Annotated in this window: 58 protein-coding genes and 1 pseudogene; 10 read left to right on the forward strand and 49 right to left on the reverse strand. The window is 38.5% G+C overall.

The annotated features are described in order from the left end of the window. Positions 1–257: 257 nt before the first annotated feature. The gene (gene eno / locus ACVRZH_RS02365) at positions 258–1,565 is read right to left on the reverse strand and encodes a surface-displayed alpha-enolase (protein ID WP_447453725.1); all 1,308 of its coding nucleotides are present in this window, start codon (positions 1,563–1,565) and stop codon (positions 258–260) included. Between the two features lie 186 nt (positions 1,566–1,751). Here eno and ACVRZH_RS02370 point away from each other — a divergent pair, with 186 nt between their 5' ends. Both ACVRZH_RS02370 and ACVRZH_RS02375 read left to right on the forward strand, forming a co-directional pair. Continuing rightward, complete coding sequence (locus ACVRZH_RS02370; protein ID WP_447453726.1) at positions 1,752–2,234, forward strand: DUF1694 domain-containing protein; 483 nt, start codon at positions 1,752–1,754, stop codon at positions 2,232–2,234. A 10-nt stretch (positions 2,235–2,244) separates the two neighbouring features. After that, positions 2,245–2,739 carry an NUDIX hydrolase gene (locus ACVRZH_RS02375; RefSeq protein WP_447453727.1) on the forward strand — a complete coding sequence of 165 codons (495 nt, stop codon included), beginning with the start codon at positions 2,245–2,247 and terminating at the stop codon, positions 2,737–2,739. Positions 2,740–2,889: 150 nt separating this feature from the next. Here the strand turns inward: ACVRZH_RS02375 and tnpA are convergent, their stop codons facing one another. The 9 genes from tnpA to upp form a co-directional block, all read right to left on the reverse strand. Further along, a complete protein-coding gene (gene tnpA, locus ACVRZH_RS02380; RefSeq protein WP_447453728.1) occupies positions 2,890–3,354 on the reverse strand; it encodes an IS200/IS605 family transposase in 465 nt (154 codons plus the stop codon). A 264-nt stretch (positions 3,355–3,618) separates the two neighbouring features. Continuing rightward, complete coding sequence (locus tag ACVRZH_RS02385; RefSeq protein ID WP_447453729.1) at positions 3,619–4,197, reverse strand: PepSY domain-containing protein; 579 nt, start codon at positions 4,195–4,197, stop codon at positions 3,619–3,621. A 138-nt stretch (positions 4,198–4,335) separates the two neighbouring features. Next, the gene (locus ACVRZH_RS02390; protein WP_447453730.1) at positions 4,336–10,686 is read right to left on the reverse strand and encodes a ZmpA/ZmpB/ZmpC family metallo-endopeptidase; all 6,351 of its coding nucleotides are present in this window, start codon (positions 10,684–10,686) and stop codon (positions 4,336–4,338) included. Positions 10,687–10,874: 188 nt separating this feature from the next. Then, on the reverse strand, positions 10,875–11,249 hold the full coding sequence (locus ACVRZH_RS02395; protein ID WP_447453731.1) for a RidA family protein: 375 nt from the start codon (positions 11,247–11,249) through the stop codon (positions 10,875–10,877). 12 nt (positions 11,250–11,261) lie between these two features. Beyond that, positions 11,262–12,602 carry an asparagine--tRNA ligase gene (gene asnS / locus ACVRZH_RS02400; RefSeq protein ID WP_447453732.1) on the reverse strand — a complete coding sequence of 447 codons (1,341 nt, stop codon included), beginning with the start codon at positions 12,600–12,602 and terminating at the stop codon, positions 11,262–11,264. 24 nt (positions 12,603–12,626) lie between these two features. Continuing rightward, the gene (locus tag ACVRZH_RS02405; RefSeq protein WP_447453733.1) at positions 12,627–13,808 is read right to left on the reverse strand and encodes a pyridoxal phosphate-dependent aminotransferase; all 1,182 of its coding nucleotides are present in this window, start codon (positions 13,806–13,808) and stop codon (positions 12,627–12,629) included. Positions 13,809–13,909: 101 nt separating this feature from the next. Then, a complete protein-coding gene (locus tag ACVRZH_RS02410; RefSeq protein ID WP_447453734.1) occupies positions 13,910–16,378 on the reverse strand; it encodes a bifunctional DnaQ family exonuclease/ATP-dependent helicase in 2,469 nt (822 codons plus the stop codon). A 165-nt stretch (positions 16,379–16,543) separates the two neighbouring features. Then, positions 16,544–17,134 carry an ATP-dependent Clp protease proteolytic subunit gene (locus ACVRZH_RS02415; RefSeq protein ID WP_447453735.1) on the reverse strand — a complete coding sequence of 197 codons (591 nt, stop codon included), beginning with the start codon at positions 17,132–17,134 and terminating at the stop codon, positions 16,544–16,546. Positions 17,135–17,324: 190 nt separating this feature from the next. Further along, on the reverse strand, positions 17,325–17,954 hold the full coding sequence (upp, locus tag ACVRZH_RS02420) for a uracil phosphoribosyltransferase (protein ID WP_447453736.1): 630 nt from the start codon (positions 17,952–17,954) through the stop codon (positions 17,325–17,327). Between the two features lie 252 nt (positions 17,955–18,206). On the opposite strand from upp, the gene ACVRZH_RS02425 reads away from it, so the two are divergent. Next, positions 18,207–19,652, forward strand: a complete 1,446-nt coding sequence (locus ACVRZH_RS02425; protein ID WP_447453737.1) for a UDP-N-acetylmuramoyl-L-alanyl-D-glutamate--L-lysine ligase — start codon at positions 18,207–18,209, stop codon at positions 19,650–19,652. Positions 19,653–19,740: 88 nt separating this feature from the next. Here the strand turns inward: ACVRZH_RS02425 and ACVRZH_RS02430 are convergent, their stop codons facing one another. Together ACVRZH_RS02430 and ACVRZH_RS02435 are read right to left on the reverse strand one after the other, a co-directional pair. Next, on the reverse strand, positions 19,741–20,097 hold the full coding sequence (locus ACVRZH_RS02430) for a Spx/MgsR family RNA polymerase-binding regulatory protein (protein ID WP_447453738.1): 357 nt from the start codon (positions 20,095–20,097) through the stop codon (positions 19,741–19,743). 60 nt (positions 20,098–20,157) lie between these two features. Then, positions 20,158–20,697 carry a GNAT family N-acetyltransferase gene (locus ACVRZH_RS02435; protein ID WP_447453739.1) on the reverse strand — a complete coding sequence of 180 codons (540 nt, stop codon included), beginning with the start codon at positions 20,695–20,697 and terminating at the stop codon, positions 20,158–20,160. 183 nt (positions 20,698–20,880) lie between these two features. Here ACVRZH_RS02435 and ACVRZH_RS02440 point away from each other — a divergent pair, with 183 nt between their 5' ends. Continuing rightward, positions 20,881–21,510 (forward strand): copper homeostasis protein CutC, encoded by a 630-nt coding sequence (locus ACVRZH_RS02440; protein WP_447453740.1) that lies wholly within the window; start codon positions 20,881–20,883, stop codon positions 21,508–21,510. Between the two features lie 120 nt (positions 21,511–21,630). Here ACVRZH_RS02440 and ACVRZH_RS02445 read toward each other — a convergent pair whose 3' ends face one another. The 10 genes from ACVRZH_RS02445 to pflA form a co-directional block, all read right to left on the reverse strand. Further along, positions 21,631–22,770, reverse strand: coding sequence for a hypothetical protein (locus tag ACVRZH_RS02445; protein ID WP_447453741.1), 1,140 nt, complete (start codon positions 22,768–22,770; stop codon positions 21,631–21,633). Between the two features lie 40 nt (positions 22,771–22,810). Continuing rightward, positions 22,811–23,677, reverse strand: a complete 867-nt coding sequence (rsmI, locus tag ACVRZH_RS02450; RefSeq protein WP_447453742.1) for a 16S rRNA (cytidine(1402)-2'-O)-methyltransferase — start codon at positions 23,675–23,677, stop codon at positions 22,811–22,813. A 1-nt stretch (position 23,678) separates the two neighbouring features. Further along, positions 23,679–24,002, reverse strand: a complete 324-nt coding sequence (locus ACVRZH_RS02455) for an initiation-control protein YabA (protein WP_447453743.1) — start codon at positions 24,000–24,002, stop codon at positions 23,679–23,681. A gap of 36 nt (positions 24,003–24,038) precedes the next feature. Beyond that, positions 24,039–24,917: a DNA polymerase III subunit delta' gene (locus tag ACVRZH_RS02460; RefSeq protein WP_447453744.1), complete on the reverse strand. Its 879-nt coding sequence runs from the start codon at positions 24,915–24,917 to the stop codon at positions 24,039–24,041. Next, complete coding sequence (gene tmk, locus ACVRZH_RS02465) at positions 24,907–25,557, reverse strand: dTMP kinase (protein WP_447453745.1); 651 nt, start codon at positions 25,555–25,557, stop codon at positions 24,907–24,909. Before tmk ends, ACVRZH_RS02460 begins: the two co-directional genes overlap by 11 nt. Positions 25,558–25,768: 211 nt before the next feature. Further along, entirely contained in the window at positions 25,769–26,428 is a 660-nt protein-coding gene (locus ACVRZH_RS02470; protein WP_447453746.1) for a CBS domain-containing protein, read from the reverse strand. A 533-nt stretch (positions 26,429–26,961) separates the two neighbouring features. Further along, a complete protein-coding gene (locus tag ACVRZH_RS02475) occupies positions 26,962–27,228 on the reverse strand; it encodes a chorismate mutase (RefSeq protein WP_447453747.1) in 267 nt (88 codons plus the stop codon). A 37-nt stretch (positions 27,229–27,265) separates the two neighbouring features. Beyond that, positions 27,266–27,709 (reverse strand): flavodoxin, encoded by a 444-nt coding sequence (locus tag ACVRZH_RS02480; RefSeq protein WP_447453748.1) that lies wholly within the window; start codon positions 27,707–27,709, stop codon positions 27,266–27,268. Between the two features lie 380 nt (positions 27,710–28,089). Further along, entirely contained in the window at positions 28,090–29,025 is a 936-nt protein-coding gene (locus ACVRZH_RS02485; protein WP_447453749.1) for a manganese-dependent inorganic pyrophosphatase, read from the reverse strand. Positions 29,026–29,226: 201 nt separating this feature from the next. Beyond that, positions 29,227–30,015, reverse strand: coding sequence for a pyruvate formate-lyase-activating protein (gene pflA, locus ACVRZH_RS02490; RefSeq protein ID WP_447453750.1), 789 nt, complete (start codon positions 30,013–30,015; stop codon positions 29,227–29,229). A gap of 386 nt (positions 30,016–30,401) precedes the next feature. On the opposite strand from pflA, the gene ACVRZH_RS02495 reads away from it, so the two are divergent. Then, positions 30,402–31,265, forward strand: coding sequence for an IS982 family transposase (locus tag ACVRZH_RS02495; RefSeq protein WP_447453751.1), 864 nt, complete (start codon positions 30,402–30,404; stop codon positions 31,263–31,265). A 320-nt stretch (positions 31,266–31,585) separates the two neighbouring features. Continuing rightward, positions 31,586–31,773, forward strand: a pseudogene (locus tag ACVRZH_RS02500) (transposase); the annotation flags it as partial. Positions 31,774–31,906: 133 nt separating this feature from the next. On the opposite strand, the gene yidD reads toward ACVRZH_RS02500, so the two are convergent. From yidD to ACVRZH_RS02560, 12 genes are all read right to left on the reverse strand, one after another. Next, entirely contained in the window at positions 31,907–32,149 is a 243-nt protein-coding gene (yidD, locus tag ACVRZH_RS02505) for a membrane protein insertion efficiency factor YidD (RefSeq protein WP_447453752.1), read from the reverse strand. Between the two features lie 16 nt (positions 32,150–32,165). Beyond that, on the reverse strand, positions 32,166–32,891 hold the full coding sequence (locus tag ACVRZH_RS02510) for a pseudouridine synthase (protein ID WP_447453753.1): 726 nt from the start codon (positions 32,889–32,891) through the stop codon (positions 32,166–32,168). Continuing rightward, a complete protein-coding gene (gene scpB / locus ACVRZH_RS02515) occupies positions 32,881–33,459 on the reverse strand; it encodes an SMC-Scp complex subunit ScpB (RefSeq protein ID WP_447453754.1) in 579 nt (192 codons plus the stop codon). The genes ACVRZH_RS02510 and scpB overlap by 11 nt, the downstream gene beginning before the upstream one ends. After that, positions 33,456–34,163 (reverse strand): segregation/condensation protein A, encoded by a 708-nt coding sequence (locus ACVRZH_RS02520; RefSeq protein ID WP_447453755.1) that lies wholly within the window; start codon positions 34,161–34,163, stop codon positions 33,456–33,458. The genes scpB and ACVRZH_RS02520 overlap by 4 nt, the downstream gene beginning before the upstream one ends. Further along, positions 34,153–34,944 carry a site-specific tyrosine recombinase XerD gene (gene xerD, locus ACVRZH_RS02525; RefSeq protein ID WP_447453756.1) on the reverse strand — a complete coding sequence of 264 codons (792 nt, stop codon included), beginning with the start codon at positions 34,942–34,944 and terminating at the stop codon, positions 34,153–34,155. Before xerD ends, ACVRZH_RS02520 begins: the two co-directional genes overlap by 11 nt. Continuing rightward, entirely contained in the window at positions 34,941–35,420 is a 480-nt protein-coding gene (gene cbpB, locus ACVRZH_RS02530) for a cyclic-di-AMP-binding protein CbpB (protein ID WP_447453757.1), read from the reverse strand. Before cbpB ends, xerD begins: the two co-directional genes overlap by 4 nt. Next, entirely contained in the window at positions 35,417–35,938 is a 522-nt protein-coding gene (locus tag ACVRZH_RS02535; RefSeq protein WP_447453758.1) for a metallophosphoesterase, read from the reverse strand. Before ACVRZH_RS02535 ends, cbpB begins: the two co-directional genes overlap by 4 nt. Next, the gene (locus tag ACVRZH_RS02540) at positions 35,920–36,927 is read right to left on the reverse strand and encodes a nucleoside-triphosphate diphosphatase (RefSeq protein WP_447453759.1); all 1,008 of its coding nucleotides are present in this window, start codon (positions 36,925–36,927) and stop codon (positions 35,920–35,922) included. The genes ACVRZH_RS02535 and ACVRZH_RS02540 overlap by 19 nt, the downstream gene beginning before the upstream one ends. Next, positions 36,924–37,718, reverse strand: a complete 795-nt coding sequence (gene racE / locus ACVRZH_RS02545; protein ID WP_447453760.1) for a glutamate racemase — start codon at positions 37,716–37,718, stop codon at positions 36,924–36,926. The genes ACVRZH_RS02540 and racE overlap by 4 nt, the downstream gene beginning before the upstream one ends. A gap of 105 nt (positions 37,719–37,823) precedes the next feature. Then, on the reverse strand, positions 37,824–38,069 hold the full coding sequence (locus ACVRZH_RS02550; RefSeq protein ID WP_447453761.1) for a YneF family protein: 246 nt from the start codon (positions 38,067–38,069) through the stop codon (positions 37,824–37,826). 147 nt (positions 38,070–38,216) lie between these two features. Then, positions 38,217–38,906: a Bax inhibitor-1/YccA family protein gene (locus ACVRZH_RS02555; protein ID WP_447453762.1), complete on the reverse strand. Its 690-nt coding sequence runs from the start codon at positions 38,904–38,906 to the stop codon at positions 38,217–38,219. Between the two features lie 49 nt (positions 38,907–38,955). Beyond that, complete coding sequence (locus ACVRZH_RS02560) at positions 38,956–39,696, reverse strand: TrmH family RNA methyltransferase (protein WP_447453763.1); 741 nt, start codon at positions 39,694–39,696, stop codon at positions 38,956–38,958. A 124-nt stretch (positions 39,697–39,820) separates the two neighbouring features. Here ACVRZH_RS02560 and ACVRZH_RS02565 point away from each other — a divergent pair, with 124 nt between their 5' ends. Together ACVRZH_RS02565 and yidC are read left to right on the forward strand one after the other, a co-directional pair. Continuing rightward, on the forward strand, positions 39,821–40,096 hold the full coding sequence (locus ACVRZH_RS02565) for an acylphosphatase (RefSeq protein WP_447453764.1): 276 nt from the start codon (positions 39,821–39,823) through the stop codon (positions 40,094–40,096). Between the two features lie 86 nt (positions 40,097–40,182). Further along, positions 40,183–41,115 carry a membrane protein insertase YidC gene (yidC, locus tag ACVRZH_RS02570; RefSeq protein WP_447453792.1) on the forward strand — a complete coding sequence of 311 codons (933 nt, stop codon included), beginning with the start codon at positions 40,183–40,185 and terminating at the stop codon, positions 41,113–41,115. A gap of 275 nt (positions 41,116–41,390) precedes the next feature. Here the strand turns inward: yidC and ACVRZH_RS02575 are convergent, their stop codons facing one another. After that, the gene (locus tag ACVRZH_RS02575; protein ID WP_447453765.1) at positions 41,391–42,146 is read right to left on the reverse strand and encodes an esterase family protein; all 756 of its coding nucleotides are present in this window, start codon (positions 42,144–42,146) and stop codon (positions 41,391–41,393) included. A gap of 11 nt (positions 42,147–42,157) precedes the next feature. After that, positions 42,158–43,339: an ATP-grasp domain-containing protein gene (locus ACVRZH_RS02580; protein WP_447453766.1), complete on the reverse strand. Its 1,182-nt coding sequence runs from the start codon at positions 43,337–43,339 to the stop codon at positions 42,158–42,160. Positions 43,340–43,494: 155 nt separating this feature from the next. Between ACVRZH_RS02580 and ACVRZH_RS02585 the strand changes: the two genes are divergently transcribed. After that, positions 43,495–44,130 (forward strand): MBL fold metallo-hydrolase, encoded by a 636-nt coding sequence (locus ACVRZH_RS02585; protein ID WP_447453767.1) that lies wholly within the window; start codon positions 43,495–43,497, stop codon positions 44,128–44,130. 142 nt (positions 44,131–44,272) lie between these two features. Here ACVRZH_RS02585 and ACVRZH_RS02590 read toward each other — a convergent pair whose 3' ends face one another. The 7 genes from ACVRZH_RS02590 to ACVRZH_RS02620 all read right to left on the reverse strand — a co-directional run bounded on the left by ACVRZH_RS02590 (position 44,273) and on the right by ACVRZH_RS02620 (position 49,687). Continuing rightward, a complete protein-coding gene (locus ACVRZH_RS02590; RefSeq protein WP_447453768.1) occupies positions 44,273–44,530 on the reverse strand; it encodes a DUF3165 family protein in 258 nt (85 codons plus the stop codon). A gap of 19 nt (positions 44,531–44,549) precedes the next feature. Continuing rightward, on the reverse strand, positions 44,550–46,397 hold the full coding sequence (typA, locus tag ACVRZH_RS02595) for a translational GTPase TypA (protein ID WP_447453769.1): 1,848 nt from the start codon (positions 46,395–46,397) through the stop codon (positions 44,550–44,552). A gap of 183 nt (positions 46,398–46,580) precedes the next feature. Beyond that, the gene (locus tag ACVRZH_RS02600) at positions 46,581–47,192 is read right to left on the reverse strand and encodes an anthranilate synthase component II (protein WP_447453770.1); all 612 of its coding nucleotides are present in this window, start codon (positions 47,190–47,192) and stop codon (positions 46,581–46,583) included. 220 nt (positions 47,193–47,412) lie between these two features. Continuing rightward, positions 47,413–47,805 carry a rhodanese-like domain-containing protein gene (locus ACVRZH_RS02605; RefSeq protein WP_447453771.1) on the reverse strand — a complete coding sequence of 131 codons (393 nt, stop codon included), beginning with the start codon at positions 47,803–47,805 and terminating at the stop codon, positions 47,413–47,415. Positions 47,806–47,892: 87 nt separating this feature from the next. Then, positions 47,893–48,861, reverse strand: coding sequence for an ROK family glucokinase (locus ACVRZH_RS02610; RefSeq protein ID WP_447453772.1), 969 nt, complete (start codon positions 48,859–48,861; stop codon positions 47,893–47,895). 22 nt (positions 48,862–48,883) lie between these two features. Further along, the gene (locus ACVRZH_RS02615) at positions 48,884–49,093 is read right to left on the reverse strand and encodes a YqgQ family protein (RefSeq protein WP_447453773.1); all 210 of its coding nucleotides are present in this window, start codon (positions 49,091–49,093) and stop codon (positions 48,884–48,886) included. Between the two features lie 123 nt (positions 49,094–49,216). Next, complete coding sequence (locus ACVRZH_RS02620; RefSeq protein WP_447453774.1) at positions 49,217–49,687, reverse strand: Dps family protein; 471 nt, start codon at positions 49,685–49,687, stop codon at positions 49,217–49,219. 254 nt (positions 49,688–49,941) lie between these two features. Here ACVRZH_RS02620 and ACVRZH_RS02625 point away from each other — a divergent pair, with 254 nt between their 5' ends. Beyond that, positions 49,942–50,607, forward strand: coding sequence for a prepilin peptidase (locus tag ACVRZH_RS02625; protein ID WP_447453775.1), 666 nt, complete (start codon positions 49,942–49,944; stop codon positions 50,605–50,607). Here the strand turns inward: ACVRZH_RS02625 and ACVRZH_RS02630 are convergent. The 6 genes from ACVRZH_RS02630 to ACVRZH_RS02655 all read right to left on the reverse strand — a co-directional run bounded on the left by ACVRZH_RS02630 (position 50,575) and on the right by ACVRZH_RS02655 (position 57,356). After that, complete coding sequence (locus ACVRZH_RS02630) at positions 50,575–51,150, reverse strand: GNAT family N-acetyltransferase (protein WP_447453776.1); 576 nt, start codon at positions 51,148–51,150, stop codon at positions 50,575–50,577. The genes ACVRZH_RS02625 and ACVRZH_RS02630 overlap by 33 nt on opposite strands. 320 nt (positions 51,151–51,470) lie before the next feature. After that, entirely contained in the window at positions 51,471–53,225 is a 1,755-nt protein-coding gene (locus ACVRZH_RS02635; RefSeq protein ID WP_447453777.1) for an ABC transporter ATP-binding protein, read from the reverse strand. Beyond that, entirely contained in the window at positions 53,218–54,957 is a 1,740-nt protein-coding gene (locus tag ACVRZH_RS02640) for an ABC transporter ATP-binding protein (RefSeq protein WP_447453778.1), read from the reverse strand. The genes ACVRZH_RS02635 and ACVRZH_RS02640 overlap by 8 nt, the downstream gene beginning before the upstream one ends. Positions 54,958–55,081: 124 nt before the next feature. Further along, complete coding sequence (locus tag ACVRZH_RS02645; protein WP_447453779.1) at positions 55,082–55,603, reverse strand: VanZ family protein; 522 nt, start codon at positions 55,601–55,603, stop codon at positions 55,082–55,084. Further along, positions 55,596–56,684: a dual-specificity RNA methyltransferase RlmN gene (gene rlmN, locus ACVRZH_RS02650; RefSeq protein ID WP_447453780.1), complete on the reverse strand. Its 1,089-nt coding sequence runs from the start codon at positions 56,682–56,684 to the stop codon at positions 55,596–55,598. The genes ACVRZH_RS02645 and rlmN overlap by 8 nt, the downstream gene beginning before the upstream one ends. Before the next feature lie 21 nt (positions 56,685–56,705). Then, positions 56,706–57,356: a YutD family protein gene (locus tag ACVRZH_RS02655; protein ID WP_447453781.1), complete on the reverse strand. Its 651-nt coding sequence runs from the start codon at positions 57,354–57,356 to the stop codon at positions 56,706–56,708. Positions 57,357–57,671: the final 315 nt, after the last annotated feature.

Genomic DNA, 57,671 nt, shown 5'->3' on the forward strand with positions numbered 1-57,671 from the left:
GGATTCCGAAACTTTGACAACTTTAAAAGAAGGATTTTGATTGCCTTGAACATCAAAAAGGAGAGAACCAATCTGATTCTCTCCAGATGTTAGCTTTTCATCTACCCACTACAGTTGACAAAGAGCCTCATTTTTTCTATACAAATTTTTAAAAAAATCGTAAAGAAAAACTTATCGTTAAACATGACAAAAACACTCTAGACCAACGTCCTAGAGTGTTTTTGTTATATTTTTCAGACCTTTAACCTGTTATCAGATTATTTTTTAAGGTTATAGAATGATTTAAGACCTTTGTATTGTGCCACTTCACCAAGTTGATCTTCGATACGAAGTAATTGGTTATATTTAGCGATACGGTCTGTACGTGACAATGAACCTGTCTTGATTTGGCCAGCGTTAGTTGCAACAGCGATATCAGCAATTGTTGAATCTTCCGTTTCACCTGAACGGTGTGATACAACTGCAGTATAACCAGCTTCTTTAGCCATTTCGATAGCTTCAAATGTTTCAGTAAGTGTACCGATTTGGTTAACTTTGATAAGGATTGAGTTAGCAGCACCTTCTGCAATACCTTTAGCTAAGTATTCAGTGTTTGTAACGAAGAAGTCGTCACCAACCAATTGAACACGTTTGCCAAGACGCTCAGTAAGAGCTTTCCAACCATCCCAGTCATTTTCATCCATACCATCTTCGATAGTAATGATTGGGTATTTATTTACTAACTCTTCAAGATAGTCAACTTGTTGAGCAGATGTACGAACTGCCCCACCAGGACCTTCAAATTTAGTGTAGTCATAAACACCACGCTCTTTGTCGTAGAATTCTGATGACGCACAGTCAAAACCAATCATGATACCATTTTCACCAGCTTCATAACCAGCTGCTTCAATAGCTTTAAGGATTGTTTCTACACCATCTTCAGTTCCTTCAAACTTAGGTGCAAATCCACCTTCATCACCAACAGCAGTTACAAGACCACGTTGTTTAAGGATTTTCTTAAGAGCATGGAATACTTCAGCTCCCCAACGAAGACCTTCTTTGAATGTTGGAGCACCAACTGGCATGATCATGAACTCTTGGAATGCGATAGGTGCATCTGAGTGTGATCCACCATTGATGATGTTCATCATTGGTGTTGGAAGAACTTTAGCATTGAAACCACCAAGGTAGTTGTAAAGTGGTACTTCAAGGTAGTCAGCTGCAGCACGAGCTACGGCGATAGAAACACCAAGGATAGCGTTCGCTCCAAGTTTACCTTTGTTAGGAGTACCGTCAAGTGCGATCATTGCACGGTCAATAGCTTGTTGATCACGAACATCATAACCAACGATAGCGTCAGCGATAACGTTATTAACATTGTCAACAGCTTTTTGAGTACCAAGACCTAGGTAACGTGATTTATCACCATCACGAAGTTCAACTGCTTCGTGCTCACCAGTAGAAGCTCCTGAAGGAACCATACCACGTCCGAAAGCACCTGATTCAGTGTAAACTTCTACTTCAAGTGTTGGGTTACCGCGTGAGTCTAGGACTTCGCGAGCGTAAACATCAGTAATAATTGACATTATATACTCTCCTTATGAGTTTATTTTTTACCTGTTAATTATAACACAAACTAAATTCTTAAGCAAATGAAAAACGTTTTCTGAAAAACTTTACTTTATCATGATTTTATTTTCATTTATCATTTATAGCAAAACACGATAACTAACACATCAGTAGCAACTATTTATGGTATAATTAATTTAAACTTGCTGAAAGGAGTCTATATCATAACAACTATTAACCAAAAAATCTTGCGTTCCTCTAATGGTGAAACACGCGTAAAACCAGACGAACAACGTTTATATTTAGGTACATTCAAAGAGAGAGTCGTTTTAACCATTCCTATTGAGGACAGCCTGACCCAGTTAATAAACGATAAACTCCCCTCAATCTTACTTAATCTAGAAGTCAAATACAAAAATCTAAACCTCAAGATTAATAGCGAGTTAGCTTCAAATAAACAAATACTCCTTCTACAAAGAGCTCAGGAACTTCACATTCCTGCAATGGTGGTTAATGACAATAGTAGCCATTCACCGTTTGGTATCGTCGTTCACACAAATAATGCCGAAAATGTAGAAGCTACTGATGTCAAGCACCTTTTTCCTGAACAATGGCAAACCGTTTCACTTAAGACTCCAGATCAAGAAGAAAAAAAGGGATTTTGGCAAAAACTATTTGGAAAATAAAGGAGGATATATGGAAACATGGGACGCTTATGATGAAAACCGTCATTTCATCAATCACACATTAGTTAGAGATAACCCGATTCCGAAAGGACTTTTTCATCTCGTTGTTGAAGCCATCGTCCAACACGAAGATGGTAGTATTTTATTTATGCAAAGGGATGTCAACAAGGCATCTTATCCCTCTTTTTTTGAAGCTACTGCTGGTGGTTCTGCCCTAAAGGGAGAAGATAGTCTGACTGCCGTTCAGCGAGAAACCTTAGAAGAAACAGGTATTTCTCTAAAAAAGAAAGATTGTCAACTCATCCATCAATTTACTAACTATGACTATGCTTGTCATTTTGATATTTACCTCGCCAAAACCAATATCGATAAAAAAGCTATTCAATTACAAAAAGGTGAAACAAGTAATTTTATTTGGGTATCTATAGATCAACTTAAAAACTTTTTAAATGAGCATAAAGTTATCCCAAGACAAAAGAATTTTTTAGAACAATATTTGTTATAAATGACATAATCATGACCACCCGTCAAACGGGTGGTTTGAACAAGGGCTATAAGCCCACATCACCAGCCAGCGCCTAAAGACGCTGGCTTTCACTTTGTTCAAGCCTCACTGCTTTTGACTCGTCACTAGCCTCTTAAAGAGGCATTCGTACTACTTGCCATTATCCCTAAAGGGATCTTCATACTCTTTCACACTCAATTTATCAAGTGCTATATCATGTTTTTCCTGTTCTTGTATATATTTCTTAATTGTGGCTTCATTAAGTCCAACCGTACTTACATAATATCCCTCTGCCCAAAAATGGCGATTGCCAAATTTGTATTTGAGATTCGCGTGTTTATCAAACATCATAAGAGCACTTTTACCTTTTAAATAACCCATGAAACTTGAAACACTTACCCTTGGTGGAATACTGACAAGCATATGAACATGGTCTGGCATCAGATGCCCCTCGATTATTTCAACCCCTTTGTAACGACATAAACGGCGAAATATTTCTCCTAAACTGCTTCTATATTGATTATAAATAACTTTTCGTCTATACTTAGGTGTAAACACAATGTGGTATTTACACATCCACTTTGTATGTGATAAACTATGTGCCTTCTGTGCCATATTTTTCTCCTTTCGCTTTGCAATAGGCTTGAACACCTTTATTGTATCGCGTTTGGAGTTTTTTGGTATAACCTGCGATGCGCACCCGCATAGCGGGTGGTTTATTTGTCTCGCACCTTACGGAGCGAGACGGACTAAAAGTCACATAACGAAATAAAGCCCTCCTAGAGAAATATTTCTCTGGGAGGGCTTTAACTCGTTACTCACAAACGATAAAAGTCATTTGTTTGATAGAACTTTATCAAAATTGGTCTATCACTTTAATTAATCGTTTACTGATTCAATCTCTTTTTCAATAATATTCGTTGAGTTTGCATCAATAACATAGTGATACTCCATACCGTTATGAACAAAATCAACATCAAATACAACAACCATATCATCGTTATCTTGTTTCACACGTAGATTCGTCACGGCACTTTCTGATAATCCAGCATCAGCTAATGCTACTTCTTTAGCTTTAGAAGTATCTACAGAAGTTGCTACTACACCATCTGCCATCTCAACTTTTCTTTCTAAGATAGAGCCGTTTGATTGATCAATTTTATAGCTATATTCTTCATTATTGGCATCAAATGAAATGTCAAAAGATTTTTGCATCAAATCCATATCTTCTTCAACAGCTAAATTCATGACATCAGCTTCAGTAACACCAGCATCTTCAAACGCAATTTTCTTAGCTTGTTCTAAAGTCAATTCTTTGAGATTGCTATCTGATGTTTTTTGTGCTGTAGAATCTGTCTGTTTTGCAGGGGTAGTCGGTGCTTGTGTCGTTGTCTGATGACCACACGCTACTAAAAACAAACCTGTTCCCAACACTGCAACACTTAATAATTTTTTCATTTTATACTTCAATTCCTTTTTTACATTTGAATAGTGCTTACTATTCATTAACAGAATACCTTGTTTTCAAATAAGAAGCAATAAATATGCTCACCAAAAGCTATCATTCCTACCATTTACTTTACTTCCAAAAACCTGCTATTTGAAAATAGAATCAGCGAAATCATTCGAATCACGTAAGTAAGCATTATAAATCTTTCTTTTCAGAAGTTCTACAAAGCTATCATCAGCATATTTTGTAGCATTTGATAAATTCTTGATATCATATGCTAATGCGTCATCGATTAATTGCTGTAATTGCTCATAAGATGATATCGTTACTTCCTGCGTACTTCTCTTATCACCTAGTTTATACTGAATTGTTACAGGCTTAATACTATCCTTCTTAGCAATTCGCTCTCGATACATTTGCTTTTTAAAGTCTGACCAACTACCATACTCCGATGCCAATACGTTATCAAACACATGCTTATCTGTCACCAAAGGAATATCTTTTCTCTCCCAATTCGACCAAGTTAAAGAGTTTTCAGCAATTGCTATATCCTTAAATTGGTTTGAAACATAAGGTAAGAACCCTTCATGATAACCTTTAGCTGCTAGAAGTTCAAAGGCCATTCGTCTGAACATGATATCTCCAGGTGCACCATATTCATTCGATAAAGCAGCATAGTTTGGTGCACTAATTGAAATAGTATAATAACCATTTCTATCTTTTTTACCGTCAGAGTAACCCCTTCGAGTGACAATATTATTATCAATCAAACTGTCAAATGACGTTAAGCGTGCAATGTCTTCATCTGTTAGTTGTGAAATCGTATTGCCTGCATGTGTGTTCTGATTCGATTTTGGATCTTGAACATAGTAATTTTCTATCTTACGTAACCAAGCTTTTTTAACATCAGCTGTTTGTTTGAGCACCGATTGTCCTTCTGCATATTCAAGTAAGTACATCACATCAAAAATACCTTTGAAATAATGTTGTAAATCTTGAGCATTATTAAAGCGCTGATTTGGACGATTGGTATGCATTCTGTTAGCAGAATCAGCCTCATCATTGAAAATATGATTGATCGCTAGACTAGGTTGCTCAATATAGTCTGGTGACTGTAGTAAACCTTCAGCAAATAGCTCTCCTCCCTGACCAGTACGTCTGCCATAGCCTTCAAAATAAATATTACCATCAGAATTATGAACCATTTCATGCGTATAGGTTGCAGCCCCATACCTAGTTAATAATTTGGCATCAACAAAATGTGTCGCACTGCCATTAGCATAAGCAAGAAGCCCATTATGACCGTACCAACGTCCTACTGGTCCAAAGAATCCTCTGATGGACGATGACTCATCATCTAATGTCCGCCACAATGCTTTCCCTGATGCATCAGGGAAACTAAACCCATCATAGTTTAGTACATTTCGTGGTAATTTTTCTTTAAATTCAGGACTTAATAATTTATACCAGAAGTCAAAATGATTGCGGTGCCATTCAGCAGACTGGTCAACCAAACTTCTGACATAGGCTTTCGGATCTCCATCTTTTGCTCCTTGATCACTCAAGTAACGCTCATAACCACCAAACGATAAGGTCGATAATGACGGTATGACATAAACACTCTCATCTTTTAGCGTTAACAAAGGTAACACCATATTCCGATAAGGCCAATTATTTTGAGTTAAGCGGTTATAAACACGATGCGTATATAAGCTATCTCTTGGCGCTGCTAATTGCTTGGCTTTTAATTCCTCAATATTAGATAGCAACTCTGGCATATAGGCTTTCGTATTATCTTTAAACCAATCAGCATTAGATTTATTTGGAACAAACAAATGACGATACGATTCTAAATAACTGAATAGCCCATCTTTATGCTTGACATCTGCCAATAAATGATTGTAGGTCACTTCGTTTTTATTAGCTTGAAGGTAAGGATAACCTGACTGACCAAGTTTGATAATCTCATCAATCGTGCTTGTAGCATTGTTACCAAAGAAATCAAATTTATACGTTGATAACTCTTTGGTATTAATCGTATCATAGTTGATATCGTACCAACGCTGAAGATAGGCCAAACCTAATAGAAATGCTTCTTTATTTTGAGCTATTTTTTGGAATAAATAATCTTCAACAGCAAGACCTCTCGTGTTGATGGCATTGTTCATAGAAAGAGTTTTGATTAAATGAGTGTTCAAATCTGCTTTAATCGCGTTGAAAGACTCCTCTAAATAGAGACGTGATAATTTATTATCACCATCATCAACTGGTAAGTTTAATGCTGTTCTTATTTCAGCAGAATCAAAGTTGACACTTGATAATAGTGGGTTTAACTTAGCGATCAAACTAGCGTAATCAGAAACCAATTCTTCTGGAGTATAGATAAGACCTGTGTCAGCAAGATCATACTCTACAACGTGGTTATTCGCGAAAGTCTCTTTAAAGCTCACATCTAAATAATCAACAGTATTATCTGAATAATAAAGCATGATGCGATTAATACGAGCTTTATCTGCTGAAAGGTTGGTCACAATAATGTTATCGAACATAGGTACAACGTCTACCAAGGCAACACGTGCTAATTTATGGCTAGTATCAAGTTTATTACCGTAATACACGATTAATTCTTTGTTATAGAATGGCATTAATCGTTCAATATTGTTGTAAATAGTTTCGCGTCCTGCTTGAGCATTTTTGACTCCGAGATAATCAACACTGTATAAATTAGAAGCCATTGAATCTGTTGTATCCGACAAGGTCGTCGTAATACCAAGTGCATCACGTTTAGCCTCAGCTTCAGCGCTAGTCACTGTTTGCTTACTCCAAAGATCTTCTTTTCCACGAACGTTATCACGGACAAAGACATCTGTAATCGAAGCACGGCCATATCCTGAGTCACCATGCACCTTATTTCCATTAATGACATCTACTTCAGAAATAACATTTCGAACAACTCCTGCTTTCCATGTCGAACCAACAAGACCACCAATTTGACCGCCTTGACCTGAATTAACTAATTTACCACTAGCATAACTATCCGATAGCGTAGAGCTGTCTTTTAAGATCCCGACAAGTGAACCAGCTTTTTGATTGTTGCTATTGGCGATAATGTAGGTTGAAGCATCTGAACGAACTTTCGAAAGCATTGAACTAAGCGAAGCAACCGCAACAATACCACCAACACTATTATCTGTGTTGTCTTGACTAAGGCTTCTCAACGTTCCTGTAAAGGCTGTATTGGTAATCGTAGTCCCTTTTTCAGCGTTTGCAACGACTCCCGCAACAAATTTATCAGCGGTAATCTTTCCTTCTACTGATAGATTTTCAATCCGACTACGATCTGTCGCTGTAATAGACAATGGAGCGACATTGTTATTTTTTGTAAAGATAGATACATTCTTCAAATCAAGATCTTTGACAGTAGCACGACTAAGGGTCTTAAACAAAGGCTTAGCCAAATCGTAAATCGCATATGGTTTATTGTCAAGACCTAAACCTGTCAATGTCCCACTAAACGTTTCAGGAATATACGACGGCGAACCATCATCAGCTACATCAGTTGCACTAATGTTCGAAGATAGTTGGAAGTTTCCTGTTGGATTTCCTTTTATAGCTTCAACTAAAGCTTTAAAACTTGAGTAGAGCATCGGACCCTGTTTGGCTTTCGCCACCTCAAATGTAAAATCAGGCTGATAGACATCTGTTTTACCTTGCACTAACTCTGGAATGTGAGCCTTCACACTGTAATTCCCTGATTCACTCTCATCAATTGACTTGATTGGGAGTAAGACATCTTTAAAACGATCTGAATCTATTTTTACAAAGTAATCGTCTAAATTGCTTGGTTTTTCTGTCAATGAGAATAGACGAACATAACGATCGTTATCTTTACGATATAGATGAATATTATCAATGTCTTTGATTTCTATTTTTTTATATTCTAAACGGAATTCTTCTATATCTGTCTGTAACTCAGAGATTTCACCCTGACCAATGTCATAGGTGAGAACTGTTTTTAGAGTATAGTCTGTATAATACTCCAAATCAGTCATTAAAAGACTCTCTGATTTATTTTGTATTGGGAATTCCTTAACAAGAACATTTCCCTTATACAACTGAGCTTTAGCTGACAATGCCACCTTACTATCATCTCTCAACGTAAAGTGAGCAAGAGCAGAGCGTTCATCTTCATTCTTATCGATTCGATCAATTTCTAAAATAGGAAGTTCTCTTACTTTTGTTCCTATTTTCACTACCTTTTTAACAGGTTCTACAATATCTTCTATTGGCTGATTTGGCGTTACGATACCTGTAACTGTATCAACGCTATAGGTTGTTGTTAGTATGCGTTGGCCATTTACACCTTCTTTAACAACTTCTTCCTCTGTATCAATATATTTAGTCGAGTCTTCAACATACTCAATCTCAAATGGAAGATCAGTTACTGTTTTTGTTGGAGCTGTTCCAACTGTGACAATCTCAGTCCTTACTTCTCTAATAATCTCTTCTTGGATAACTTGACCATCAACTGTTGTCAATTGACGCTCACCGTTGATTCCCCTAACCGATACCGTTTTCTCTCCTAAAGGCATCGTCTCATCAGCTTCATAGCGAGTATCAAATGGCATTTCTTGCTTATCAACACTGATAGTAGCAGCAGGCTTATCATCTATAACTAGCGTTTCCATTGGAACACTTGTCACTTTTTTCTTGGTTCCAACATAGATAATCTCTGGCTGAGGAGCACGTGTAATACTATCTGAGACAACCCTTTCTGAAACAACTTCATCTTCTGAAATAAAGCGTTCTGTGACGATTGTGCGTTCACCTGGTACTCCAAGTTGTCCTACCTTTCTTTCACCCTCATACAATTCAGAACTGGCTACTTCTTGAACCTCAAAATCAACCGATAATGTTTCAACAACCTCTGTCTGAAGAACTTCTGGAGAAGTTGAGGTAACCGGGAAATTAGTAGGGACTTCTGCTACACGTGGCTTAGTTCCAACATAGATAATTTCTGGCTGGGGGGCAATGGTAATACTATCTGAAATAACCCTTTCTGAAACAACTTCATCTTCTGAAACAAAGCGTTCTGTGACGATTGTGCGTTCACCTGGTACTCCAAGTTGTCCTACCTTTCGTTCACCCTCATACAATTCCGAACTAGCTACTTCTTGAACATCAAAATCAACCGATAATGTTTCAACAACCTCTGTCTGAAGAACTTCTGGAGAAGCTGAGGTAACTGGGAAATTAGTAGGGACTTCTGTTACACGTGGCTTGGTTCCAACATAGATAATTTCTGGCTGGGGGGCAATGGTAATACTATCTGAAATAACTTTTTCAGATACAAGCTTGCCATCAGATGTAAAGAGCTCAGTTACAATTGTACGTTCACCAGCAACTCCCATTTGCCCAATTGTACGCTCTCCTTCATATAAGTCTGCACTTGCTACTTCTTGAATATCATAAGGTACTATTTGCTTTTCTACTGTTTCATTGCGAACAACTTCTGGCAAACCAGCAGAAACAGGATAACTCTGCGTTACCTCAGATTGACGCTTTTTCGTTCCAATACGAATTATTTCTGGTTTAGGGTCACGTGTAACAGTATCGGAAACAACCTGTTCAGAAATCAATTGCCCCATCGAGATAAATTTGCCAGTTACAATTGTGCGTTCACCAACGACACCACTCTGAATAAGTTCACGCTCCCCTTCAAAAAGTTCTGGTGTCTCTATTTCTTGACTATCAAAAGCAATATCAAGTTTAGAGACTGTTTCTGTATAGACAACTTCTGCCTGTTCTTCTTTGGTTACTGAGCTTCCGACAACCTCGCTATCCTCAGTCTTGCGACCTTCATGAATAAGATCTGCCTGCATCAAATCATTGCCTACAGCATTTTCTAATACCTTATCAGCATTAGTGATTTTCAAATAGCCTACATAATCATAACCATCAATCTTGGTTGGATGAGGTAACTTATCTCCTACAGACAACTCAATATTTTGGTTAAAATGTGCTAAGATATGGCTCGTTAAAGCCTCAGCATCAGTTGATAGGAGTAAAGTTCCTGCCGTTGTCAATAATGCAACTGATAACAACCACTGACGGCGCTTGCGATGATAAGTTGCCACTAAAACTAAGAAACCAACACCTGCAAGAGAAGCAAAACCATTTAATTCTCCCGTTTTTGGTAGGTAAACTGAAGTGGGACGATACACATAATAATACGCTTGGTCTCCTGCCTCTAGTTGCACTGGCAGAGCCTTAATCACACGTTCACGCTCTTCTTCAGTCAACTCATTTTCGGTCGTATGATAAATCCCCACCGTAGACAACTGCTCTTTAGCAGTCTGAGTTGTTGCTAAAACTGGCTGAACACTATAATCACTATAACCTAAAAAAACACTCGCAACTGCTGCCGATACTAGACCAACAGATAATTTTCGAAATGAAAAACGATGTTGCTTATCTCCTGCATGGCAATACCTCATACAACCTCCTAAATAACCTCTTCAATATATCTTACACGAATGCTATCGCATATTTCCTTGATATTCTATCATAATCATGTCGTAATAGCTAAATAAATGCTTTGGTATCAATAAAAAATGAGATTGGAAGCAACAACCAAGATTACAGCGCAATCCTGAACATTTATTCCAATCTCAACATTAAATGATTACACCGAGGCAATCACTTCAATCTCAATCAAAACGTCTTTAGGGAGACGAGCAACTTCAACAGCTGAACGCGCTGGAAAGTTTGTTTGGAAGGCATTTTGATAGACCTGATTAAAAGCTACAAAATCAGACATATTTTTCAAGAAACAGGTCGCTTTCACCACATGATTAAAATCGGTTCCTGCTTCTGTCAAGATAGCTTCCAAATTCTTCAAAACTTGTTCGGTTTGTTCTTCAATTGTTTGTCCAACAACCTCACCAGTTTCTGGTGAGAGGGGAATTTGCCCTGATGTGAACAGAAGATTGCCAATAACATTAGCTTGGACATAAGGCCCAATAGCCTTGGGCGCCTTATCGGTATGAATAGCTTTCATAGCACTTCTCCATTAAGGCCTGATACGTCCTAGCATACGTGGGAATGGAATAGCTTCACGAATATGCTTGTTACCTGTAATAAAGGTAACCGCACGCTCTAAGCCAAGACCAAATCCTGAATGTGGCACTGTACCATATTTACGAAGGTCGAGATACCAAGCATACTCTTCTTCTGGAAGACCATACTCTTCAACCTTTGCCTTCAAATAATCGTAGTCAATCGCACGTTCTGAACCACCAATGATTTCACCATAACCTTCTGGCGCAATTAAGTCCGCACAAATTACAACATCATCACGTGTTGGATGTGGTTTCATGTAGAAAGCTTTGATAGCCTTAGGATAGTTCATGATAAAGGTTGGCACGCCGTAATAGTTTGAAACAAATGTTTCATGTGGTGACCCGAAGTCATCACCCCACTCGATATGCTCATAGTCGTTTTCTGCTTCTTTTTCTTGGAGAAGGGCAATAGCATCATCATAAGTCACGCGTTTAAATGGCTCTGCTACGTATTTTTCAAGCAGAGCTGTATCACGCTCAAGGACCTCAAGGGCATAACGTTGGTTGTCCAAGACTGCTTGAATTAAGTACTTCACATAAGCTTCTTGGATATCCAATGATTCTTCATGTTGTACAAATGCCATTTCAGGCTCAATCATCCAAAACTCTGTCAAATGACGGCGCGTTTTCGATTTTTCAGCACGGAAAGTTGGACCAAAGGTAAAGATTTTACCAAAAGCCATCGCACCTGCTTCACCGTAGAGCTGACCTGTTTGACTAAGGTAGGCTGGTGTACCAAAGTAGTCTGTTTCAAAAAGCTCTGTTGTTCCTTCTGGTGCTGAACCTGTCAAAATTGGAGCATCAATTTTGATGAAACCTTCTTTGTTAAAGAATTCATAAGTAGCACGAATAATTTCGTTACGGATAAGAAGGGTCGCATGTTGCTTACGTGAACGAATCCAAAGGTGGCGATTATCCATCAAGAAATCTGTACCGTGTTCTTTAGGCGTTATTGGATATTCTTTAGATTCACCAACAACTTCCAAATCAGTCACATCCAGCTCATAACCAAATTTTGAACGCTCATCTGCTTTGACAATACCTTTAACAAGTACTGATGTTTCTTGACTCAGATGTTTAATTGTCTCAAACTTAGCTGTTCCCTCTTCTTCACCAAATGTGTCGATAAAATTAGGTTTGAAGGCAACAGCTTGGAAGAAGGCTGTTCCATCACGCAATTGTAAGAAAGCCAATTTCCCTTTTCCTGATTTGTTGGCTACCCAAGCACCAATCGTTACTTCTTCACCAACGTGGTCTTTAACATCAATAATGGATACATAATCTCTAGACATATATTTCTCTTTTCTATATTCATTTTAATCAGCCATAAAGGCTTTTAAGCGTTTGACGGCTTCTATCAAGGTTTCTAAATCACTGGCATAGCTAAGACGGACATTCTCTGGAGCACCAAACCCTTCTCCTGTTACTAAGGCAACACCCACTTCCTCCAAAATGGCATTAGTAAAGTCAGTCACATTGGTGTAACCTTTCATAGCCATAGCTTTTTTGACATTTGGAAACAGATAAAAGGCGCCTTCTGGTTTCAACACCTCAAAACCAGGTACCTCACAGAGCAATGGGTAAATCATGTTCAAGCGTTCTTCAAAAGCTTTGTGCATCTCATCAAAATCTGATTGGTCTCCCGTCAAGGCCTCAATCGCAGCATACTGTGATACCGTTGTCAGATTTGAAGTGGTCTGACTGATGATTTTAGCCATAGCAGAGATAATCTCTGGTTCAGCCACTGCAAAACCAACACGCCATCCCGTCATCGCATAGGTTTTTGACACTCCATTCACAACAACGGTCTGTCGACGAATCGCTTCTGACAAGCTTGAAATCGGTGTAAATACCGTTCCATTATATACCAGACGCCCATAAATATCATCAGCTAAGATAAGAATATCATGTTCTACTGCCCAATGACCAATCGCCAAAAGCTCTTCTTTGCTATAAACCATACCAGTCGGATTGGAAGGGCTATTTAACAAAAGTACCTTGGTATTGTTCGTCCGAGCTGCCTCTAGCTGATCAACAGTTACTTTAAAATGGTTATGTTCCTCCCCAGTGACAAAGACTGGTTTGCCTTCTGCCATCTTCACTTGGTCTGCATAACTCACCCAGTAAGGCGTTGGAATCAAGACCTCATCACCTGGATTGATAACTGCCATGAAAAAAGCATAAAGAATAAACTTAGCCCCTGTTGCTAAAACCACCTGATTGGATGAGATAGAATAGCCATAATGATTAGCCATATAGGTAATAACCGCATCTTTTAGTTCAGGTAAACCACTGGCAACCGTATAGTAACTGGCTTTACCATTTTCAATTGCCTCAATCGCTTTTCGCTGAATGGCTTTTGGAGTTGGAAAATCTGGCTCACCTAAAGTCAGCGACAGGATATCCCTACCTTCAGCCTTTAGTGCCTTTGCCTTAGCAGCAGTTTGTAAGGTCACACTTTCTCCCATAGCTAAGACTCGATGTGATAAGAACGTCATAGTGCCTCCTTACTCCTAAAAATCGTTTTCAATACGATTTCTATTATATCACAAAATTGAGCCTTGTCAGCATTTTTGAGCCTTGTCAGCATTTTTGAAGCCTATTCATCAAGATAAGTGTCAATAGCTATCACCGCTTGTTCAAAAGGCTGCTTTCTCAACTCATACTGATAAGACAGAGCAGTACATATACCTGTTCCATAAGACTTGTATAACAATCTACTATCTAAAATAAGAACAGCTGATTTTTGGCTTTGTGAGCGATTTGTCCGTCCAATAGCTTGCTTTAATCTTAAAGCAACAAGAGGCAAGCTATAATCATAGAAAGGATGTTTGCCATCTCGACGTATCCGTTCATTGATTTTTTGGGTAAACCTATCTTCTGGATTATCAAATGGCAAACGCACAATAACTTCCAATAACTGCTCTTGTTTGGCAAAATCCACACCTTCCCAAAAAGTACCTGTTCCAAGTAAAAGATAACTATCACCCTTATCAAATCGGTTTTTTAAATGGCTAGCTTGACCATGTTTATCCTGACAAAGATGCCTAATACCACTTTCATCTAGCTTATCTGAGAGAGATAACATCGCTTGTCGAGATGTGAATAAAACCACGGTTGGTTTTTCCAAGGCACTAACGGCTATTAGACGATGAGCAATCTCTGTCAGATAAGTTGCTTCGGAAACTTCAGAAACCATAGGCATGGTTGTATCAATCCATATAGCTTGATTGGTTACTTTATCCTCAGCTAATGAATAGTGGCTAGCCTCCTCATATCCCAATAGATCTGCCAAAGACAGCTCAGGACTAATGGATAAGGTCGCTGAAATGTAAAAAACTTTTGTCGAATCAGGTAAAATTGACGAAACATCAACCAGGTCAAATTGTGCAGCATTCAAATACGTCTGCCTTTTTCCTTCAGTGTGGCGTCGCTCTAACCAAAACTCCTTAAACCGAGAAGATAACGACTCCTCTAAAGCTATCAATTCAGGAAAGGAATACTCGGATAAATCCTGACGAAGACTTTCAATATGAGCCAAAGAAATCATTGATACACCCAACTCTGATGCTTCATCTACCAGCTGCTGACACTTGAATTGCAAACTCTCCAAAAGACGCTTCTGTAAGACCGATGACGTCTTAGTTTGCAAGCCCGATAAGATTTGCAGCTGCTCCAGCATATCCACACGACGCCTTGATAACTGTTCCAGTGCTAAGAAAAAGGATTGAGCTTCATCAATAACCAAGAGATGATTATCTAAAAAAGCCTTATCATCTGCAACACGTGTCAATAGGTAAGCATGATTCGTCACTATCAAACGACTGGACTTCTCCTGCTCCATTCGCCTTTTAACAAAATCCATCTCAGCAAAACGACTGGTCTCAGGTACCTCACCATCATGACAGATACTCTCAAAAAAAGCTTCATAGCGATGTTTCTGACGAATTTCATCCAAATCACCCGTCTCTGTTTCAAAGAGCCAGACTAGTAACTGCATTTTATAACGATTCACCAGTCTATTCTTATCCAAACGGGATAAGCTATCTGCAAATTTTTCCAAACTAATGTAATGACGTGGGCTCTTTACACTTAGAGCATTGACATGAAACACCTCTTGAATAGCTGATATTTCCTGAGCCATCAATTGATTTTGTAAAGCAATCGTCGGTACAGAAACAATCACTTTTTGATGTCTTGTCTTAGCTAATAAAGTCAGAAGGTAAGCATAGGTCTTTCCAATACCTGTCTGAGCCTGTAAAAAACTGACCGTATCCTGTTCAAATGCTTGCGCCAACAAATCCGCAAATCTCATCTGCTTAGGTCGTTGTTCCAATTCAAGAAGAGCAAGATTAACTCCAAAATCATCAGCAAATGCTCGTTCTTTTAGTAGAGGTTTCTCTCCCTTGACAATAATACCATCTGCCTCAAGAACAGTCGTCCCCAGCATGACTGGAGCCTTATCTAAGACCTCCTCAATCACCAATCTCGTTTCAAATAATAAACTATCCGCAAAAACAAGGATTTTTTCTAATAATTGACGGGGTAGAGTCGCTATTTTTTCTTGCAATTTTAAGAATAATTGCGCTGTGGCATAGGCATCAGAAATAGCGGTATGGGCTTCTTCAAGCTGCAAGCCCAAAACCTTACTTAAAGTTGGTAAATTATACTTTTCAAGAGTTGGAAAAAAGATTTGTGCCAACTCAACAGTATCAACCCTTGGTGTATGTAAATCATAACCTTCAAAAAAGAGATGCTCTGCTAACAGATTAGCATCAAATCGCACATTGTGGGCGACAAATACAGCATCCTCTATCAATTCAAAAATTTCTCTAGCAACCTGAGCAAAATCAGGTGCTTTAGACAAGCGTTCATCCGTTAAGCCTGTCAAATGCTTAATGTGGCTATCTAAAGGCTCATAAGGATTCACATCTGTTTCATAAACCCTTGTGATGCGTCCTCCCTCGATAATCACTATGCCTACTTGAATAATACTGGCATTTCGACCCGGATTAGTTGCCTCTAAATCAACCACTGCATATTTTCTTGGTTTCAATCTGTCACTCATAGTCTCTATTATATCACAGCTGAAGATTGCTACCAAGTCATATCAAATGAAGATCACTAATAGCAAAAAGAAGTTGAGTACAATCCCCAACTTCTTGTTTATCAATAATACTTTGGCAAGCGCATCTGCAACGATTGAAGCCTGTTACTTCTATCAATATGCTACTTATTTTAAATCATTGTTTTCCATGATTTCATCAATGAAACCATATTTCAATGTCTCCTCAGCAGACATCCAACGGTCACGTTCAGCATCTGCATGAATCTTCTTGATTGTTTGACCTGAGTTTTTAGCCAAAATACGCTCTAAATTGTTACGTGTCTTAAGTAAGTGTTCTGCTGCAATCGCCATATCTGATTGTTGCGTACCACTACCAGTTCCACCCATTGGTTGATGAATCATGTACTCAGCATTCGGTAACATAAAACGTTTACCCTTAGCACCGCTTGAAGCAATAACAGTACCCATGCTAGCTGCCATCCCCATAACAATTGTTTGGACATCTGCCTTGATAAAGTTCATGGTATCAACAATGGCAAGACCAGCCGACACAGAACCTCCAGGTGTGTTCACATACAAGTAAATGTCTTTGGTGTGATCTTGAGCGTCCAAGAAAAGCAACTGCGCAATAACAGAGTTTGCCATATTGTCCTCAACTGGACCCGTCAACATGATAATACGGTCCTTCAAAAGACGTGAGTAAATATCGTAAGAACGCTCGCCTCGTGATGTTTGTTCAATAACTACTGGAATCATAACTTCTCCCTCATATTTATAAAATCGTAATCTTATTATACCTCATTGGTCAAATAAGGTCAAACAAAAACCTTTTTCTTTGTACTGGTTATATTATTGGTCAATCAAATACCTCGTAAGTATTATTTGGGACAAAGAAAACATGAAAAGAGAGGCAGGGAATATAAACCCAAACCTCCATTTCTTGTCATTATTTTGTACCGAAAAGGCGATCTCCTGCATCTCCTAAACCTGGAACAATATAGCCATTTTCATTTAAACGTTCATCGAGAGCTGCCGTGTAGATATCAACATCCGGATGGGCTTCTTGAAGGAGTTTGACACCTTCTGGTGCAGCAACTAAGCAGACAAATTTGATATTGGCAGCACCACGTTTTTTCAAGGAGTCAATCGCTAAAACAGCTGAACCACCTGTCGCAAGCATTGGGTCAACCAAGAAAATTTGACGTTGGTCAATATCCTCTGGTAATTTAACCAAATACTCAACAGGTTGGAGGGTTTCTTCATCACGGTACATACCGATGTGACCAACTTTTGCAGCTGGAACAAGGCTCAACAAACCGTCAACCATACCAACACCTGCACGAAGAATCGGAACAATCGCTAATTTTTTACCAGCTACTTGTTTTTGTACTGTTGTTGTAATAGGTGTCTCGATTTCCACATCTTCAAGCGGTAAATCTCTAGAAACTTCATAACCCATCAACATGGCAATCTCATTAACTAACTCACGGAAGTCTTTAGTTGACGTTGTCTTACGACGAAGAATAGACAACTTATGCTGAATAAGCGGGTGTGAAATAACTTGAAATTTTCCCATGATTTTAAACCACCTTCTATTTTTTACTTTCTCCCCATTATATCTCATAATGAATAGTCCGTCAAATGATAACCTGATCACTATGTCCTTTCACTATAAAATCACGACACAGCTCTCAGTTAAGTTTTCTCTGACCAGACACAACCCCTTAAAAACTTTTTCTCTGTTGTCAACGGGTTAGTCAAAAACTAAAGCTAACAAATCTTGACCTTGTCACTTGTAAAACCGTGCATTTCAGTCTAAAATAGTAGTATGATTACTATTGAACAAACATTATCCATTTTAAAACAAGACAATAATTTTAGAACCATTGCCTTAAATGATGAGCTATTTTATAACTGGCACGGTGAAACCTTCCAAAATATTAGTTATAATAGCAAAACAGCCGACTTTCAAACCCTCTTTTTTGTTAAAGGCCTGAGTTTCAAAGAAGAATTCCTCAAGGAAGCCGTTCAGCAAGGTCTACGTTTTTACGTTGCTGAGAGAGATTATCATGTTGGCATCCCTGTTATTATTGTCAATGACATCAAACAAGCCATGAGTTTAATTGCTATGGCTTTCTACGGATATCCTCAAAACAAGTTAAAACTCCTAGCCTTTACAGGTACTAAGGGCAAAACAACAGCAGCCTACTACGCCTACACTATTTTAAAACAAGGCCACAAACCTGCCATGTTATCTACTATGAATACAACACTTGATGGCAAAACTTTTTTCAAATCAACTTTAACCACACCAGAAAGTCTTGATTTGTTTGAAATGATGGCTACTGCTGTTGATAATGGTATGACACATCTTATCATGGAGGTCTCTAGCCAAGCTTATTTGACCAAGCGTGTTTATGGACTAACCTTTGATGTTGGTATTTTTCTGAATATTAGTCCTGACCACATCGGGCCGATAGAACACCCAACATTTGAAGACTATTTCTATCATAAGAGATTACTTCTTGATAATAGCCGTACGGTTATCATTAATAGTCAGATGGCCTATTTTGACCTTCTAAAAGAACAGGTCGCAGACGCTGACCACATCTTCTATGGTCCACAATCAGAAAATCAAATTATCAATCCGAAAGCTTTCTCGTTTGATATATTTGGTCAATTAGATGGTCACTATGATAGTCAATTACTTGGAAGCTTTAACCAAGAAAATGCCCTAGCAGCGGGTCTAGCCTGTTTAAAACTTGGTGTGACTAAAGAGGATATCAAAAAAGGCATTGCTAAAACAAGTGTTCCAGGTCGTATGGAAGTTATCAGTCAGATAAATGGTGCTAAAGTTTTTGTAGACTACGCTCACAACGGCGATAGTGTCAATAAGCTGATTCAGGTCGTCTTAGGTGTCCAAACGGGTCAAGTTTTTCTTATTCTAGGAGCTACTGGTAATAAAGGAGAAAGCCGTCGAGCTGACTTCGGTAAACTACTTAATCACTATCCTGATTTAACAGTGATACTGACAGCTGACGATCCTAATTATGAAGACCCTGCCAAGATAGCACAAGAAATTGCAAGCTATATGGATAAAGAACCTATTATCATCACAGATCGTGAAGAAGCCATCAAAACAGCTATGGCACAAACTCAAAATAATACTGATGCCGTTATCATCGCTGGTAAGGGAGCCGATGCCTATCAGATTGTCAATGGCGAACGACAATCCTACCCTGGTGATTTAGAAGTCGCTAAAAAATACCTTTGATAAACTATCCCATGTCACCTATAAAGCAAAAACGAACACTAGAGACTTCCACATAGGTAAGCTCTGGTGCTCGTTTTTTATTTCATTATTATAAGCTATCTAATTCCTTATACGTTGTTCGATAACCAATTTGTAAAACCTTCCCGTCCTTCACTAACAATGGACGTTTAATTAACATCCCATCAGCTGCTAACAACTCAAGAGCTTCAGCTTCTGTCAATCGTGGCAAACGATCTTTTAAACCAAGTTCACGGTAACTATTACCACTTGTATTGAAATATTTTTTAAGCTCTAAACCTGTTGCATCCATCCAAGCTTTTAAAGAAGTTACATCAGGTGGCGTTTGCTTAATACCCACCGTTTCAAAATCTACTCCCAAAGCTTTTAATTCTGCTTTTGCCTTACGGCATGTCGAACATTTTGGGTATTCGTAAAAGACTAACATGTCATTCTCTCTTTCCATTCTTTGATAGGTTTAATGTCTCATATTACGGGATAGCATTTATCAATCGCCACCCTCTAAAATATAATCTAATGGTGCTCTATTTTTTTCAGTCTTAACCAGTTGATAAGCTAAACGCTCACCTTCAAACATGACTGTACCACAATAAGCAAAGCCTAGTTTATTTAGTAAGGCATTCATGGCCTTGTTATCAGGATGTGTATCACATCTAAAATCTGTTTCATCCCTCATTTCCATTAAGCCTTCAAGCATAGTCAAGCCAATCTGTTGCCGACGAAAAGCATCAGCCACAGCAATACGGTGAAAGGCTATATAATCTTGATTATCTATCAACCACTTTCCATCATAGATAGCATCATAAGCTTTTTCCGGGCCTTTAACCAAAGCTGTGTAACCTGCTAGTTGCCCTTCAACTAAAGCCACATAACCTTGACCACTAATAATATCATCAATAATGGTATCGGCATCGGGATAACCATTCTGCCATTGGTCACTACCGTAGCTAGCGATATAGGCACGTGCTTGATTAATAATCGTCATGATATCAGAGACTTCATTGGGATGTGCCAAACGAATTTCCATTATTCCCTCCAGTAAGATCACTTCATTTGTCAAATAGTGAATTTTTCATCATTTTATCAAAGTAACTCGTAATTGTAAAGAGAGAATTAACTATAATCAGTTGAGTAAGGAAGAATAATCATGATATAATATAAGAAATTTAATCTTAAAAATCATAGCATTGCTGTATGTAAAGGAGAGAACATGATTAAAGAATTTTGTGCAGAAAATCTAACAGACCTACATCGATTGGTCGGAACAGATATTACTCGTGTGGAATTATGTGATAATTTGGCCGTGGGTGGCACAACGCCAAGTTACGGCGTTATTAAAGAAGCTTCGAAATATTTGCATGACCATAACATCAGTCTGGCTACAATGATTCGACCTCGTGGTGGGGACTTCGTCTATACAGACATTGAAATAAAAATCATGGAAGAAGATATTCTTAGAGCTGTTGAATTAGAAAGTGATGCCTTAGTTTTTGGGTTATTAACTCCAGAAAACGAGCTCGACATTGATGGTATTCAATCTCTCCTTCCAGCATGCCAAGGTGTTGATATGGTTTTCCATATGGCTTTTGATTTGATCCCAACAGAGAAACAAAAAGAAGCTATAGATCAACTGGTTGACTTAGGCTTTACTCGAATTCTTTTACATGGTAGTGCTGAGCGTCATGATATTTTTGATAACCTACCACATCTGAAAGACCTTATTGCTCATGCCAATGGTCGTATTGAAATCCTACTTGGTGGGGGAGTAAATAAGGATAATTATATCAGTTTACTTAACGAGACAGGAACTAATCAAGTTCACGGTACTGGATTACTGTAGCTTCTCGTCATTAAAATAAGCTTGACGAACACCGTCTTTTAGAGGTTCAGTTCGTCAAGCTTTTTACTATGATCAACAATAAACCTTGAGAAATAGATGTCACATTCCTCAAGATTAGGGTTATTTCTTGGGTATGGATAAGAGACCTACACTGTTTTCATCTTCTAGGGTTAACTGAGAGAGAACTTTCTTATTAACCATATCATACAGATAAAGACTAGCAGGTTCCTGTTTAGAGTCGCTATAAGAGACTTGTGTTAAAATCACTAAACGTTGGTCATCTAAAGCAACTATAGACTGCAAGTTTGACATACTATCTCCTAACTGTAGATCCTCAGAAAGATTAAACACCTCTTGTTCGCCAGTTTTTAAGTCAATCGCAGTAAGCAACTTAAGGTCATTTTCGTAATGACTATGCTCAATTAATAAACGTCCGTCATTCGCCAACGGGTATAAAAAATCCGGAGATTCCTTGTCTATTGGTAGGGAGGAGGATTCAAATGTTGTCAAATTAATTTTTTGAAGAAGTCGTGATTTAACATATGCAGAACCTTCTTCTGTCAATACTGTTTCCAAATTAACAACCAAGTAATAGAGGTCGTTCCCAACAATAATCGCATCTAAAATACCTCCACCAGAAGCAATCGAAATGTCTGGTATTGAAATATGATCAACAATAGTAAAATTAGATTCATCAATAATAGTCAGATAGAAATGGTCAGAACCAGTCGATTGGTCATTACTAAGGACATGATTTATGACATAGATAAGACCGTTATTCAAAACTAGCTGCGCATCGTAGAAATGGTCTTCCTCATCTCCTAAGCTCATACGCTGACGTTCATGCCCCAATTTATCATAAGCAACTAACTCATTCCCAACAAGGCTGTAAGCCCCTTTTTGACCATTGACCGCTAAGCCAAGTTCATAGGAGTTTACTGGTTGCCTATATAGTAGACCTTCTTTCAAATCAAGCGACATGACGTAATTAGCATCTGTTTCTGAAAAGACAAAGTATCTGCCATCAGTACCTTTTTTATCAATCTCTTGCACATAAGATAAATTGGTTAATGATGTCTTAGTAAGCGCTAGGTCATTGTCTCTAATGGTCAAAGAGCTAATTCCCTTATCTGTCAATAACAACAGATCTGCCTGATCATCTAGTGTTAACTTTTCAACACTTGGTCTAAGAATCAGATAAATCGTCAGAACTAATGCGGCTACTATGAGGCTGCAAGTTATCCATATTGCTTTTTTCATACTCCTCTTCCTCCACGATAATGTTACAATATCTTCATACTCATTCTATATTATGATAGCTCTTATAAACGTCTTGTCTGTCAAGCTGATACTGCTTAGCTATAACTTTTATAGCCTGATTAGGTTTCAAACCTTTCTCAATCTCATCTCGCACCAAACTTGCAATATCTAAATTTTCATCATTTAACTCAATGGCTTCGGGAGAAAAACCAGATACAATCAAGAGACATTCTCCTTTAGCAGGATGCTCATCTAAGTAGCTAATCAATTCTGAAATACACCCTCTTTGATACTCCTCAAAAACCTTGGTCAGTTCTCTAACTAATACAACTTCTCGATCTCCGTAGATTTCTAATAAATGCTCTAACGTTTCCTGAACACGATAAGGTGATTCATAGAAAATCTGTGTCTCTGGGTACTCTTTTTTAGACCGTAAAAAATCTTTTTGCTGACCAGATTTACGTGGTAAAAAGCCATAAAAAATATGAGGCTGTGGAGCTAAGCCTGAAGCAATTAGCCCCGTTATACCAGCGCTTGCTCCTGGTAAAGCTACTACTGGAATAGACACTTTAATGGCTTCTTTAACCAAATCATGTCCAGGATCAGAAATACTTGGCAAGCCAGCATCCGATACTTGAGCAATTGACTTACCTTCTTTCAGTAGACGAAGAATCTCTGGAATTTTATCAAAGGCATTATGTTCATGAAAACTCATCTGCTTGGTTGCAATATCAAAATGCTTAAGCAGCAATCCAGTATTTCTCGTGTCTTCTGCAGCAATAAGGTCAACAGTGTTTAAAACCTCAATAGCTCGAAAAGTCATATCTTTTAGATTTCCAATAGGAGTCGGAACGAGGTATAAGGTCCCATACTCAGATTGACCTTTAAAACTTTTTTGTACTTCCATGTTAACTCTTTCTATCCAGTAACTCTAAGCAGAAAAAACATTCTCCATCATCTCTTTGTTGACCGTAGAAAGAATTACAAATATGGAAACCCTCCTCATAAATACTTTCTAAATGATCTTTGACCTGATGGTTAGGTTTATCATGCTTTTTAGGTGTGACCGTTTGCGCTAACAATTCTCTGAGCTGACTATTTTCAATACGCAAGCGAGCATTTTCTTCAATCACCTGTTGAACCTCTTGTTTGAGATTATCTAACTGTGACAGTGTGTCTATTAGATTACCCGAAAAACCATTGAAAACATTAAATAATTCTTTTTTGTTCATTATCCTTGTTCCTCTCTAAGTATCACAACAATCACTTTAACTAGCTGATAAAACGATGTAGTCAAGCGCATTCTGAAAACTAACATTAGCTTGCCACATTTTTCTAGCACACTCTAGATCTTCAAGGCGTTTCACAGTAGCAAACGTCTTATTCTGCCCTATAATAGCAGCCAACATTTTAAACACCAATTCTTGTTCACCTTTATCTGCAGGTAGCATACTTAAACGAGTTGATTCTAAGTAAAACTGTTGTGTTGGTTTCTGCCATTGCTTAACAAAAGACTGACTAGCCGTTAATAAATCTAGTATTTTAGATGAAGTTGCTAACTGTCTAGCTTCTGAAATGTCCTTTGCAATTTGGGCTAAAAGACGAGCTTGGCTTTTTAACAGACTTAGTTGCTCCAAATCATTAACGAGATAAGCGATATCTTTTGGAAATCGAATCAATTGACAACGACTTCGAATAGTTGGTAATATTTTATGTTCATCTTCTGTCAGTAAAAAAATGTGACTATCCGAAGATGGTTCCTCAATCATTTTAAGCAAGCTATTTGCAGCATTGACATGCATCTTATCACTATCTCTAATGATAAAAACCTGCTTTTTCCCTTCAAATCCAGATTGAGAAAATTCACTAACTACCTGTCTAATCAGATCTGTCTTAATCACATTGCCAACCGGCTCAATAACCCTAACATCTGGAAAACTTTGATTTTCAATCAGTTGACAACTGCGACAAGTTCCGCAAGCAAGTCCTTCTTTAGGAGTTGGACAAAACAACGTTTGCGCCAGTAAAATAGCCATATCAAAACTTCCAAAATGCCCTGAGAAAAGGTAGGCATGATTCAAACGTTTTTCCGATAAAACATTACAAAAATACTCCACAATTTTGGGTTGGTAAGCTCTAACCGACATAGTCGCCTTTCTCTACAAAATCCTTAATCAGTATAGCTACATCGTTAACAACTTGGGACAACTCACGACTAGCATCAATCGTTATAATACGGTTCGGTTCTTTCTTAGCCAACTCCTGATAGCCAGCCCTAACTCTCTGATGCATATCCACCTTTTCCAAATCTAGTCGGTTAACTTCTCGATGATTATTTTGGTTGATACGTGCTAGACCTGTCTCTGTATCCACATCAAAATATAGGGTCAAATCAGGTTTCATGTCATCTGTAGCATAACTGTTTAGCCAACTAATTTCATCCTTGTTCAAACCACGACCATAGCCCTGATAAGCCAAAGAACTATCAATGAAACGATCAATTAAAACCAACTCTCCGCGTTTCAGTGCTGGTAAAACCTTCTCAATAAAGTGCTGCCGTCTAGCAGCAATAAAGAGCAATAACTCTGTCTTAGCATCCATGTGGGTATGACGACTATCCAGAATAATTTCTCTAATTTTTTCTGAAATAGCAATACCTCCTGGCTCTCTTGTCATCACAACTGGGCAAGTTAGATGTTCTTTCAAATAGGGTAGCACACGTTCTAATACCGTTGTTTTACCAGCTCCGTCTGGCCCTTCAATTGTCATTAAAATTCCCTTGGTCATTATTAATCCTTGCTAAAGTTACTCATCTATTATTTTATAAAAACACTTAAAAAAGAGAGGGACAACAGGAACTAATTTCTAGCGTCCTATGTTGTCTACCCCATCTTCATACAGTTTGTATCGGCATAGAACAGCTAATCATCGTTATCAACAAAAATCTTCAGCATCGCTATTGAACACGTCAGATCTAACTGAAATCGGCTCTTTGGGTTTAAAAGATAGCTTTGGTCTCTGTTTTATCAATCGATTCTACTCTAATACCTAAGGCTGTCATTTTATCTTTCAGCACTGTTGTGTCAAAGTCGCCATCGATTTGAATTTCAATGACTACTTCTCCTGATGGTCGTGTGACTTCAATAGTGCGACGAATATTTAGGTTTTCATCAACAATCGCATTCACAACTTGTGCTAATGCGCCAACTTTATTGTCCGTGATGACCCTAACACGAACACCTTCCTCACCATAGCCAGACACTTCCAAGAAAGTTCTAAAGACATCTTTATCTGTAATAATACCTGATACACGTTGACCATCAACAACAGGTAAAACGCCTACCTTATGTGTCATCATCAAATAAATGGCATCTTCTAGGCTGGCATACGGGTTCACAGTAACGACATCTTTAATCATCACATCTTTAACCTTTGTCTTATTTAGCAGATAATTCATTTCGTAAATGGAAAGACTTGTCGCTTTAGATGGACTAGCCTCTGCTAATGTTCCCTCAGTCACCAAACCGACTAATTTATCATTTTCAATAACTGGCAAACGACGTAATCGTTGCTCTCTCATCAAATCTGCAGCCTGAGAAACCTTTGTTTCTGGTGAAATGTAAACCACTTTTTTAGTCATAAAATCTTTAACTGCCATGCAAGCCTCCTCAGATGTTTGATACTTTTATTATACCATAATTTGCCTTAATGACTGTACTCTCTGACATAAATAATCATCTATTACTTTTTGCGATTAGCTTGTAAATAACGTGTTTTAGCTATAACATGCTTAAACGAATAGATAACGAACCCAAGAGAAACAAGAGTGGCCATCACAACTACCATAGACATAATAGTATCCTGGCCGTTAGAGAATCCATTTATCAAAAAACTTCTAATAACTATAATTAGTCCCATAGACATAGCTATAAAAGTGGCAATACTTATCAACAATGTCAATAGGCAAAGTAAATAATAAGCTTTTCGCCATTTAGGTCTCACATTAGCTATATCTACACATAAGAATATGAAAAAGAATATCCAAAATAACAGCAAGAATAATCGTCCTAATAATTCCATAGCTACCCCTTAAAATTGGACAGGTCTTATAAAAAAGGACACATGATGATAAGTCATACCTACCTCCATGTGTCAAAACATGTCATTCTTTAGCTAAATCAGTTACCACCATTAGTCAAAATAAGATGATTGATATTCCTTAGATCTTGACAAGATATCCGTAAAAATATTCAAAAGAGTGGTTTCATAAGCTCTATTAGAGATATTATCAGCTATGTTCTCTAGCAGGGCACGCTCTCTAATCTGATCAACAATCGGTATATCATTAGCTTTTTTATAAGCCACTACACACTCAACTAAAGCCATACGTTCTTCTAAAAGTACGACTAACTGCTGATCAATGTGATCAATTTTTTCTCGTATCTGGTCTAAATCCATCCTTTACACCCTCTTTTGGTTCCCTACAAGATGAACCTTACTGCACGTTTTGAGAAACCTGTTCAGCAAATGCTTCCAAACGTACGATATCCTCATCTTCAGCAGCTAAATCCACCTTTACAGACTCTGCTCCACGAATAGCACCTGTTCGAGCAAAAGCTGCCTCAAAGTCATCTACCGATTTGCAAAACTCATCATAGAAGGTATCACCAGAGCCAACTACGCCATAAACCTTGCCTGCTAAATCTAAATCTTTTAATTCTTCATAAAAATCAACAATTTCATCTGGAAGCTCCCCATCACCATAGGTATAAGTCGCTACAATGGCAATATCCACATCTTCGAAAGCATTCGCATCAACAGTTGTACATTCATCAACCTCAACTGTATGACCAAGTTCCTCTAATTTTTTGGCAACAATATCTGCAATCTCTTCTGTGTTACCTGTCATGCTAGCATAGACAATCTTTGCTAAAGCCATAATATCCTCCTTGTTATCAATAGGCTCATTATAACATAATTCAATAAAATATTAAAGGTTATTTATGTGTCAGTGATACACTTAGCTGTATCAAGAAACATTTAAAAGCAAACCATGAATGCTAAGCTCAGTAATCATCTTATTATTGCTAAAATGATCACCCTACAAACTCATCTAGAGCATTTGGGTATCTATAATGACTGAATAAAATACCTGCTAAAATTTATCAATAAGTGCCCTTATTATGGTCAGTGATTTATCAGATTTTATATCCTTTTAGGTTTTCCTCATGATATTTAAAACAGGACAAGTCATCTGTAACCGTCCTGTCTTTTGTTCATTAAGCATTAAAACTATCTGTCAATTGTGGAACAACTTGATTAAGCATTAAAACTATCTGTCAATTGTGGAACAACTTGTTTTTTACGCGATACGGCACCTGCCAAGAAAGCGTGGTTATTAACAAGTTTAAAGCCAAACGCTGCTTCGACTTTGTCCATATGACTACCAAGCGCTAAAATCTCTGAATTAGAATTGATAATATCTGTAATCATCAATACAAAATCTGAATAACCTTCAGCAGTCATGGCCTTAGTCATAGCTTCTTCAATGTCGACTTGACGCTCTAGAACTTCGGCGATATCAACTGTATTGACTTGAGCAACGCGAACAGGATGACCATTCAACTCAAATGTTTTCGCATCAATATCAATCAACTCATCAGCAGATTTACTAGCAAGATTTGTACCAGCTTTTAAAAGAGCTAAACCATACGTTTCTAAATCAACCCCAGCTAATTCAGCCAATTCTGCAGCGATTTGAGGATCTTTAGCATGGGTTGTTGGTGATTTCAACAATAGGGTGTCTGAAACCAATCCAGACAGCAGTAAACCTGCTACTTCTTTAGGAGGTGTTACACCACTTTCCTTGAATGCTTTATAAACAATTGAAGAAGCTGAACCAACTGGTTCAAGGCGCATATAAAGTGGGTTTGCTGTTTCAAAATTGGCAACACGGTGGTGGTCAATAACAGCTGCTACTTCAAGCTCTCTAATATCAGAAATAGATTGTTGGAATTCATTATGATCAGTTAAAATAACTTGACTAACACCTTCTTCTTTGGCTGATATCACCACTCGAGGTGCAGTTACACCAAAGTAATCCAAAGCAAAAGCTGTTTCTTCATTTGGCGTTCCTAATGCAACTGCTTCTGCATCACGTCCAAAAGCTTCACGTTCAAGATAGGCCCAACCATAAGCGGATGCAATAGCATCCGTATCAGGATTTTGGTGACCAAAAACTAAAAATTTTGTCATGTTTCTTACCTCATTTTTCATAGTCACTCTATTTTAGCAAAAATTAAACATTTAAGCAAAAGAAGGGAAAAAATCTTAGTCATTAGATTAGTCTGATTAGTCTCAGCATAAAAGATAACAGACTTCTAGAGTGATAGAGTTGTGCTCAATACTCACTATCAGATTGACTTGTCTGATCCTACACTAAGGTTTCTCACCTTTTTAAACACCTATACGCTTTTTATAATCTTCATAGCTTTCAGTTTCCATCAATGCTTTAGCATTTCTAACACGTTCAGCAGTCGGTGGTTTCACTCCAGCTAAGGGGTAAGGAATACCCAATTCACGCCACTTAAACTCACCCATTGTATGATAAGGCAAGACCTCAAAACGATCGACATTCTTCAGCGTTTTGACAAATTCTCCCAACTTGATCAAATCATCATCACGATCGGTCAATTCAGGAACCAAGACGTGACGAATCCAAACTGGTTGACCAATATCTGAAAGATAGCGAGCACATTCTATAATGGTTTGATTGCCATGACCTGTTACAATCTTATGTTGTTCTGTATCAATCTCCTTAATATCCAATAAGACCAAATCGGTTACTGCCATCAATTGATTATACTTTTCCAGATACTCAGGTGTATTTCTGAAAGTCAATGCACAGGTATCAAGTGTTGTATGAATCCCTTTTTCCTTTGCCAAATGAAAGAGAGCAATCAAGAAGTCTATTTGGAGAGTGGCCTCACCCCCAGAAACCGTAATGCCACCGTCTTTTCCCCAGAACATCTTATAGCGCAAGGCCTCATTCAAAACATCTTCAGCCGTCCTAGTCGTCGCCTTAGGATTAACCATTTCCCAAGTGTCTGGGTTATGGCAATACTGACAACGCATTTTACACCCTTGCATAAATACAACAAAACGAACGCCGGGACCGTCCACCGTTCCAAAACTCTCTGTTGAGTGTACTAAACCAGTCACATTTTGATAATCAATCTCTGTCATAATCTTACCTCTAGTCTGATACATGTAAACGTTTTATTGATTTTATTATATCATTTTTTACAGAAAATAGGGTAAGCTTGAGCTAAGTTTTCAAACGCGAAGTGAAAATACTGTCAAAGAACAGTTTAACATTTCAATAACTGATATAGCACATCTAACAAAACCCGAAAGACTAACAAACACCAGACAAAGCATTGTCGTTTAGGAAAAGCAGCCTCTTTTTTTACTAACCTCCTTTTATGATGTGAACCAACTCACTGACAACTATTCAACAACACCTTCTTGATAATAAAAGCTCTACCCGTGGTGCTAGTTGATGTCAAAGTATACTAAAAAGCCCAAAAGAGCTATACTGTAAGTGACAAAACAGACAGGAGGTAGTTCTTTTGAGCCACTTACAGTATACTGCAAAATCCCATCATTTACAATGGAGTATAGCACAATTAACTCAAATATGTTCTCAATGTTATCGTGATTATTGTCCCAAATCACTAAAACATCGTAAAAATGTTGGCTTATCTAAGGTTTCTGATGTGTCACTTCTTGTTTTATTGTTACTTCAAGCTGAGTTAGGAATAACCTCTCAGCGCCGTTTCTATAGAATCTGTCACCTTTTCTTTGGCAGAAACTTACTGGAGAGAAGTCGCTTTAATAGACGGACAAGACAGCTTATTGGGGTGGTTCAACTCATTCGTCAAGCGTTGAATAAGCCAATCTCATCAGATACCATTGTGATCATGGACAGTTTTCCTATGCCTTTGTGCCAACCTATTCGCAATCACAAAGCGAAGGTTTTCAAAGGTTTAGCTGATATTGGCTACAATGCCTCTAAACACTTATGGTTCTATGGGTTTAAAGTTCATATGCTGGTCACATTATCGGGTGTTATATTGAACTATGTTGTGACACCAGCTTCTATCCATGATATTAAAGTCGTTGATGAACTGCTAGAAGGCTGTAAACAAACTGTTGCCCTTGCGGACTTAGGATATCTCAGTCAAGAGCTAAAAGATAAGTTGGGGCATAAAGGCTATCATTTGTGGACTCCCTTGCGTCAAAACATGGTCGGCGCAAAGCAACATAACAACAGGCAGTTACTAGCATGGAGACGGACAATTGAAACTCGCTTTTCGGAACTTTGTTCTCTATTTGATATTGAGCAGACGTTGGCTAGGGGACTATCTGGATTACAATTGAGACTTGAACAATTCATACTAGCTTATAATTTGAAGTATTTTGACATCAACTAGCACCACGGGTAAGCTCTATAATTTCTTTAGTGGGTAACTCCACCATAGAGGTTATAGAGTCTTTTGAATACCAAAAAGTCCCATGTGACCTATAATGAAAAGCGACTAAACCATCATTAGAAAGACTCATATGGAATAAAGAACTAGTCAGGGGAGTGACTAGTTCTTCCCGAGCCTAAAAATAAAAAAGCGAGGAGTTTATCACAAACCTACTCGGAATAAAAAACCAATATCACTATTTTGGAGATTGTGGACACTAGGGACCCACAAGGAAATCCTCGCTAAACTGGACTATCCTGCCCCAAAATGACAACATTGTCAGGGACAAAATTATCAATGCTTTAAAGCTACCTTACTCAAATGCCAAACTATAAGCCACAAACAATCTCGTCAAAGTCATCAAACGAAATGCCTTTGGATGCCGAAAGATGACAACTTTAAAAAAAGAATTTTGATTGCCTTAAACATCAAAAAGGAGAGAACTAATGTGATTCTCTCCAGAGGTTAGCTTCTCATCCACCCACTACAGTTGACAATGAGCTCATGTTGAGAGTATGGGTTAATTTTTTAGTTTATATTTTTAGCCATTCGTTTGCTGACTCTGTTGAGGTATTTACAATAACTCGCTCAAAAATACCAATCTAAGATTTTGTTTGTCTTCTCAAACTAAACCTCTCTGGTACGGGGTCATCTCCAACTTTTGAAAAGGGATGACAGCGTAAGATACGGGCAACTCCCATCAATACACCTTTTGCACCATGCTTTTCAATAGCCTCTATCATATAGTTAGAGCAGGTTGGGCGAAAACGGCATGACGGTGGAAACAGTGGGGATAAACACCTCTGATAACACTTAACTGGCAAAATCAAAAGCCTTTTTAACATCGTTCTCCTTCAAACCTTATTTGGTATTATTGATTGCGGCATTATGGAGTTTACTTACCTCTTTTTTGCTCAGACGACGTGATTCTCCCGGACGTAAACCAGTTAAATCTAGGGTTCCAAACTTTGTCCGTGATAATTTATCTACTAAAAGACCAACTGACTCAAACATTTTCTTAACTTGATGATTTCGTCCTTCATGAATGGTCAACTCAACAACTGATCTATTTTTATCAGGTTCAACTTTGATAATCGTGTAACGGGCTGGTTTTGTTTTCTTACCATCGATAACAACACCTCGTGTCAAGGGGCGTAAATTTTCCTTAGTTGCTATGCCTTTCACACGCGCCAAATAGACCTTATCAATCTCATTTCGAGGGTGAATCATTTTATCCGTAAAATCACCATCATTAGTCAAAATCAAGACCCCTGATGTATCCCAGTCCAAGCGCCCAACAGGATAAATACGCTCTCGAACCGTCGGCATTAAATCAACCACTGTCTTACGTCCTTTATCATCTGAAACACTTGAAATCACACCCTTGGGTTTGTTTAAGAGATAATAGACCTTTTCCTCATTGTAAATAGGACTGCCTTCAACCTCTACTCTGTCACCTGACTTGACTAGGGTAGCTAACTCGGTGACCACCTGACCATTAAGTGTGACCAAGCCTTGCTTAATCAACTCCTCAGCCTTACGACGACTAGCTACACCAGCATGGGCTATAAATTTATTAATTCTCATCTTTTTCCCCTTGATTATCTTCCTTTTCCTTAAACAATGTGACTTCTTCCTCTTTTAGTTCTATGGCGCTAGCATCTGGTAATTGATCAAGATGATTTATACCTAAAAAGTCTAAGAAATAGTCTGTTGTCACATAGAGATTAGGACGTCCTAAAACTTCTTTTTTACCATCTTCTTTGATTAACCCTAGAGATAATAATTTCGTAATGGCTCCACTAGAATTGACGCCTCGAATATCATCTACCTCCACTCTAGTCACTGGTTGCTTATACGCAATAATGGACAACACTTCTAAACTTGCTCGTGACAAACTTTGATTGATAGGTGTCTTGGCATAAGAACGTAATAACTCAGCATGTTTAGCTTTTGTCACCAGTTTGTAAGTTTTGGCAGTCTCTAGAAGGCAGAGCGCACTATTCTCATCAGCATCATACTTTTCCTTCAATCGTTCCAGTTGCTGATATAGGGCTGACGGTGTAACATCTAGTAATTCTCCTAATTGCCTCAGTGAAACCCCCTCTTCACCAGCTACAAAAAGTACGGCTTCTAGTTGTGCGATATATGTCATCTTGGCTCTCCTTCTAGTAGAATTTCTCCAAAGGTCTCTGCTTGATAGGCAAAAACCTTATGCACCTTAATCAATTCCAAGGTTGCCAAAAATAGGGTTATCATTTCTGTAAGGCTTTGACTGCTTGCAAACAGTTCTGATAACGGTAATTGTTTGTTAATAGTCAATGCCTCTTCAACTCTTGTCATCATATCTTCAATTTTGTAGTCCTCACGCTCAATAACCGTGTGATCATGTTTGATTGATTCCTGTTTAGCTGACATAATCATCGAAAAGGCTAAGAAAATATCCAATGTTGTCTTGTCATGATTCAATACCATGTCATCATAAATCAATTCTTCCTTAGGTTTGGCAAAAAATTGTGTCCGCCAAGCATGCTGATTAGCGATTTCACCACTAAGTTCTTTATAGGTTTTATATTCTTCTAACTGCGTCAAAAGGGTCAATTCAGGGTCATCTTCCTGTACAAGTGGCTCGACAACTTTAGGGAGGAGCTTTCGACTCTTGATTAGCATGAGTTGGCTCGCCATCACCATGTAGTCGCCCGCTACTTCTAAACGCATGCTCTGTAGTGTCGCAATAAAAGCCAAATACTGTTCGATGACTTCTACGATAGGCACATCATAAATATCCATTTCATACTTTGAGACCAAATGTAATAATAAATCCAAAGGTCCCTCAAAATCTTTTAATTTAATATCCATTTAATTGATAATACTTCTCCAAAGTCACTGTTGTTTTTAACCCTAAGGCTTTTGCTAATTCCAAAATAGACTTTCCTTCCTTGACCTGTTGCAAAATAAATTGCTCTCTCAATTTTTGAGCCGTCAATGTTTCTCTGCCAATCTCAATCAAATAACGGTTAAGCTGATGAAACAGCCATTGCCTTGTGTAAGGTTTTCCTCCATGGTCAAAGAGATAAGACCCTGATAGCTGTTTTTCTAGTACTGAACTAACAAAAGCAGACAAGGCAAGAGTGCGTTGCAATTTACCTTGTCTAATCGTTAAAATCCTAAATGTAAGGTCTATATCACTAACCTTAATCCCTAATATCTCACTCGGTAATAATCCTAAATCTATCATCAAAAGAACAATCAAATAGCCATTACTCAAGTCCTGTTCTTCGTATAGAAAGGACCAATCCAAGAGAGGCTCCATCTGTTTAGTACCAACTTGTGACTTAAGCCTTGTACTAAGCTCTATTTTGTAGAATGCCGGTATTATATTTTTTTGATAGAGAAAATATAAAAATTGATTCACAGCCGAACGCTTACGTTGTTGAGCACTTTTACTAAGTCCCTCTAAAAAGTGACGATAATGCAAAAGAGTCTTCTCGTTGATATCACTTACCATCTGACAGAACTGCTCAAGGTCGTAGTAATAAGCCTGACGCGAATTATGAGACAAATTCTTTTGTGATATAAAAGGCTCTATCTCCTGTACCAATAAAGATTTCTTACTATTAGTTACGTCTTGACTTTTCAACCGGCTGAACCATCCTCTTTTTCAACTATATCATAATGTTTTTTAAAATCATGTAAGAGACTATTAATACTCTTTAAAATGGCTTTTCGTGTGACAATTCCCAAAAAATGCTGTTCTTCTGTAACAACAGGTAGGAAAGACGCATCTACTAATTTATGCATGATTTCAGTTAAACTTGCCGTTGGCAAGATAGATGGAATTCTTTTATTCACCATTAATGAAATATCCATAGTAGCAAAATCATCATCACTAATCTGGTGCTCAGCCTGATAGCCAACAATATCAGCCGCACTAATGGTTCCTATATAGCGTCTATCTTTGGTCATTACTGGAACTCGTGAAAAACCATTACTGGCTAACAACAATAAGGCATGGTCTGTGTTATGAGTATCAATAAAGATAGCCAATTCGTCTGTAGGGGTCATGTAAGAATCGTGATAAACACTTAAAAAGGTTTCAAATTCTCTAGCAATCATCTGTCAAATTCCTTTGATAAACTTGGGTATAAATCATGTTCACGCGTGTAGTAATCAACCTTGATTTTATCATCAGTCACCGTCAAAACAGCATAGAGGCATTCCTTAATATCACCTCTAGGCTGGCTAACAGAACCAGGATTGACAAATATTGTTTTACCGTTTCGCCAAGCTGCTGGACGATGGAGATGCCCATAAAGACAAATATCAGCATCCTCTGATTGAGCCAGTAAATCTAAGCGACTCCAATCAAAATTGATACCATAAAGATGTCCGTGCGTTTGAATAATCGTTAGGCCTTCAAAGCGAGTCACCAAATCATCAGGATAATCCCCATCCCAATCACAATTACCACGCACTACCTTGATACCTGTCCAAACAGATTCTTTAGCTGGAATTTCAGAATCCCCATTGTGGAAAATGGCTGCAACTTGTCCCTCATATCTTGCCTTGATTGCCTCAACAACTGCCCTATCTCCATGAGAATCACTCATTACAACTAATTTGTAGCTAGCCATGTTGGGAACTCCTTCATTAATTTTTGTAAAGCTAAGCCTCTATGTGAAATGGCATTTTTTTCCTCAGCAGATAACTCAGCAGCACTACGCCCTGTTTCACCTACCAAGAACAGAGGATCATAACCAAAACCTCCTTCTCCCTTAGCATCAAAACCAATATACCCATGCCAATCAGCGTCAACAACCAAACTTTCTTTACCTGGTTTTGCAACAACTAAAGTGGAATGGAATTGAGCACTTCGGTTTTTCAAATCAAATACCATTGCTAATTCGTGAAGGAGCTTAGCATTATTTTTAGCATCCGTGGCATCTGGCCCTGAAAAACGAGCTGACCATACTCCAGGTAAGCCACCTAGCACATCAACTTTTAAGCCTGAATCATCGGCCAAAACCATACGTCCCGTCAATTTTGCAATCGTCTCAGCTTTTAGACGGGCGTTTTCTTCAAAGGTTGTCCCTGTTTCAGCCACGTCAGGCAAATCAGGGTAGTCATTCAAGTTTTCCACAGCAATCCCAAGACTAGCAAACATTTGCCTAAACTCTTTTGTCTTACCCTCATTTTTAGTCGCAATCAATATGGTATCACCGACAGCTAACGCTTGGTCTTCTTTACCAAAAAAAGCTGCTTTGGAAACTCCACCTTCTGGGAGGTGAACTAATACTAATTTATCGCCCTCTGTTACCAAAACGGCTCCTTGATGTTGGGTAATGGTCAGTTGGCGCCCCATTTCTTGATTAATCATATCAATGACAAAGGACATCAAGAGAAATGGATTGTCGTATTTTAGGACGTTGACATCATATCCCTTGCTATCCCAGTCAGATGACTCATCTAATCTAGGTGACTCAACTAAATTTTCCAAAGCATGTGATAATCTCATCAGGTCATCACCATGCCCGTCAAACATGCGACCAATCAGATTAAAGCCACCCCATCTGCCGATAAACCAGTTATGATCATCTTTGTATTCGTAAATCTTGTCACTCATAAATCTACATGCTCCACTTCTATTTCCTCTTGTAACCATTCTTGAGCGATAGCTTTAAAACTGCTACTGCTGGCCGTTGTATAAAAACGATGTTTTTTATCACGATCTTGTCGAGGGTGATTAATCTCAAAATAATTCAACAGAACAGAAATATCTCTAATACACTCTGCTCCGCTATCAATCAATTTAACCTCTGGTCCCATCACATTTTGAATGATAGGTCTGAGTAAGGGGTAATGCGTACAGCCCATAACCAAGGTATCAACCTGACCAACTAAAGGCTCCAATGTTTCATAAACCACTTTTTTAGCCAAACTTGAACTCACCTGATTGGATTCAACAATCGGTACAAATTTAGGACAAGCCAAACTCTTAACATCTATCTGAGGAGCTAAGCCAGTTATTGTCTCTTTGTAAACATCAGATTTGACCGTCATAGGTGTGCCAATCACTCCAATATGACCAGTTGTACTTGACTTAATTGCTGCACTAGAGCCAGGTGAAATGACACCCACAACAGGAATATCTAAAGCTGCCTTAACTTCTGACCAAGCTACCGCCGTTGCGGTATTACAAGCAAAAACAATCATTTTAACGTCTTTGGTCAGTAAAAAATTGACCAAATCCCAAGTGAACTCTCGAATTTGTTCTGCTGTGCGAGGACCATAAGGGGCCCTAGCAGAGTCTCCAATATAAACAACTTCTTCATGTGGAAGCTGACGCATCAGTTCGCGTACAACTGTTAAGCCACCCACACCAGAATCTAAAAATCCAATCGGTCTGGTATCCATAATATTTTCCTTCTAAAATAGAGGTTGGAACCCTTCCAACCTCACTTTTTGAATAAGATAGTCTATCCTTTGAACTCTATTTTTTAGCTATCATGCAAGCTATCATTATTTTTTCTTTGCTTTTGCCATTGCATCTTTTTGTTGCTTAATGATTTGACGATAGGTTTGCTGAATTTTAGCCTCACTTGGCTTCTGACCTGTTTGAGACATCATTTCACGAATGGCATCTGGTGTCAAACGTGGGTGCTCACCAAAGTCCTTTTCAACTTGCTTGCGTAGGGTGTAAGCTCCTGCAAAGAATCCACCACCGAAAGCTGCTAATACCAATAAAATCCATAAAAATGTATTCATATTCTATAACTCCTACTTTTATTCACTTCAATAAGTATATCAGATTTATGCTTTTTTTTCAATTATCTACTTGCCTTTGAAAAACATCTCTAAGGAAAAAAACATCTCCAAAAGAAATGTTGGAAATGTTTTTAGTAGTCAGTTATCTTAGTCATTTCTTCCAAAAAGACGAAGTAAGCTAAGGAAAAGGTTGACAAAATCAAGATAAAGGCTGAGAGCCATCGAAATAGCCCAACCATTATTGACTTGACCGCCTGTGCTGCGATAAACATTCTTGATTAACTGATTTTCATGAGCAATCAAGCCTGAAAAAATCACAACAGAAACAAGGCTAATCATGAAACTCATTCCTGAACTTCTTAGGAAAATATTGACCAACCCAGCAATCAATAAGCCAATCAAACCAGCCATCAAGGCTTTTCTCATACCAGACAGGTCTTTTTTGATAAAGCGACCAATTATTGCCATCGTGAAAAATAAGAGAGATGATGACACAAAGGCCGCAAGAACCGTAGCTTGTGCATATCTAGCAATAATAAAGGTCATTGTAAAGCCATTAAGAGCTGAATAAGTAATGTAGAGTGGCAAAGCCATGGGACTATTTTTCCGAGCAGCTCCACTGGCAAACATGACTAAAGCTAATTCGATAAATCCTGCTGCAAAGTAAAGCCAAGGGGAAGTCATGGCGAGATAAGCGATATTTTGCGGGAATAACACTAACATCATGGCTGAAACTAGTGCTGACAAACCAATTCCAAGACCAACAAACCCATAAATTTTAGCGTAAAACGCATTAAGACTCATCTGCTCATTAACATAAATTGTATTTTCTGACATATAAACTCCTTTTCATTAAGTTTTGAACTATTATAACATATATCTATCATCACATGAAATAAAACATTAAGATACCACCTGCCACGGCAACATTTAAACTTTCTGCTTGTCCTGGCATGGTAATATGAACCAATTTATCCGCCTTATCAGCTACCACCTGAGAAATTCCCTTACCTTCATTACCCATGACCAGTAAAAAACGAGATGACTTGTCAACCGTCTGATAATCTACTGATTCAGAAGACAAGGTCGTCGCTAGTACTGGTGTTTTCAATATCTTAGCTTTATCAATAAGCTCAACAATATCACAACGGATAACAGGGAGATGGAAATGACTCCCTTGCATCGATCTCAAAGTTTTAGCATTATAAATGTCAGCACTCTTATCTGAGATAAAAACAGCATCAAAACCTGCAGCATCAGCAGTTCTAATTAAAGTACCGAGGTTACCTGGATCTTGCACATCTTCCAAAACCAAGTAGCGTCCTTGTGATATGTCTGGTAAAACAGGAACATCATAGGCAATTGCTGCTACAACTCCTTGTGGAGATGGTGACTGAGCTAAATCTGCCAAAATCTCCTCTGAAACAATAATGACATTAGGAAGATGAGCTACTGCTTGGGCATGATCTTCTGTGGCAAAAACATGATTAAACGAAGCACCAGATTTCTCCGCTTCTTCTACCAGATGCCAACCTTCAATCAAGTAAGCATGTGTGCGATATTTCTTTTGATGTAACTTTTTAGTCTGTTTGATTAGATTATTTGCTCGTGATGTTATTTTAATCATAATCACATTATACCATATTATTCACTACAAGGTCTTTAAAAACAAGTCCAATCACAACATGAAAACGCTATTCAGATTAGTGATTTGTGCTATAATAGCAGTAACAGGACTACTGGAGGTCAAGATGCAAAAAGTTCGAATATTAGTGTCAGGTCGGGTACAAGGGGTTGGTTTTCGCTTTTTCACTTATACTACAGCTTTGACCATTGGCGATATTTATGGACGTGTTTGGAATAATGATGATGGCACAGTCGAAATTCATGCTCAATCACCATTCCCTCAAAAACTCACCGAATTTATTCAGAATATCCGAAAAGGGAATCCTTTTTCCAAAGTTGCCTACGTTGATGTTGTGCTAACACATTTTCCGGATTATGATAGTTTTAAAATGTCTAGATGAGTCGATTAAGAGTTTTTCAGCAGAAATCTTGTGATTTTAAGAAAAAAAAGGTAGAATAGTTAGGTATTACATAAAAAAGGAAGACAATTGTGACAAATTTAAAACGTATTCTATTTTCAGGTTTAGCCTTAAGCCTACTATTCTTATTATCTGGGTGTGTCCCTACTGACAAGACAACTGGTTTACCAACAGGAGAAGGGCTTATCTATAAGTTCTTAATCGCTCCTATGGGCGATCTTATTCAATACTTTGCTGACAATCAAGGACTAGGCTATGGTTTGTCGATTATTATCGTAACGATTCTTATTCGTGTGCTGATCATCATGCCTCTTGGACTTTACCAAAGTTGGAAATCAACTTACCAAGCTGAAAAGCGTCATTACCTCAACTACATCTTCCAACCTATCCAAGACAGGTTAAAAACAGCAGAAACCCAAGAGGAAAAACTGGCTATTCAAACCGAATTGATGGCAGCTCAAAAAGAATACGGTATCAGTATGTTCGGTGGTATCGGATGTCTGCCAGTCCTAATTCAATGGCCATTCTTTACTGCTCTTTTCTATGCAGCACGCTATACAGAAGGTATCGCCGGTTCTAAATTCCTTTGGTTCCAGTTAGACCATTCTGGCGATATTCCATTGATTGCTATCATCGCTGCCTTGTACCTCTTCCAAGCTTGGTTATCTATGCAGGCTGTTCCAGAAGAACAACGCGAGCAGATGAAAACCATGATGTACTCAACACCGATTTTGATGATCTTCTTTGCTTGGTCATCTCCAGCAGGAGTTGCACTCTACTGGCTAGTCGGAGGAATCTTCTCTATCATTCAACAATTGATTGTTATGTTCATCATTAAACCTAAAATTCGTCATCAAGTTGAAGAAGAGTACCGTCTCAATCCACCAAAACCATACCAACATAAAACAGCCGCACCAAAAGATGTAACACCTAAAACGCAACAAACAATTGAAAACAAACCTACATCTAAGCGTAACGCTGGTAAACAACGTCAAAGATAGACATCTTACAATAACTAAAAATGTGTTAACCACCTATTAAGGTGGTTTTCTTTATACTAAAAAGACTATTAAAAGCATTAAAAATGGAAGATAAGCATCATTTCATTGAAATCACACTTATCTTCCTCCCCTCTAACCATTAACGAGGGAGCAACTCTCATACCAAAGCTGGTTTAGACGACCAATCCAATAAAATAGTCATAATCAATTGAATGACGAGATTAGAGACTTTTGCCATAAATTCGTCTATTACTCTCTAAACCCATTGTATGTCCTTAACCTAATAAGCCATCCACTTCTAAACTGTTCAAGAAATAAGGCATTTGAATACGCCACCAAGGCCAATCGTGTGCGACATCTTCTCCCCAGTAATCAAACCAACCGGTTAATGATTTTGCTTGAAAAGCTCTTTCCAATGCCCTAGTATCTGAAACATGCGGTTCTTCCCATGCTCCTTGACCAACGGCTACAATAAAACGATTTTTTCGATAATGGTCAATAAACCAACCATCTTCTTGATTCCAGAGGTAGTCTAGAGGTGAATTATGATAAATCACCTCGTCTCCATGATACTCTCCTGTAAAGAAACGTACATCATAAACACCTGATAAAGCTACTGCCACATCAAACAAATCTGGATGACGAAAAGCAAAATTGATCGTATGATAGCCACCCATACTACAACCTGTTGCTACCATACCACCGGACCAGCCTGACTCATGACGGATCAAGGGAACCAATTCATTGATGATATAACGGTCATAAGCGTTATGAGCAAGCGCCATATCATGTCCTGATTTATTAAAATTCAACCAAGACTCACTATCATAAGAATCTGGTGTATAAAATGTTACCAGCCCCCTATTAATAAAATCACTACAAGCCTCAATCATCCCAAAATCAGCATATTCATTCTGACTACCACCAGAAGACGGAAATACAATAACTGGTTTTCCTGCATGACCATAGACATTGAAAGCCATTTCCTTACCTAACTCACTACTCCAGTGACTTCTCTGCTCAAAATGCATCACTTACCTCACTATTCCATTTTGTCATGGACAAAGCGAATCATATCTCTCAGTTCATCCATAGTTCTTGTTCTTGCTACGATGCCTAAATCTCCCATAATCTTCGCAAAGACACCCGGAACTTGTTGCATACTAATAATCTGATGACCGTATCTTTCCAAAATCTCATCAATACTATGACGATAGCTATGACTTGACTTACGTGAGATGTAAGCACAATGATAAGCTCTACTAATCTTAGCATCAAAGTGATTGGTTTTGACCAAGTTAGCATAAGCTCTGAAAATATCAAAATCATTAGCATAATTCCACATATCAATTGTCAAACCACCCGGTGGTCTAGCGTTAATTTCAAGCGGTATAAGCTCCTGTGTAGCCTTTACGCGGAAAAATTCAAAATGGAAGAAACGTTCTCTCACATTAAAAGCCTTGACACAAGTACGTCCTAGCTCAATCAGTTCTTGAGATATCTCTCGTGGTATGTAATAAAACATATCTTTATCCTTTGACACCGTCTCCAACAAGGATTCTGAATGTTCATTACTTGAGAAGAAAACCAATTGACCATCTTGGTCAGCCAAACCATCAAAGGTAACAATATCACCATCAACAAACTCTTCCATGATGTAGTCAATACCTAAAGTACGCTGAGCAAAGAACTCCTCTAATTCCTGTTCTGATTTAATCTTGTAAGTATCTGAAGCACCTACACCTGAATTAGGTTTGATAATCACAGGGTATGATAAGTCTTCAGCTAATTGCCTTGCATCCTCATTAGTTGTGAAAACACGACCACGTGCCACTTTAAGACCCGCACCACGAAAAATCTCCTTCATCTGCGACTTGGTCTTTATTCCTTCCATTTCGTCGATCTTATAACCAAAGACATTAAAATCAGAACGCAATTGGGCATCTAACTCTAGCCAATACTCATTATGAGATTCAATACGGTCAATCTTACCATATTTGTGAGCAAAATAAGCCACACCTCGATACATCTGATCATAGTCATGCATATCATCAACACGATAGTATTCTGTTAAATGTTCCCTAAGTCCCTGACTTAAATCATCATAAGAGGCATCACCGATGCCTAAAGTCCTCACACCAGCTTGATGCAAACGATGAGCAAACGTTTCAAAATTTGCTGGAAAATGTGGGGACACCATCACAAAATTCAAGTTTTTTTCCATTTTTCATCCTCACTAAGATAATTTTTTACAGTTTATCATATTTTAAAGCATTTGGCTATAAAATTATCTGAAAATTTTTAAAATAACAACACTAAAAAAGTTATTTTTTAAGCCTATTGACTAGCTTTTTTGATAAAATATGATACACTTTTCTTATGAAGATTTCAAAAATTATTAACCATGTTGTTCACGAAAATACTTACATTCTTAGCAATGATGATGCCATTATCGTCATCGATCCAGGTAGCGATAGCGATACTATTATCACTAAAATCAAAGAACTTGGTAAACCTGTTATTGCTATTTTATTGACACATACACATTATGATCATATTATGGGGCTTGATGCCGTTCGAGAAGCATTTGAACATCCACCAGTCTATGTCTCTGATAAAGAAGCTAGTTGGCTCTACACACCGACCGATAATTTATCTGGTCTTGAGCGTCACAGTGATTTACCTGATGTTATTGCTAAACCCGCTGAAGAGCATTTTCAATATGACGTCCCCTATTATTTAGGTAACTTTACGTTTTCTGTGGTTAAAACACCTGGTCACTCATGGGGTGGCGTTTCCTTTATCTTCCACGATGACGACGTAGTATTCACGGGAGATGCACTTTTTAAGGGAACCATTGGACGCTGGGACTTACCTACAAGTAACCATGAGGATTTAATCAGAGGTATCAAAGAAAATCTGTTCACACTTCCAGAACACTATGTGGTTCACCCAGGACATGGTATGAATACAACTATTGGAACTGAAATCAGATACAATCCACATTTTAATTAGTGTCTGAGATAGAAACTTCTGCCTTAACACATTTTAGTGTAGTACATAAAGCAACAAAAAACTTAGTCTTTCAATGAAGGACTAAGTTTTTTGTCAATTATAACGAGGCACTTAATATAGCAATAAGATTTTCAAACAAGACTTATTTTCCAATCGTTGACCGTTTAACACCCAATCGTGAGATATCCTTCAAGGTAAAATAAGCTAATACTGCCATACCAATTATAACAAACACCTCTGGCGGAGACTGTAAGATTCTTAGAAAGGTCAGAAAGGCCAAAACAATCATCAAGGCAACAAAACCGACTATAGTAATCATATTCATTGTATTTTTAACACTCTTGGGTGCCCCGAAGAGATAATATAATACAATAAGTATAGCGATGATGAGATATGTCATTTTGACCTCCTTTCCATTCTTATTCTTCAGTAGCTAATTTTTTCTTTTTAGCAGCTTTATCACGTTCTGCTTTGTTCAAGATTTGTTTACGAAGACGAATAGACTCTGGTGTGACTTCCATATACTCGTCATCATTCAAGAACTCAAGTGATTCTTCTAATGTCAAAATACGTGGTGTCTTGATAACAGCTGTCTGGTCTTTCGTTGCTGAACGCACGTTTGTCATTTGTTTTGCTGTTGTGATATTAACCGTCAAGTCGTTGTCGCGTGAGTTTTCACCGATAATCATTCCCTCATATACTTCAGTACCTGGGTTAACAAAGATTGTTCCACGCTCTTCAATACGCATGATAGAGTATGTGGTTGCCTTACCAGCATCAATTGAGACAAGAGCACCACGATGACGACCTCCGATTTCACCAGCAACAACTGGTAAATATTGGTCAAATGTGTGGTTCATAATCCCGTAACCACGTGTCATCGATAAGAACTCTGTTGAGTAACCAATCAAACCACGAGCAGGTACTAAGAATACAAGGCGTGTTTGTCCGTTACCTGTTGCTTGCATATCAAGCATTTCACCCTTACGCTCTGACAATGACTGGATAACAGCACCTTGATATTCCTCAGGTGTGTCGATTTGCACACGCTCAAATGGCTCCATCTTCACACCGTCAATTTCCTTGATGATAACTTCTGGACGTGACACTTGTAGCTCGTAACCTTCACGACGCATGGTTTCAATCAAGATAGATAAGTGCAATTCACCGCGTCCTGATACTGTCCATTTATCTGGTGAATCTGTTGGTTCAACACGAAGCGATACGTCCGTCTGCAATTCTGCCAAAAGACGTTCTTCCACCTTACGTGAGGTAATCCATTTCCCTTCACGTCCAGCAAATGGTGAATTGTTAACAAGGAATGTCATTTGAAGCGTTGGCTCATCAATGCGAAGAACTGGCAATGCTTCAACGGCATCTGTCGGTGTGATTGTCTCACCAACGAAGATGTCTTCCATACCAGAAACAGCAATCAAATCACCAGCTTTAGCTTCTTGAATTTCTTTACGCTCAAGCCCGAAGAAACCAAAGAGCTTTGTGACACGGAAATTCTTGGTTGTACCATCTAATTTTGAAAGGGTTACCTGATCACCCACCTTAACTGTTCCACGGAAGACACGACCGATACCAATACGACCAACGAAATCATTGTAGTCAAGTAGTGACACTTGGAACTGTAATGGCTCATCTGAGTTATCAATTGGAGCTGGGATATGCTCAATGATGGTGTCAAAGATTGGTGCCATTGTTTTTTCTTGATCAGCTGGATTATCAGATAGAGATGATGTCCCGTTCAAGGCTGAAGCGTAAACCACTGGGAATTCTAACTGGTCATCATCTGCACCAAGTTCGATAAATAATTCTAAGACTTCATCAACAACTTCTTCTGGACGGGCTGATGGCTTATCAATTTTATTGATAACAACAATCGGAGTCAAGTTTTGCTCCAAGGCTTTTTTCAATACAAAACGTGTTTGAGGCATTGTCCCTTCATAAGAGTCAACCACAAGAACAACACCATCAACCATTTTCATGATACGCTCAACTTCACCACCAAAGTCCGCGTGTCCTGGCGTATCCATGATATTGATACGCACATCGTTATAAGAGACTGCAGTATTTTTAGCAAGGATTGTAATACCACGTTCTTTTTCGATATCGTTTGAGTCCATCGCACGTTCATCTAAGGTCGTACGCGCATCAAGGGTTTGTGATTGCTTAAGCAATTCATCCACCAAAGTCGTTTTCCCATGGTCAACGTGGGCGATAATGGCGATATTACGAATATCTTCTCTTAATTTTGTCATTTGTTTATCCTTTTGTCTTTTCTTTTATAAGGCTGGTAAGGCTAATCTAGTCATACACTGCCACATCAGCCCTTTTCAACTTTAGAATTATACCATAAAAGCCTTCTAAAAAACAGAAATAAGGTAAGTGTAAATGTTTTCATAAGGAATTTAGCTTTTTTCAATGCTTTAGAGACATCTAATTTATAAAACCTCTTCATGCCCTTCTGACGGCAAATCCATCAAGGTATTTTCGTTGACGATGTTAATAAAATTCTCAATCATTCGCATACCATCTGGAGTACCTATACTTTCAGGATGGTATTGGACGGCATATATAGGCAGATCACGATGCTCAAAAGCCATGACTTCTCGATCTGGATGGCTGATAGCTGTGACTTTGAAGCTTTCAGGGAGCTTATCCACTGCTAAAGAATGGTAACGCATGACGGTAAACTCTGATGATACACCTTCAAATAAGCGTGATGGTGCTACCAATGTCACTTGACCTTGTTTACCATGCATGACCTGCCTTGCCAAGCGAACTTTAGCACCAAAAACCTCTGCGATAGCCTGATGCCCCAAACAAATCCCTAAAATGGGCTTTTTATCAACAAAACGCCGAATCAGTTCCTCCATTTGACCAGCATCCTTGGGCCATCCAGGTCCTGGCGAAAAGACAAGAGCTTGCGCCTGATGAGCTTTCTCACTCAGCTCAGGACTATCATTTTTAACCACCTCTACTGTCGTAAAGACAGATAGATACTGGGCTAAATTATAGGTAAACGAATCGTAGTTATCAATCAATAAAATCATCTCTTACACCTTTCCTGACCATATCCTACCACTTTCAGTAAGAACAAGCAACTGTTCTCATTTGGGATATGAAAAAAGACTACTGGCAATCATATAGTTAAGTAGCTGAAAAGACTTGAACTCTGCTTCCTGATTATCTAGTGTTGTCTTAGTAGAAACACAAATCTCATAATGCCATTAAAAAAACTAGGCAAAAAGCCTAGCATTACAATAAAGACAATTAGACCGTTTCTTTAACCTTACCGTCCCAAAACTCTAACCCGTCTTTTAGAACATAGATATCCGTGAAACCTGCTTTTTTCAAATGCTGAATGGCACGTGTCGTTCCTACTCCACGTCTGGCATCATAAAGCAAGACAGGCTTATCCTTTCTCAAGGCAGAAAGACTCATAGTAAACTGCATCATAGGGAAATTTCTAGCACCTAAAATATGTTTGCGGCGAAAACTTGCCGGTTCTCTAATGTCAATAACTTGACCTGTTCGCATCAAACTAGCAAATGTCTCATTATCAACAAACTTTGCACTCTTTTTAAGATTAAAATAGCGCCAAACTGTCCAAACCATGTAACCTACGGCAAAGGCCATCACGGCATAATTCAATACTTCTCTCATTCTTATTCTCCTTTTAGTAAGCAATAGAAAAGAAAGACAGAGACACCTGATAGCACCAAGCTGCCACTGCTCTTTCTATCTCATCTATTAATTATCCAATTGACGTGCTAAGCTAGCTGCACCAATAATACCTGCATCATTACCTAATTCAGCCATTTTAATCTTAGTAGACTGTCTTACTTGTGGGAAAGTAAAGTTCATAAAATATTTTTCAACACGCGCGCGAAGGAATTCACCTGCGGCAGAAACACCGCCACCAATGACAATTGAATCTGGATTGAGGATGTTAGCCATATTGGCTGATGCTAATCCTAAGTAAAAACAAACTTTTTCAACAACGCTATTTGCGAAGCTATCGCCAGCTTCTGCAGCGACAAAAACATCCTTACTAGTCACGGTTTCTCCGTTATCAATAGCTAGTTTTATCGGTGAATCACCTTCATAACTTTCAGCTAAAAGACGAGCAACTTTAACAACACCTGTTGCAGAAGCTACCGTTTCTAAACAACCATGACTACCACATGTACATGCAAAGCCGTCCGTTGGTTCGACAATCATATGCCCAATCTCACCACCTGCACCAGCGACGCCATGAATGAGATTGCCATCAGCGATGACACCACCGCCAACACCTGTTCCCAAAGTCATAAAAATCACATCTGGGTTGTTCTCTCCTGCTCCTACCCAACGCTCGCCAAGAGCTGCAACATTGGCATCGTTATCAATAGCAAATGGAATACCGGTTGCCTTTTCAATAGCAGAACCCACTTCTTGTGTTTTAGCCCAATTCAGATTATAAGCACCAGTAACTGTCTTTTTGTCACGGTCGACAGCACCAGGAGAACCCATTCCAATACCTGCAAAATCATCCTTTGTTAAACCATACAGGTCTAAACGGTGTTTAATAGACTCAATAATATCAGGCACAATGTGCTTACCGTCTTCTAATATGTTGGTCTCAATCGCCCATTTTTCTTGGACATCACCATCTAAGGTTAAAATACCAAATTTAATCGTTGTGCCACCCAAGTCAATACCTAATAATTTTTTTGCCATTTCTCATCCTCGACCAATACTTCTAGGACTGGTCTTGCCTTTCTAATTCTAGTCGGTGTTCACGTCGCAACACTAAATCTGCTAGCATATAATCCTCTTGAGAAATTAAACCATTATCATAAATAGCCTTCAACTCGATTTTCATTAATTCAATATCGTAGAGTCTTTTCCCCATATAGACGATAATACCAAAGCGTTTTAAGAGTTGTTGAACATCGTATAAGCTCTCCATAGTCTTCATTTTAGCAAAAAATAAACTCCTTTTCAAGATAGATATGCAATCGTTTTCCAAAAAACAGTAAAAAAACTGGCTGCTCTTCACAGTCAGTTTTCATATATCGCTCTTCTCAACAGATTAGTAAAGTCCTGGTGCTTGACCGATCTCTGCACGAAGCATCCAAATGTTTTTCTCAACTTCTCCAAGAGCATCTGCAAATAAACCATTAGTTGGATCATCGCCTTCTTCATCTGTAACATCTAAACCTTCTTGGTAAAGTCCTGCTAAGTAAGTGTAAACCTCAATCAAACGTTCCAAGTGATCTTTTACAGAAATATCATAACTTCCTGATTTCTCTTCTAATTTAGAGTTGTCAGAGAACTCTTTCAAAGTAGAATAAGGTGCACCACCAAGCGTGATTAGGCGTTCGCTAAACTCATCAAGGTGTTCATTTAAACCATCCATCAATTTATCCATTTGTGGATGAAGACGTAAGAAACCTGTACCACGCATGTACCAGTGAATTTGATGTACAATTGATGCAGCAACTGACAAGTCAGCAACAGTTTGATTTAAAACAGCTTTTGTTTTTGTACGTGTATGTGTCATTATAATATCCTCCAAAACTATTCTAAACTTTTATTTAGAATGATTATTATTTATGAATATAAGTATATCCTCTTTTATGATAGAAGTCAACGAAACAGCCTAGTTTTTCTCCTATTGGGCAAAGATTAAACTATTGTCTAAAAACACCCAAAAATAGCATTTGTAACTCTTTCATGACTAGGCTTATTATAACAAACATCAAAGAAATCTTCAATTTTTTTAGCGTTTCCTGATTCCATTACGAATAATATAATATGACCTATTTATTATTCTTTTTAGGAGCTTCAATTGGTTCATTTCTTGGTCTTGTCATTGACCGTTTCCCGGAAAAATCTATCATCACTCCTGCTAGCCATTGCCATAACTGTCAAACACATCTCAAACCATGGGATTTAATGCCTATCGTATCTCAAATCATCTGTCGCTTTAAGTGTCGCTATTGTCAGGTCAATATCCCTTTCTGGTATGCGTGTTTTGAGGGATTTTGCGGGGGACTTTTCTTAATATGGTACTGGGGGTTTCTTGACTTCTGGCAACTTTATTTCTTATTATTTAGCCTAACTCTTAGTCTCTATGATTTTAAAAATCAATCTTATCCTCTCATCATATGGTTAGGAGCAAACATCCCTTTGTACATGGTGTTTGGTATCAATAACTTAAGCATTATCTTTTTACTACTTTCTCTACTAGCTGAATATCGCTATATCAAAATGGGGAGCGGCGATTTTCTCTATCTAGCGAGTTTATCACTCCTCTTACCGTCATACCAGGTTTTATTGGTTATCCAAACAGCCTGTCTATTAGCCATCATCTATATACTCAAAAAAGGACAACCACAACAACCTATTGCCTTTGTCCCTTTTTTAACACTTGGTTACATGACGATACTAGTCAGTGACTACGTCTTGCTTTCCTTTTAAATCCTCTTTAATAATAGCGTATTGTGACATGTCAACAATGCCACGGTTATTCTTACGAACTTGACGCATGGTGCCTTCATAGGTCATCCCTGCTTTTTCCATCACACGACCGGACTGTTTGTTAAGAATATCATGGGCTGCTTTGATACGGTTAAAGCCAACATCTTTAATGAGAAAATCAATGACAGCTTTTGCCATTTCTGCCATGTAGCTATTCCCCCACCACGATCGACCGATGACCCAACCGAGTTCAGCTTCCTGTGTTTTGTCAATCTGATTGACTACGGCGATATTACCAATCAATTCGCCCGTCTCTTTCAGGACAATCCCCCACTGGTAAAAATGAGGATTCTCATAATGGGCAATACAAAAATCCAAAAAGGCTTTAGTATCTTCTTCACTTTTATGGGTTGGCCAAGTTAAATACTTAGTCACCTCATCATCAGACGTCCAGTTCTTAAAGGCAAGTGGAATATCCTCAGATTGAAAAGGGCGAGCCAGCAGACGTTCAGTTTCAAGTAATTGAGTTCCTAAATGCTTCATGACATCATCCTCCCCAAGTTCAACATCATTTGATGCGCTTAATAAATAAGCTGATTTTATCACAAATCTATTATCAAGACAAGACTTTTCCACTATCATATCTCTAGCTAATCCCTTTTAAAAAAGCTTAGACAATAAAGTACAAAAAGCGAACACGAGTAGTTTTCTAACAACTAGAATACTTTTGCGTTCACTTTTTGTGTCTTCTTTGTCAATTTGGACAATTTATGGTAAAGAAAGTCAATCTCTTTTTGTCCTAATCTCAATAATATTCCTTTATCAAACAGCCAACTGAATACATACACCTAGACATAAATGTTCTAGTGAGTTTCACCCGCCATTTGTCCTGCTTGCAGGCGGTACATCTTGTAATATGTCCCTTGACGCTCAAGTAATTCCTCATGGGTACCAGATTCGATGATTTGACCTTTTTTAAGGACATAAATGCAGTTGGCATCTTGGATAGTGGATAAACGATGGGCAATGGCAATGGTTGTTCGACCTTGTCGCATCTTCTCTAAAGAGTGCTGCACCAATTGTTCTGTCTCTGAATCAATATTGGCAGTGGCCTCATCTAAAATGAGGATTTTGGGTGAGCGTGCTATGGTTCTCGCAAAAGCCAATAACTGACGTTGTCCAGTTGAAAACGACGTCCCGCGTTCTGTCACAGCTTGGTCATAGCCATCTGGTAGCCCCTGAATAAACTGGTCTGCATCAACAAATGAAGCTGCTGCTTTAATCTCCTCATCTGATAAATCCTGATACATGGCGATATTTGACTTAATCGTTCCATGATAAAGGAAGGGCTCTTGCAAGACAAGACCAATAGACTGGCGAAGGGCTTCCTGACTATAAGACTTAATATCCTTACCATCAATCAAAATTTGCCCCGATTGGAATTCATAAAAACGCATGAGAACATTGATAATCGATGATTTACCAGACCCCGTAGCACCTACAAAGGCAATGGTTTCACCCGATTTGACCTCAAAAGACACCTTATCGAGAACTGGCGTTTGACCATCATAGCTAAATGATACCTCTTTAAAGACAATATCTCCTTGAACAATTTCTGTCTCCTGCCCAAATTGCTCTGGTTCGTAAGTTCGCTCATCAATCAATTTAAAGACACGACCAGCAGAAATCATTGACGTTTGTAAGGTTGAAAAGTTCTGTGTGACCTCAATCAGTGGGTCAAATAGTCGATTAACATACTGAATAAAGGCGTATATTTGACCTGCCGAAATACCGTATGTGTCAAATGTCAATCCAAAAAAAGTCATCAAAAGAGCGTAAGCTAATAATTTTAAGAGAGACATTGCCGGTCTTAAAAAGAGACTGTCAAGAGATACCGACCGACTACTATAAACCAAGTGTTCCTCGTTAATCGCATCAAACTCACTTTGTAGACGAGCTTCTTGTGAAAAAGCCTGAATGACACGAATACCTTCAATACTTTCTGCTAATTTACTATTGATATCACTGATCAACCGCCTTGTTTGAGACACAAGCTTAGCGGATATCTGTCTATAACGATTAACCAAAAGCACAATAATTGGTAAAAAAAGTGAAACAAGAAGTGTCAAGGTAACATTTAAGGTTAGCATAGTGTACAAGGTCACACCAAAAATAAATATGGCAGACACAAAATTGGCTAAAAGACCTGAAAACATTTCTGAGATACTCTCGGTATCATTAGTTATCCTAGAGACAATACTGCCTGAAGCAGTCTTATCAAAATACGACATACTAAGCTTTTCCATATTGGCAAATGCATCTCGGCGAATATCCTTGACCACACTATAAGACACCTTAGCAAAGAAAAAGGAACCGAAATACTGGATTAAAGTTTGCACAAGGTAAAGGGCATAATAGAACACCAACAGATAGATACCATCTGTACTCTCTCCCTTGATGTGTTCGTCAATAAAACGACTAGCAACCAAAGGAATGTAACTTTTGACAATGGATGTTGATAACAAGAGGGTTAGAGCTAAAATGGTTAAGAGTTTATAGGTTTTAACATAAGACATCAAACGTAAAAACACTCTTTTTTCTGGCTTTGTGTTAGTCATTAAGCTCCTCCATTTCTAATTGTTGGGCTAGATAGGTCTTCTGATACCAGCCCTCACTAGCAATCAATTCATCATGCGTTCCTCGCTCAATAATACGACCATTTTGCAAGACTAAAATCAAATCAGCATGGACAACCGCTGATAACCGGTGAGCCGTAATCAGAGTGGTTTTTCCTTGTCTATTTTGCTTGAGGTTGGTAATGATAGCATGTTCCGTCTTGGCATCGACAGCAGATAGGGAGTCATCTAGGATGAGAATATCAGGATTTAAAATCATGGCACGCCCAATAGCTAATCGCTGCTTTTGCCCACCAGATAAGGAAACGCCTTTTTCACCGACAACTGTCTCAAACTGCTCAGGCATGTCCATAATATCTTCGTAAACTTGAGCGAGTTTGGAAACCTCAACAACTGCTTCTTCTGTTAAGTTTGGATTACCAAAACGCACATTTTCTAGAATACTTCTGGCAAACAAAAATTGGTCTTGGGGAACATAACCTATGAGTTGTCTCAAATCAGACAAACGGTAATCTTTAATATTGGCACCATTGAGAGTTATCTGACCATCGGCTACATCATATTCTCGCAACAATAATTTTAACAAGGTCGTTTTTCCTGAGCCTGTCTGTCCAACCAGCCCCAAGGTTTGTCCTTTGGTCAATGTGAAATGAATATCTTTGAGTGTCTCACTATTATCATAGCTAAAACGGTCAATATCAAAAACCAAATCACCATTACGCACATCCGTTACAGGATGCTCTGTTTCGATAACATCTGATTGTTCTGCCAGTAACTGACTAATACGATTGTAAGATACGGTACCACGCTGACTCATATTGAATAAAAAGCCCATAGCCATCAAGGGCCAAACCAACATATCCAAATAAGTCATAAAGGTCACCAAATTCCCCAAGGTCACCTGACCCATCTTGATAAAATAAGAACCCACCAGTAAGGTTAAAACATACGAAGTCCCTACAAAAAGTAAGACAACAGGGCTAAACATGGCATCAAAAAACATGGTCGCAACATTCTTCTCATAAGTCGCTTGGTTGACCTCTTGGAAAGATGACAATTCCTCTTGCTGATACCCAAAAGATTTCGTCACCTTAATACCAGCAACAGACTCCTGAACCTTATTGTTTAAATCCGAAAAAGCCGCTTGCGAGACTTTCAAACGTTCATGCGTTTGTCGCCCTAAATAACTTGTTGTCAGCGCCATCAAAGGTAAGGGAATAATAGCAACTAAGGTCATCTGCCATGAAATCATGACAAACATCGTCACCAAGGTCACAAGGGCTGTAATCGTCGCATCCACAAAGGACATCACACCACCACCAGATAAACGTACTAAGGCATTGATATCATTAGTCGCATGCGCCATCAAATCACCTGTTCGGTAGCGTTGGTAAAAGCTTGGAGACATTTTTGTAAAATGCTCAAACAGACGTGAACGCATGATTTTTCCAAGACGATGAGATGTCGCTAAAATATACATTCGCCACACATAACGTAAGGCATACATGGCAAAAGCAGTTATCACTAATGCCAATAAACGCCATAATAACGCCTCACGCCGAAGTTGACCACTGGTGATTTGGTCAATCACCTTCCCCATAATCATAGGAGGAATCAAGTTGAGCAAACTGACTAAAACAAGAGCAACAATACCAATCAGATACCGTCGCTTTTCAAGTCTGAAAAACCACCATAAATCACGAACAATTTTCATATCAATCCTTTCTGTGATAGGAAACAAACACTAGATGTTGACACATCTTAAAAGTCATTCTGTATCCGATACATCCCATTCTCTAATATAGTCAGGCTAGGACAGTCGTCCTAGCCTGAAACGGTTATGATTTCAGTATAGCAAACCTCTTGACCAATTGGTAAAAGGTCAGAAAAGCCAAATACCCACCTAAAGTATTTGTCCATAGGTCATCCACTTCAAACACCCTATTGGCATCAATTAAGACATCTAAAAGAAGCTGCGTTCCCTCAATAAACAAACTAGTACATAAAGCTAAACCTATAGCTTTTTTAGGACTTCTTAAAGTGGGATAAAGAAAGAGTAAGCCTAAGATGAGAGGATAGAGGAGGAAAACATTGAGGAGATTTTGAATAAAAATCCACACCATCTCAAACCCAGTATCCACCTGCCCCAAACCAATTAAGGAATTAAAAGGTACTAATAGCAGACGGAGTCTACCAAAAGAGATAATATTTGGCGTCTGTACCCCATCAAACAAGTGAGGTTGTGGCATAAAACAGATGACAAAAACCGCTAGCATATAAACGATTGTCACTACTTGTATAGGTCTTTTTAACGAATCTTTGAGCGGAGAATATACTTTGGGAAAGCCGTAATTAGCCATTTGCCACCGCAGTTATCGCTGCTTGCCTATCTTTTTTCATGGTATTCGAACGCAGTTGCCCACAAGCTGCATCAATATCTGTCCCATGCTCTTGACGAACGACACAATTGACACCGTTTTTCTTCAAGACATCATAGAAAGCTGCTACTCTGGCTTTCGGTGAACGACTATACTGGTCATGCTCTGACACAGGGTTGTACGGAATTAAGTTGACATAGGACAACTTTTTGATGTCTTTCAAAAGATTAGCCAGCTCCTTAGCCTCCTTAACACCATCATTCACCTCATTAAGCATAATGTATTCGAAAGTGACACGACGATTCGTCGTCTCGATGTAATAATTGATGGCATCGAACAATTTTTCCAAAGGAAAGGCACGATTAATCTTCATTATGCTTGATCTGAGTTCATTATTCGGAGCGTGTAAGGATACTGCCAAGTTGACTTGCACACCCTCATGAGCAAAATCACGAATTTTATGGGCAAGACCTGATGTTGACACTGTGATGTGGCGAGCCCCTATACCCAAGCCATTATCATCATTAATGGTTCGCAAGAAGTTAAGAACATGTTGATAGTTATCAAAGGGTTCACCTATTCCCATAACAACCACGTGACTGACGCGCTCACCTAGACCACGCTCATCAAAATACTTTTGTACCAACATGATTTGTGCAGTAATTTCACCACTCGTTAAGTCACGTTGTTTTTTGATGAGCCCTGAAGCACAGAAGGTACAACCAATATTACAACCTACTTGCGTCGTAACACAGACTGACAAACCATAATGTTGCCTCATGAGCACCGTCTCAATCAACATACCATCAGGCAACTCAAAGAGGTACTTGACAGTCCCATCAGCAGATTCTTGAACAATACGCTGTTTCAAAGGATTTAAGCAAAACTCTTCGTTCAAACGATCTATAAAATCCTTAGAAATATTCGTCATTTCTTCAAAACTCTGGACTCTCTTACGGTACAACCAATCCCAAATTTGTGTTGCGCGGAACTTTTTCTCCCCCTGTTCTATAGCCCATTCAATTAATTGATCACGTGTCAAACTGTAAATTGAGCGTTTCATCCCTCTACCTCCATATCCTCATTAATTATCCTTCTTACGAATCACAAAGTGAGTTTGCGATCCTTGCGACTGTTGATGACCATCTTGAGTGACTTGCGACTGACGACGATCACGGCGTTTCTGACGCTTTTGACCTTGTTGATCTTTTTTTTCTCCAGACTTCAACTTTTGACGCTTGTCTTGCTGGCGCGATTGCTTGTCGGTCTGTTGTGATTTCCCCACCTTACTAGATGTTACTTTGTCCCCTTGTGGTTGGCTATTTTTTTGTGACGACGAACGGCGACGACGGCGACGAGCAGGCCCATCATCTTCAACAGGAAGGTCTTTAGGATTTTGATTTTCCAAAATAAAATAGGCACAACCAAAGTTACAATATTCCTTAAGGTAAATATCAATTTGATCAATGAGCTGCTGATCTGGGATTCCTTTTTGAGTCTTATAGAACCCTTTCAGTCGTAATTGCTCATTTCCCCAATCACCTACAATATAGTCATACTTTAGCAAAATCTCTGAAAACTTCTGCCCAAACACAGTCGCATCAAAGGCATTTTTATGATTTTCTAAAATCGTCAAAAGAATATCATCGCTTTTGACAAAGTGGTCAAAACTAACAAATTCTGGCCCTGGGTACTTGTTATAATTAAGTTGTTCAGGTGCAATATCTTTTCTCATTCATACTCCTCAAAGAAGTGCCACACTCCTTTGCTCTCTATATTTATATCGTAAAATCAACCAATCTAGGTCTTTAAAAAACAGGTGTTACTTGTCAAGGGCATATCACTAGATTAGTTCAATGATACCTTTCAGTTGGGGAATCTCTCATGCAATAGTGTGAGAATTATTCTCTGTTTCGACTGAATAACAATCTACACTATCCTGTCTCACTTCTCATAAAACGACAGACTAGCCCTTGTTTTCCTTTGCTTCTATTCATTTATTATACACCATTTTAAACGCTTTTTCACCTCTCCCTCTAACAAAAATCAA

Source organism: Streptococcus fryi, assembly GCF_053206505.1.

Coding starts and splice junctions, on each gene's coding strand:
- eno (WP_447453725.1), bottom strand. CDS start 1,565: ATGTCAATTATTACTGATGTTTACGCTCGCGAAGTCCTAGACTCACGC.
- ACVRZH_RS02375 (WP_447453727.1), top strand. CDS start 2,245: ATGGAAACATGGGACGCTTATGATGAAAACCGTCATTTCATCAATCAC.
- tnpA (WP_447453728.1), bottom strand. CDS start 3,354: ATGGCACAGAAGGCACATAGTTTATCACATACAAAGTGGATGTGTAAA.
- ACVRZH_RS02385 (WP_447453729.1), bottom strand. CDS start 4,197: ATGAAAAAATTATTAAGTGTTGCAGTGTTGGGAACAGGTTTGTTTTTA.
- ACVRZH_RS02390 (WP_447453730.1), bottom strand. CDS start 10,686: ATGAGGTATTGCCATGCAGGAGATAAGCAACATCGTTTTTCATTTCGA.
- ACVRZH_RS02395 (WP_447453731.1), bottom strand. CDS start 11,249: ATGAAAGCTATTCATACCGATAAGGCGCCCAAGGCTATTGGGCCTTAT.
- asnS (WP_447453732.1), bottom strand. CDS start 12,602: ATGTCTAGAGATTATGTATCCATTATTGATGTTAAAGACCACGTTGGT.
- ACVRZH_RS02405 (WP_447453733.1), bottom strand. CDS start 13,808: ATGACGTTCTTATCACATCGAGTCTTAGCTATGGGAGAAAGTGTGACC.
- ACVRZH_RS02410 (WP_447453734.1), bottom strand. CDS start 16,378: ATGAGTGACAGATTGAAACCAAGAAAATATGCAGTGGTTGATTTAGAG.
- ACVRZH_RS02415 (WP_447453735.1), bottom strand. CDS start 17,134: ATGATTCCAGTAGTTATTGAACAAACATCACGAGGCGAGCGTTCTTAC.
- upp (WP_447453736.1), bottom strand. CDS start 17,954: ATGGGAAAATTTCAAGTTATTTCACACCCGCTTATTCAGCATAAGTTG.
- ACVRZH_RS02425 (WP_447453737.1), top strand. CDS start 18,207: ATGATTACTATTGAACAAACATTATCCATTTTAAAACAAGACAATAAT.
- ACVRZH_RS02430 (WP_447453738.1), bottom strand. CDS start 20,097: ATGTTAGTCTTTTACGAATACCCAAAATGTTCGACATGCCGTAAGGCA.
- ACVRZH_RS02435 (WP_447453739.1), bottom strand. CDS start 20,697: ATGGAAATTCGTTTGGCACATCCCAATGAAGTCTCTGATATCATGACG.
- ACVRZH_RS02440 (WP_447453740.1), top strand. CDS start 20,881: ATGATTAAAGAATTTTGTGCAGAAAATCTAACAGACCTACATCGATTG.
- ACVRZH_RS02445 (WP_447453741.1), bottom strand. CDS start 22,770: ATGAAAAAAGCAATATGGATAACTTGCAGCCTCATAGTAGCCGCATTA.
- rsmI (WP_447453742.1), bottom strand. CDS start 23,677: ATGGAAGTACAAAAAAGTTTTAAAGGTCAATCTGAGTATGGGACCTTA.
- ACVRZH_RS02455 (WP_447453743.1), bottom strand. CDS start 24,002: ATGAACAAAAAAGAATTATTTAATGTTTTCAATGGTTTTTCGGGTAAT.
- ACVRZH_RS02460 (WP_447453744.1), bottom strand. CDS start 24,917: ATGTCGGTTAGAGCTTACCAACCCAAAATTGTGGAGTATTTTTGTAAT.
- tmk (WP_447453745.1), bottom strand. CDS start 25,557: ATGACCAAGGGAATTTTAATGACAATTGAAGGGCCAGACGGAGCTGGT.
- ACVRZH_RS02470 (WP_447453746.1), bottom strand. CDS start 26,428: ATGGCAGTTAAAGATTTTATGACTAAAAAAGTGGTTTACATTTCACCA.
- ACVRZH_RS02475 (WP_447453747.1), bottom strand. CDS start 27,228: ATGGATTTAGACCAGATACGAGAAAAAATTGATCACATTGATCAGCAG.
- ACVRZH_RS02480 (WP_447453748.1), bottom strand. CDS start 27,709: ATGGCTTTAGCAAAGATTGTCTATGCTAGCATGACAGGTAACACAGAA.
- ACVRZH_RS02485 (WP_447453749.1), bottom strand. CDS start 29,025: ATGACAAAATTTTTAGTTTTTGGTCACCAAAATCCTGATACGGATGCT.
- pflA (WP_447453750.1), bottom strand. CDS start 30,015: ATGACAGAGATTGATTATCAAAATGTGACTGGTTTAGTACACTCAACA.
- yidD (WP_447453752.1), bottom strand. CDS start 32,149: ATGTTAAAAAGGCTTTTGATTTTGCCAGTTAAGTGTTATCAGAGGTGT.
- ACVRZH_RS02510 (WP_447453753.1), bottom strand. CDS start 32,891: ATGAGAATTAATAAATTTATAGCCCATGCTGGTGTAGCTAGTCGTCGT.
- scpB (WP_447453754.1), bottom strand. CDS start 33,459: ATGACATATATCGCACAACTAGAAGCCGTACTTTTTGTAGCTGGTGAA.
- ACVRZH_RS02520 (WP_447453755.1), bottom strand. CDS start 34,163: ATGGATATTAAATTAAAAGATTTTGAGGGACCTTTGGATTTATTATTA.
- cbpB (WP_447453757.1), bottom strand. CDS start 35,420: ATGATTGCTAGAGAATTTGAAACCTTTTTAAGTGTTTATCACGATTCT.
- ACVRZH_RS02535 (WP_447453758.1), bottom strand. CDS start 35,938: ATGGCTAGCTACAAATTAGTTGTAATGAGTGATTCTCATGGAGATAGG.
- ACVRZH_RS02540 (WP_447453759.1), bottom strand. CDS start 36,927: ATGAGTGACAAGATTTACGAATACAAAGATGATCATAACTGGTTTATC.
- racE (WP_447453760.1), bottom strand. CDS start 37,718: ATGGATACCAGACCGATTGGATTTTTAGATTCTGGTGTGGGTGGCTTA.
- ACVRZH_RS02550 (WP_447453761.1), bottom strand. CDS start 38,069: ATGAATACATTTTTATGGATTTTATTGGTATTAGCAGCTTTCGGTGGT.
- ACVRZH_RS02555 (WP_447453762.1), bottom strand. CDS start 38,906: ATGTCAGAAAATACAATTTATGTTAATGAGCAGATGAGTCTTAATGCG.
- ACVRZH_RS02560 (WP_447453763.1), bottom strand. CDS start 39,696: ATGATTAAAATAACATCACGAGCAAATAATCTAATCAAACAGACTAAA.
- ACVRZH_RS02565 (WP_447453764.1), top strand. CDS start 39,821: ATGCAAAAAGTTCGAATATTAGTGTCAGGTCGGGTACAAGGGGTTGGT.
- ACVRZH_RS02575 (WP_447453765.1), bottom strand. CDS start 42,146: ATGCATTTTGAGCAGAGAAGTCACTGGAGTAGTGAGTTAGGTAAGGAA.
- ACVRZH_RS02580 (WP_447453766.1), bottom strand. CDS start 43,339: ATGGAAAAAAACTTGAATTTTGTGATGGTGTCCCCACATTTTCCAGCA.
- ACVRZH_RS02585 (WP_447453767.1), top strand. CDS start 43,495: ATGAAGATTTCAAAAATTATTAACCATGTTGTTCACGAAAATACTTAC.
- ACVRZH_RS02590 (WP_447453768.1), bottom strand. CDS start 44,530: ATGACATATCTCATCATCGCTATACTTATTGTATTATATTATCTCTTC.
- typA (WP_447453769.1), bottom strand. CDS start 46,397: ATGACAAAATTAAGAGAAGATATTCGTAATATCGCCATTATCGCCCAC.
- ACVRZH_RS02600 (WP_447453770.1), bottom strand. CDS start 47,192: ATGATTTTATTGATTGATAACTACGATTCGTTTACCTATAATTTAGCC.
- ACVRZH_RS02605 (WP_447453771.1), bottom strand. CDS start 47,805: ATGAGAGAAGTATTGAATTATGCCGTGATGGCCTTTGCCGTAGGTTAC.
- ACVRZH_RS02610 (WP_447453772.1), bottom strand. CDS start 48,861: ATGGCAAAAAAATTATTAGGTATTGACTTGGGTGGCACAACGATTAAA.
- ACVRZH_RS02615 (WP_447453773.1), bottom strand. CDS start 49,093: ATGGAGAGCTTATACGATGTTCAACAACTCTTAAAACGCTTTGGTATT.
- ACVRZH_RS02620 (WP_447453774.1), bottom strand. CDS start 49,687: ATGACACATACACGTACAAAAACAAAAGCTGTTTTAAATCAAACTGTT.
- ACVRZH_RS02625 (WP_447453775.1), top strand. CDS start 49,942: ATGACCTATTTATTATTCTTTTTAGGAGCTTCAATTGGTTCATTTCTT.
- ACVRZH_RS02630 (WP_447453776.1), bottom strand. CDS start 51,150: ATGAAGCATTTAGGAACTCAATTACTTGAAACTGAACGTCTGCTGGCT.
- ACVRZH_RS02635 (WP_447453777.1), bottom strand. CDS start 53,225: ATGACTAACACAAAGCCAGAAAAAAGAGTGTTTTTACGTTTGATGTCT.
- ACVRZH_RS02640 (WP_447453778.1), bottom strand. CDS start 54,957: ATGAAAATTGTTCGTGATTTATGGTGGTTTTTCAGACTTGAAAAGCGA.
- ACVRZH_RS02645 (WP_447453779.1), bottom strand. CDS start 55,603: ATGGCTAATTACGGCTTTCCCAAAGTATATTCTCCGCTCAAAGATTCG.
- rlmN (WP_447453780.1), bottom strand. CDS start 56,684: ATGAAACGCTCAATTTACAGTTTGACACGTGATCAATTAATTGAATGG.
- ACVRZH_RS02655 (WP_447453781.1), bottom strand. CDS start 57,356: ATGAGAAAAGATATTGCACCTGAACAACTTAATTATAACAAGTACCCA.